General features: G+C 44.5%; 49 protein-coding genes and 1 tRNA gene (1 of these 50 running past the window's edge). 39 read left to right on the forward strand and 11 right to left on the reverse strand.

Annotated elements, in window-relative coordinates:
- Nucleotides 1–139: 139 nt before the first annotated feature.
- A complete protein-coding gene (gene elyC, locus AB6E51_RS13490) occupies nucleotides 140–991 on the reverse strand; it encodes an envelope biogenesis factor ElyC (RefSeq protein ID WP_372057981.1) in 852 nt (283 codons plus the stop codon).
- Nucleotides 992–1,106: 115 nt separating this feature from the next.
- On the opposite strand from elyC, the gene cmoM reads away from it, so the two are divergent.
- From cmoM to fdhF, 5 genes are all read left to right on the forward strand, one after another.
- Complete coding sequence (gene cmoM, locus AB6E51_RS13495) at nucleotides 1,107–1,892, forward strand: tRNA uridine 5-oxyacetic acid(34) methyltransferase CmoM (protein ID WP_017063509.1); 786 nt, start codon at nucleotides 1,107–1,109, stop codon at nucleotides 1,890–1,892.
- A gap of 125 nt (nucleotides 1,893–2,017) precedes the next feature.
- Nucleotides 2,018–3,355 (forward strand): chromosome partition protein MukF, encoded by a 1,338-nt coding sequence (gene mukF / locus AB6E51_RS13500; RefSeq protein WP_017055049.1) that lies wholly within the window; start codon nucleotides 2,018–2,020, stop codon nucleotides 3,353–3,355.
- Nucleotides 3,336–4,142 carry a chromosome partition protein MukE gene (gene mukE, locus AB6E51_RS13505; protein ID WP_017067527.1) on the forward strand — a complete coding sequence of 269 codons (807 nt, stop codon included), beginning with the start codon at nucleotides 3,336–3,338 and terminating at the stop codon, nucleotides 4,140–4,142. Before mukF ends, mukE begins: the two co-directional genes overlap by 20 nt.
- On the forward strand, nucleotides 4,139–8,599 hold the full coding sequence (mukB, locus tag AB6E51_RS13510; RefSeq protein ID WP_372057982.1) for a chromosome partition protein MukB: 4,461 nt from the start codon (nucleotides 4,139–4,141) through the stop codon (nucleotides 8,597–8,599). Before mukE ends, mukB begins: the two co-directional genes overlap by 4 nt.
- Nucleotides 8,600–8,932: 333 nt before the next feature.
- Nucleotides 8,933–13,162, forward strand: coding sequence for a formate dehydrogenase subunit alpha (fdhF, locus tag AB6E51_RS13515; RefSeq protein WP_372057983.1), 4,230 nt, complete (start codon nucleotides 8,933–8,935; stop codon nucleotides 13,160–13,162).
- Between the two features lie 109 nt (nucleotides 13,163–13,271).
- Here the strand turns inward: fdhF and AB6E51_RS13520 are convergent, their stop codons facing one another.
- The 6 genes from AB6E51_RS13520 to AB6E51_RS13545 all read right to left on the reverse strand — a co-directional run bounded on the left by AB6E51_RS13520 (nucleotide 13,272) and on the right by AB6E51_RS13545 (nucleotide 19,739).
- Nucleotides 13,272–14,252, reverse strand: a complete 981-nt coding sequence (locus AB6E51_RS13520) for an alpha-L-glutamate ligase-like protein (RefSeq protein ID WP_026084277.1) — start codon at nucleotides 14,250–14,252, stop codon at nucleotides 13,272–13,274.
- A 3-nt stretch (nucleotides 14,253–14,255) separates the two neighbouring features.
- The gene (locus AB6E51_RS13525) at nucleotides 14,256–15,761 is read right to left on the reverse strand and encodes an inactive transglutaminase family protein (protein WP_065585128.1); all 1,506 of its coding nucleotides are present in this window, start codon (nucleotides 15,759–15,761) and stop codon (nucleotides 14,256–14,258) included.
- Between the two features lie 17 nt (nucleotides 15,762–15,778).
- On the reverse strand, nucleotides 15,779–16,519 hold the full coding sequence (locus AB6E51_RS13530; RefSeq protein WP_065585129.1) for an ATP-dependent zinc protease: 741 nt from the start codon (nucleotides 16,517–16,519) through the stop codon (nucleotides 15,779–15,781).
- Nucleotides 16,520–16,807: 288 nt separating this feature from the next.
- Nucleotides 16,808–17,779 (reverse strand): tRNA 5-methoxyuridine(34)/uridine 5-oxyacetic acid(34) synthase CmoB, encoded by a 972-nt coding sequence (cmoB, locus tag AB6E51_RS13535; protein ID WP_009846365.1) that lies wholly within the window; start codon nucleotides 17,777–17,779, stop codon nucleotides 16,808–16,810.
- Between the two features lie 186 nt (nucleotides 17,780–17,965).
- Entirely contained in the window at nucleotides 17,966–18,694 is a 729-nt protein-coding gene (gene cmoA / locus AB6E51_RS13540; protein WP_017062083.1) for a carboxy-S-adenosyl-L-methionine synthase CmoA, read from the reverse strand.
- A 139-nt stretch (nucleotides 18,695–18,833) separates the two neighbouring features.
- The gene (locus AB6E51_RS13545; protein ID WP_029235140.1) at nucleotides 18,834–19,739 is read right to left on the reverse strand and encodes a DUF72 domain-containing protein; all 906 of its coding nucleotides are present in this window, start codon (nucleotides 19,737–19,739) and stop codon (nucleotides 18,834–18,836) included.
- Between the two features lie 314 nt (nucleotides 19,740–20,053).
- Between AB6E51_RS13545 and aspS the strand changes: the two genes are divergently transcribed.
- The 17 genes from aspS to AB6E51_RS13630 all read left to right on the forward strand — a co-directional run bounded on the left by aspS (nucleotide 20,054) and on the right by AB6E51_RS13630 (nucleotide 36,222).
- Nucleotides 20,054–21,826 (forward strand): aspartate--tRNA ligase, encoded by a 1,773-nt coding sequence (aspS, locus tag AB6E51_RS13550; RefSeq protein WP_017630636.1) that lies wholly within the window; start codon nucleotides 20,054–20,056, stop codon nucleotides 21,824–21,826.
- A gap of 139 nt (nucleotides 21,827–21,965) precedes the next feature.
- Entirely contained in the window at nucleotides 21,966–22,487 is a 522-nt protein-coding gene (gene ruvC / locus AB6E51_RS13555) for a crossover junction endodeoxyribonuclease RuvC (RefSeq protein WP_008219936.1), read from the forward strand.
- Nucleotides 22,488–22,640: 153 nt separating this feature from the next.
- Nucleotides 22,641–23,252 (forward strand): Holliday junction branch migration protein RuvA, encoded by a 612-nt coding sequence (ruvA, locus tag AB6E51_RS13560; RefSeq protein WP_017072254.1) that lies wholly within the window; start codon nucleotides 22,641–22,643, stop codon nucleotides 23,250–23,252.
- A gap of 103 nt (nucleotides 23,253–23,355) precedes the next feature.
- Nucleotides 23,356–24,372 carry a Holliday junction branch migration DNA helicase RuvB gene (gene ruvB, locus AB6E51_RS13565; protein WP_372057984.1) on the forward strand — a complete coding sequence of 339 codons (1,017 nt, stop codon included), beginning with the start codon at nucleotides 23,356–23,358 and terminating at the stop codon, nucleotides 24,370–24,372.
- A gap of 552 nt (nucleotides 24,373–24,924) precedes the next feature.
- Nucleotides 24,925–26,511: a cytochrome ubiquinol oxidase subunit I gene (cydA, locus tag AB6E51_RS13570; RefSeq protein WP_061032863.1), complete on the forward strand. Its 1,587-nt coding sequence runs from the start codon at nucleotides 24,925–24,927 to the stop codon at nucleotides 26,509–26,511.
- 14 nt (nucleotides 26,512–26,525) lie between these two features.
- Nucleotides 26,526–27,662: a cytochrome d ubiquinol oxidase subunit II gene (cydB, locus tag AB6E51_RS13575; protein ID WP_081229852.1), complete on the forward strand. Its 1,137-nt coding sequence runs from the start codon at nucleotides 26,526–26,528 to the stop codon at nucleotides 27,660–27,662.
- A gap of 31 nt (nucleotides 27,663–27,693) precedes the next feature.
- Nucleotides 27,694–27,801 carry a cytochrome bd-I oxidase subunit CydX gene (gene cydX / locus AB6E51_RS13580; protein ID WP_000270284.1) on the forward strand — a complete coding sequence of 36 codons (108 nt, stop codon included), beginning with the start codon at nucleotides 27,694–27,696 and terminating at the stop codon, nucleotides 27,799–27,801.
- Nucleotides 27,794–28,096, forward strand: a complete 303-nt coding sequence (ybgE, locus tag AB6E51_RS13585) for a cyd operon protein YbgE (RefSeq protein WP_017062075.1) — start codon at nucleotides 27,794–27,796, stop codon at nucleotides 28,094–28,096. The genes cydX and ybgE overlap by 8 nt, the downstream gene beginning before the upstream one ends.
- A 172-nt stretch (nucleotides 28,097–28,268) precedes the next feature.
- Nucleotides 28,269–28,706 (forward strand): tol-pal system-associated acyl-CoA thioesterase, encoded by a 438-nt coding sequence (gene ybgC / locus AB6E51_RS13590; RefSeq protein WP_017062074.1) that lies wholly within the window; start codon nucleotides 28,269–28,271, stop codon nucleotides 28,704–28,706.
- Nucleotides 28,696–29,379 (forward strand): protein TolQ, encoded by a 684-nt coding sequence (tolQ, locus tag AB6E51_RS13595; RefSeq protein WP_017062073.1) that lies wholly within the window; start codon nucleotides 28,696–28,698, stop codon nucleotides 29,377–29,379. The genes ybgC and tolQ overlap by 11 nt, the downstream gene beginning before the upstream one ends.
- Nucleotides 29,380–29,382: 3 nt before the next feature.
- Nucleotides 29,383–29,826: a protein TolR gene (tolR, locus tag AB6E51_RS13600; RefSeq protein WP_017062072.1), complete on the forward strand. Its 444-nt coding sequence runs from the start codon at nucleotides 29,383–29,385 to the stop codon at nucleotides 29,824–29,826.
- A 13-nt stretch (nucleotides 29,827–29,839) separates the two neighbouring features.
- Nucleotides 29,840–30,907, forward strand: coding sequence for a cell envelope integrity protein TolA (gene tolA / locus AB6E51_RS13605; protein WP_017062071.1), 1,068 nt, complete (start codon nucleotides 29,840–29,842; stop codon nucleotides 30,905–30,907).
- Nucleotides 30,908–30,919: 12 nt separating this feature from the next.
- Entirely contained in the window at nucleotides 30,920–32,272 is a 1,353-nt protein-coding gene (tolB, locus tag AB6E51_RS13610; protein WP_017062070.1) for a Tol-Pal system beta propeller repeat protein TolB, read from the forward strand.
- Between the two features lie 113 nt (nucleotides 32,273–32,385).
- Nucleotides 32,386–32,928 (forward strand): peptidoglycan-associated lipoprotein Pal, encoded by a 543-nt coding sequence (gene pal, locus AB6E51_RS13615; RefSeq protein ID WP_017062069.1) that lies wholly within the window; start codon nucleotides 32,386–32,388, stop codon nucleotides 32,926–32,928.
- Between the two features lie 33 nt (nucleotides 32,929–32,961).
- Complete coding sequence (gene ybgF, locus AB6E51_RS13620; protein ID WP_017062068.1) at nucleotides 32,962–33,744, forward strand: tol-pal system protein YbgF; 783 nt, start codon at nucleotides 32,962–32,964, stop codon at nucleotides 33,742–33,744.
- Between the two features lie 209 nt (nucleotides 33,745–33,953).
- The gene (nadA, locus tag AB6E51_RS13625; protein WP_372057985.1) at nucleotides 33,954–35,015 is read left to right on the forward strand and encodes a quinolinate synthase NadA; all 1,062 of its coding nucleotides are present in this window, start codon (nucleotides 33,954–33,956) and stop codon (nucleotides 35,013–35,015) included.
- Nucleotides 35,016–35,190: 175 nt separating this feature from the next.
- Nucleotides 35,191–36,222, forward strand: coding sequence for a potassium channel family protein (locus AB6E51_RS13630; RefSeq protein WP_017063519.1), 1,032 nt, complete (start codon nucleotides 35,191–35,193; stop codon nucleotides 36,220–36,222).
- A gap of 75 nt (nucleotides 36,223–36,297) precedes the next feature.
- Here AB6E51_RS13630 and AB6E51_RS13635 read toward each other — a convergent pair whose 3' ends face one another.
- The gene (locus AB6E51_RS13635; RefSeq protein WP_017062064.1) at nucleotides 36,298–36,867 is read right to left on the reverse strand and encodes a UPF0149 family protein; all 570 of its coding nucleotides are present in this window, start codon (nucleotides 36,865–36,867) and stop codon (nucleotides 36,298–36,300) included.
- Nucleotides 36,868–37,038: 171 nt separating this feature from the next.
- Here AB6E51_RS13635 and AB6E51_RS13640 point away from each other — a divergent pair, with 171 nt between their 5' ends.
- The 4 genes from AB6E51_RS13640 to gltS all read left to right on the forward strand — a co-directional run bounded on the left by AB6E51_RS13640 (nucleotide 37,039) and on the right by gltS (nucleotide 41,930).
- On the forward strand, nucleotides 37,039–39,492 hold the full coding sequence (locus tag AB6E51_RS13640) for an ATP-binding protein (RefSeq protein ID WP_372057986.1): 2,454 nt from the start codon (nucleotides 37,039–37,041) through the stop codon (nucleotides 39,490–39,492).
- A 248-nt stretch (nucleotides 39,493–39,740) separates the two neighbouring features.
- Nucleotides 39,741–40,190 carry an L-alanine exporter AlaE gene (locus AB6E51_RS13645; RefSeq protein WP_017062062.1) on the forward strand — a complete coding sequence of 150 codons (450 nt, stop codon included), beginning with the start codon at nucleotides 39,741–39,743 and terminating at the stop codon, nucleotides 40,188–40,190.
- A 180-nt stretch (nucleotides 40,191–40,370) separates the two neighbouring features.
- Nucleotides 40,371–40,461, forward strand: a tRNA-Ser gene (locus AB6E51_RS13650).
- Between the two features lie 254 nt (nucleotides 40,462–40,715).
- Nucleotides 40,716–41,930: a sodium/glutamate symporter gene (gene gltS / locus AB6E51_RS13655; RefSeq protein ID WP_017062061.1), complete on the forward strand. Its 1,215-nt coding sequence runs from the start codon at nucleotides 40,716–40,718 to the stop codon at nucleotides 41,928–41,930.
- 64 nt (nucleotides 41,931–41,994) lie between these two features.
- Here gltS and AB6E51_RS13660 read toward each other — a convergent pair whose 3' ends face one another.
- Nucleotides 41,995–42,747 (reverse strand): DeoR/GlpR family DNA-binding transcription regulator, encoded by a 753-nt coding sequence (locus AB6E51_RS13660; RefSeq protein ID WP_372057987.1) that lies wholly within the window; start codon nucleotides 42,745–42,747, stop codon nucleotides 41,995–41,997.
- A 9-nt stretch (nucleotides 42,748–42,756) separates the two neighbouring features.
- Nucleotides 42,757–43,461 carry a glycerophosphodiester phosphodiesterase family protein gene (locus AB6E51_RS13665; RefSeq protein ID WP_372057988.1) on the reverse strand — a complete coding sequence of 235 codons (705 nt, stop codon included), beginning with the start codon at nucleotides 43,459–43,461 and terminating at the stop codon, nucleotides 42,757–42,759.
- A 273-nt stretch (nucleotides 43,462–43,734) separates the two neighbouring features.
- On the opposite strand from AB6E51_RS13665, the gene AB6E51_RS13670 reads away from it, so the two are divergent.
- The 13 genes from AB6E51_RS13670 (at nucleotide 43,735) to AB6E51_RS13730 (ending at nucleotide 57,164) form a co-directional block, all read left to right on the forward strand.
- The gene (locus tag AB6E51_RS13670; RefSeq protein WP_372057989.1) at nucleotides 43,735–44,748 is read left to right on the forward strand and encodes a C4-dicarboxylate TRAP transporter substrate-binding protein; all 1,014 of its coding nucleotides are present in this window, start codon (nucleotides 43,735–43,737) and stop codon (nucleotides 44,746–44,748) included.
- Between the two features lie 107 nt (nucleotides 44,749–44,855).
- Complete coding sequence (locus AB6E51_RS13675; RefSeq protein WP_017062049.1) at nucleotides 44,856–45,320, forward strand: TRAP transporter small permease; 465 nt, start codon at nucleotides 44,856–44,858, stop codon at nucleotides 45,318–45,320.
- A gap of 9 nt (nucleotides 45,321–45,329) precedes the next feature.
- Nucleotides 45,330–46,613 (forward strand): TRAP transporter large permease, encoded by a 1,284-nt coding sequence (locus tag AB6E51_RS13680; RefSeq protein WP_017062048.1) that lies wholly within the window; start codon nucleotides 45,330–45,332, stop codon nucleotides 46,611–46,613.
- A gap of 35 nt (nucleotides 46,614–46,648) precedes the next feature.
- On the forward strand, nucleotides 46,649–47,434 hold the full coding sequence (locus tag AB6E51_RS13685) for an HAD-IIB family hydrolase (protein WP_017062047.1): 786 nt from the start codon (nucleotides 46,649–46,651) through the stop codon (nucleotides 47,432–47,434).
- A gap of 761 nt (nucleotides 47,435–48,195) precedes the next feature.
- Entirely contained in the window at nucleotides 48,196–49,179 is a 984-nt protein-coding gene (locus AB6E51_RS13690) for an LPP20 family lipoprotein (protein ID WP_017062046.1), read from the forward strand.
- Nucleotides 49,180–49,229: 50 nt separating this feature from the next.
- Nucleotides 49,230–50,213, forward strand: coding sequence for a hypothetical protein (locus tag AB6E51_RS13695; protein ID WP_029236521.1), 984 nt, complete (start codon nucleotides 49,230–49,232; stop codon nucleotides 50,211–50,213).
- A gap of 15 nt (nucleotides 50,214–50,228) precedes the next feature.
- Nucleotides 50,229–50,840, forward strand: a complete 612-nt coding sequence (locus AB6E51_RS13700; protein ID WP_017062044.1) for a lipoprotein — start codon at nucleotides 50,229–50,231, stop codon at nucleotides 50,838–50,840.
- Nucleotides 50,841–50,924: 84 nt separating this feature from the next.
- Nucleotides 50,925–52,418: a transglycosylase SLT domain-containing protein gene (locus tag AB6E51_RS13705; RefSeq protein WP_017062043.1), complete on the forward strand. Its 1,494-nt coding sequence runs from the start codon at nucleotides 50,925–50,927 to the stop codon at nucleotides 52,416–52,418.
- 78 nt (nucleotides 52,419–52,496) lie between these two features.
- Nucleotides 52,497–52,667, forward strand: a complete 171-nt coding sequence (locus tag AB6E51_RS13710; RefSeq protein ID WP_017062042.1) for a hypothetical protein — start codon at nucleotides 52,497–52,499, stop codon at nucleotides 52,665–52,667.
- 2 nt (nucleotides 52,668–52,669) lie between these two features.
- Complete coding sequence (locus AB6E51_RS13715) at nucleotides 52,670–53,476, forward strand: ETEC_3214 domain-containing protein (protein ID WP_017062041.1); 807 nt, start codon at nucleotides 52,670–52,672, stop codon at nucleotides 53,474–53,476.
- 58 nt (nucleotides 53,477–53,534) lie between these two features.
- A complete protein-coding gene (locus AB6E51_RS13720; RefSeq protein WP_017062040.1) occupies nucleotides 53,535–54,512 on the forward strand; it encodes a bifunctional oligoribonuclease/PAP phosphatase NrnA in 978 nt (325 codons plus the stop codon).
- A 245-nt stretch (nucleotides 54,513–54,757) separates the two neighbouring features.
- Complete coding sequence (locus AB6E51_RS13725) at nucleotides 54,758–55,684, forward strand: LysR family transcriptional regulator (protein WP_017062039.1); 927 nt, start codon at nucleotides 54,758–54,760, stop codon at nucleotides 55,682–55,684.
- Nucleotides 55,685–55,910: 226 nt separating this feature from the next.
- Nucleotides 55,911–57,164, forward strand: a complete 1,254-nt coding sequence (locus AB6E51_RS13730; protein ID WP_137001125.1) for a D-amino acid dehydrogenase — start codon at nucleotides 55,911–55,913, stop codon at nucleotides 57,162–57,164.
- Between the two features lie 75 nt (nucleotides 57,165–57,239).
- Here AB6E51_RS13730 and AB6E51_RS13735 read toward each other — a convergent pair whose 3' ends face one another.
- On the reverse strand, nucleotides 57,240–57,671 hold the 3' portion of the coding sequence (locus AB6E51_RS13735; RefSeq protein WP_372057990.1) for a dienelactone hydrolase family protein. Its footprint extends 306 nt past the window's final position; only the last 432 of its 738 coding nucleotides appear in the window; its start codon lies beyond the right edge, outside the window; the stop codon is at nucleotides 57,240–57,242.

Consider the following 57,671-nt stretch of genomic DNA (forward strand, 5'->3'; position numbering starts at 1 on the left):
TACTACCGTTTTTGTTTTTAGTTCCCGCTAATCCGCGATGAACCTTTTTTATTGCTTAGCTTTCATTGTTAACGAACAGAGAAACTAAAAATACTTGCCGACTCAGTCTGCTCAGTATGAGTTTAAAGATTCAATTGGCTTACTGAGGCTGAGCCGCAGAAACTTCACCGTCATCTTCAACTAAGCTGGAAGCTTCTGGAATCACCGGCTCTTCAACAATGTCATTGCTTGTATCTAGCCAATCACGCAGGCTTTGCCAAACTAATCCCATAGTTTCGTGCCAGTATCGCTCAGTCTGCTCAAGGTAAAGAGCTTTTGGCAGGTACTTGTTCCAAGGCTCAACTATACCTTCTTGTGCAAGGTAGTTAGTTGGTGCCGGCAGTGGTTTCATTCCAGCAGCATTGAATTCGTTCAGTGCGCGAGTCATATGGCTCGCTGAAGTCACCAACACCATTCTTTTATTCTTAACGAACGCAGCGGCTTGGCGGGCTTCTTCCCAAGTGTCTTTTGCGGTTTCAAGCAGAATGATGTTGGGCTTTGCTACGCCAAGTGCTAAAGCCACTTTAGCCATCATTCTTGCGTTACTTACTTCAGTGCCTGCGCCATAGCCAGACAAAATGAGTTTTGCACCAGGGTAGAGGCGTAGAATACGAATCCCTTCACTTAAACGCATCAGGCCGGTGCGGCTAAGTTCTGATGTCGGTGGAATTTGGTCGTCTACGACGTGACCACTTCCAAGAACCATCACGTAATCGACGGTTTCATCGACAGGTAAAAATGCGGTGTGTTGCCTTTCCATTGGCATTAAAAGTTGACTAGAAACTGGCTGGAAAGCGATTAGGAAAATACCACATAGGGCTGAGAGGGTGATTAGGCAACCAGTCTTCCTTTTGGTAGTAAACATCACTAGGGCTAAACCCAGAAAAGCGAGAATTAACATTGCTGGCAGTGGCATCAATAGCGAAGACACTACTTTTTTCAGCTCAAACATATCCGAATAGTCCGAAAAAACATCACTTAGTAGTAAAAAGAGACATCGCCTCTTTATTCCTGAAATTCCTGTGACAGAATAGCAGGCACGATAGGACATAATAACTCAAGTAGCCGTGACTGAAGACCGTAATTTCGACGATATTGCCCACAAATTTGCAAAAAATATTTACGGCTCTGACAAAGGAGAGATCCGTCAGATCATCGTATGGGAAGATTTAGAACAAGCTTTGAGCAAGTTTGAGCAATCAGCTTCGCCGCTGCATGTGCTTGATGCTGGAGGCGGCCTTGCGCAGATGTCGCAAAAAATTGCGTCGCTTGGGCATAACGTTTCTCTGTGTGATCTCTCTTCTGAAATGCTGAAGCTCGCCGAAGAAAGTATCAGCGAAGCGGGTTTGCTAGAGCAATATCGATTTATTCATTCACCGGTACAAAAAGTCGCAGAACATCTCGATGAGAAAGTCGATTTTGTGATGTTTCATGCCGTAATGGAATGGTTAGCCGATCCTAAAGAGGCGCTTGATTTATTGCTTGAACAAGTTAAGCCAGGTGGTGTTGCCTCGATAATGTTTTACAACCACCACGGATTAGTCCTGAAAAATGTGATTTGTGGCAACATTCCTCATGTATTGAATGGGATGCCACATCGAAAACGGTTTAAGCTGCAACCACAAAAAGGCTTGAAGCCGGAAGAGGTTTATCAATGGATAGAAGACGCTGGTCTAGAAATCTGTGGTAAATCAGGCATTCGCTCTTTCAGTGACTACATAGGTAATATGGAGTACATGGGCGATTACCAATTTGAAGATGTATTGGAACTGGAAAAACAGCTATGTCGCCAAGAGCCATATCTGTCACTAGGCCGTTATATTCACGTTTGGGCTCAAAAACCTGCGCAATAACAGCGGTGAATGTGGTAAAAGAAGCCACAACATGCGCTATGCAATCGTAAGAAGCCCGCGTCATAAAGAAATAGGCGTCATATCTAATACATTCGATATGACGAAGAACAGTAACAGGAACCACAATGAGTGAAATGACTCAAACTGCCGAAGAGCAGCCAATTGATGAGTTGGTGGGCTGGGTCAAGCAGCATGATTTTTCATTAAACTTGCCACCAGAGCGCTTAGCATTTTTGATTGCTATCGCAGTACTAAGCAATGAAAGGTTCGATGAAGAGTTGGGCGAGGGTGAACTGCACGATGCATTTACCATCGTCACTCGACTGTTTGAAGATACTGGCGAAGCGTCCGCGTTTCGTGCCAACAATGCCATCAACGAGTTAGTTAAACAGAAGTTGATTAGCCGCTTTACCAGCGAAATCACCGATGGTGCGAGTATTTATCGCTTATCACCATTGGCGATTGGTATTTCAGATTATTACTTACGCCACCGTCAGTTCTCTAAGTTAAAACTGTCTATCCAGCTTTCTATGGTTGCGGACGAGATGGCAAAAGCCATTGAAGCAGCACAAAAAGGCGGAACTCCAGGACATTGGAGAAAGAATGTTTACGGCGTGCTCAAGTATTCTGTTGGTGAAATTTTCGATCAGATTGATCTTAACCAACGTGTTATGGATGAGCAGCAGCAAACCGTTAAACAGCAAATTGCCGACCTTTTAAACAAGGATTGGCGAGAGGCGATTAACAACTGTGAAACCTTGCTTTCAGAAACCTCGTCCACACTAAAAGAATTGCAAGACACCTTGCAAGCGGCGGGGGATGAACTGCAAACACAGATCCTCGATATTCAAGAAATTGTTTACGGTGACGATGAACTCGAGTTCGTTGGCGAAACCCTGTTCGGCTTGCAGATGAAGCTAGACCGAATCACCAGTTGGGGCCAACAAGCCATCGATTTATGGATCGGCTACGACCGCCATGTTCACAAGTTCATCCGTACCGCGATTGATATGGATAAAAACCGCGCCTTTAGCCAGCGCTTGCGTCAGTCAGTCACTGACTACTTTGATGCGCCTTGGTTATTGACCTACGCCGATGCTGAGAAGCTGACGGATCTTCGTGATGAAGCGCTCGTGCTTCGTGATGACGAAGTGATGGGACAAGCACCAATCGACGTAGAGTACGAAGAATTTGAGCAAGTAAATGACCTGCTTTCAGATCGAATTGCAGAGATGTTAAAAGCTCACAAACAGCAAGGCGCGCCAATTGATCTTGGCCTTGTGTTACGCGATTACCTCGCTGCACACCCTCGCACACACCATTTTGATTTAGCCAGAATTGTTGTCGACCAAGCCGTGCGCTTAGGTTACTCAGAGTCTGACTATCAGGCTATTCAGCCAGATTGGCAGGCAATTAACGATTTCGGTGCAAAGGTACAAGCAAATGTCATTAACAAGTACTGATGATTACATGCCAGAGAAACTGGTAAAAGCGATAGCGAACCCACTGTTCCCTGCGCTAGATAGCATGCTGCGTTCAGGTAAGCATGTTTCAACAGAAGACCTAGATAACCACGCGTTGTTGTCTGATTTTGAAGTTGAGCTTCAGCATTTCTATCAACGCTACAATACGGAATTGGTAAAAGCGCCGGAAGGTTTCTATTACCTGCGTCCGCGTTCTACGTCTCTGATTGGTCGTAGTGTGTTGTCTGAGCTCGACATGTTGGTTGGAAAGGTGTTGTGTTTCTTATACCTAAGCCCAGAACGTCTTGCTCATGAAGGTATCTTCACCAACCAAGAACTGTTTGATGAGTTGATGTCGTTAGCGGATGAGAAAAAACTCATGAAGCTAGCAACCAACCGTGCGTCTGGTTCTGACCTAGATAAAGAAAAGCTGTTCGAAAAAGTACGTACTTCTCTACGTCGTTTACGCCGTATCGGCATGCTGATTGCGATTGGTGAAACCGGCAAGTTCCGTATCAGCGAAGCGGTATTCCGTTTTGGCGCTGACGTTCGTGTTGGCGATGATATGAAAGAAGCGCAGTTACGTCTTATCCGTGATGGTGAAGCTGTGGTGCATACCCAAGAGCCTAACCAAGGTAGCTTGTTGAATGAAGAACAAGCGGAAGCCACATCAGAAGTAGATGCAGACGTAGACGAAAACGGTCAACAAGACATTTTTAACGATCAAGCTGACTTTGACCTTGAGTCAAATGCTGGCGAACAAACAAAAGTAGAAGGTGAAGCATGATTGAAAGAGGTAAGTATCAATCATTAACCATGGTCAACTGGAACGGCTTCTTTGCGCGTACTTTTGATATTGATGGATTGGTTACAACGCTTTCTGGCGGTAACGGTGCGGGTAAGTCGACCACAATGGCGGCATTCATCACAGCACTGATCCCTGACCAAAGCCTTCTGCATTTCCGTAACACAACGGAAGCGGGTAGCTCACAGTCATCTCGTGATAAAGGCCTTTACGGTAAGCTTCAGCCAGGCGCATGTTATGCCGCACTAGATGTTGTGAACTCTCGTAATCAGCGTCTATTGTTTGCAGTAAAACTGCAGCAAGTCGCGGGTCGTGATAAGAAAGTCGACATTAAACCGTTCGTTATCCAAGGCCTTCCAAGCCATGTGAAACCAACGGATGTGTTGATTCAGAACGTTTCAGACAGCCACGCTCGCGTATGTCAGTTGAACGACGTGAAAGCGGCGGTTGCACAATACGAAGGCTCGCATTTTAAGGCCTTCTCTTCGATTGTTGATTACCACTCGCAAATGTTTGAATACGGTGTGGTACCGAAGAAACTACGTAACAGCAGCGACCGTTCTAAGTTCTACCGCCTAATTGAAGCATCACTTTACGGTGGTATCTCAAGTGCGATTACGCGTTCTCTGCGTGATTACCTGTTACCGCAAAATGGTGGTGTGAAGAAAGCGTTCCAAGACATGGAATCAGCACTACGCGAAAACCGTATGACGCTAGAAGCGATCAAAACGACTCAGTCGGATCGTGATTTGTTTAAGCACTTGATCACTGAATCTACGAACTACGTGGCAGCAGATTACATGCGCCATGCTAACGATCGTCGCAACAAGCTTGATCAAACCATGAAGTTCCGTGGTGAGCTGTTTGGTTCTCGTGAAACCTTGCTTGATCAAAACAACTTGTTGAACCGCGTTCAAGAAGAACTAGAGTTACTTGTCGATCAAGAATCAGCACTAGAGCAAGATTACCAAGCGGCTTCGGATCATCTGCAATTAGTTCAAACTGCACTTCGTCAGCAAGAAAAAATTGCTCGCTACAGCGAAGATCTAGAAGAGCTGAATGAGCGTCTAGAAGAGCAGATTATGGTGGTTGAAGAAGCTCAAGAACGAGTACTTCTTGCTGAAGAGCAGGCAACCATCACTGAAGAAGAAGTGGATAGCCTGAAAACTCAGCTTGCTGATTACCAACAAGCATTGGATGTTCAGCAGACTCGTGCACTTCAATACCAGCAAGCGGTTCAAGCATTAGAGAAAACTAAGCAGCTACTTGGTGATGAGTCTATTACGGCAGAAAGCGCACTAACTCTGGTTTCTGAGCTAAAAGCACAAGAAGAATCAAGCACTCAAACGCTGCTGTCTACTAAACATAAACTAGACATGTCTTCTGCTGCTTCTGCGCAGTTCGACAAAGCGCTCGCTCTTGTTAAAAGTATTGTGGGTGACGTTGAGCGTAAAGAAGCGTCTCAAAGCGCTAAGCAAGCTTTAGAAAAAGGCCGTAACGCAAAACACGTTGTTGAAAATGAACAGCAGTGGCGTGCTCAGCACCGCGATATGGCTCGTGATGTGGCTCAGCAGCGTCAAGCAAAAGAGCTAGCGACTGAATACCAAAAGCAACACAACATCTCACTGACTGACGAAGCGGTTTTCGATGAAGAACGTGAACGTCATGCTATGCAGATCGAGTCTCTTGAGTACGCTCAAGAAGAGCTGCGTGAAGCGAAGAGTGAGCAACGTCGTGTACAACAAAACCACGATCAAGAGATTCAAAAACTTGAGTCTATTGCTCCAGCATGGATCACGGCAAACGATGCGCTTGAAGCATTAAGAGATCAAACCGACGCTGAGCTAGAAGATAGCCAAGCGGTGATGACTCAAATGCAACAAGTGCTTGAAGATGAGAAATCTCAAGCGGTAGCAAAAGATCAGTTGGCTACGCGCCGAGCTGAACTTGAGCACGAAATTGAGCGTTTAGCGTCTCCAGGTGGTTCTAACGATCCTCGCCTCAAAGGCCTAGCGGATACGCTTGGTGGCGTGCTGCTTTCTGAGATCTACGATGATATCACTATTGGTGATGCGCCGTACTTCAGTGCGATGTACGGCCCGGCTCGTCACGCAATTGTGGTTTCTGATCTTGATGGTATTAAAGAGAAGCTGGTGGATCTTGATGATTGTCCAGAAGACCTTTACATCCTAGAAGGCGATGTCGACGCGTTTGATGACAGTTCATTCAATGCCGATGAGCTTGAAGGCGCAGTGTGTGTTCAGCTGAACGATCGCCAAATGCGTTACTCTCGTTTCCCTGAGATCCCACTGTTTGGCCGTGCGGCTCGTGAACAACGTCTAGAGAAATTGCGCGAAGAGCGTGACGTTGTGGTTGAAAACCACGCGAAGGCAGCGTTTGACTCTCAAAAACTGAATCGCCTATACCAAGCATTCAACAGCTTTGTTGCGAAGCACCTGCACGTTGCGTTTAACGCAGACCCAGAGCAAGCACTTGCTGCGATTCGTGATAAGCGTAATCAAATTGTTCGTTCTCTGGCTGAGCTTAACTCTAAAGAGCAGCAGCAACGCAGTCAGCTTCTACAAAGCAAGCAGGCACTTGGTGCGCTAGATAAATTAGCACCAATGGTTCGTATTTTAGAAGACGAAACATTGGCTGAGCGTTTAGCTGAATTAGAAGCGCAACTAGAGCGTTTAAGTGAAGCGAAATCTTACTTGAAGACGCACGGCAAGGCGCTTACTTCTCTAGAACAGTTCGTATCTGCACTAGACGCTGACCCAGAGCAATTCGAAGCTTTGGAAGCAGAGTACCGTCAAGCAGACAACGCGCTACAAACGCTAAAAGGCAAAGTGTTCGCACTGTCTGATCTGATTGAGCGTCGTCATTACTTTGCTTACGCGGATTCTGTTGATTTGCTTAATAAGAGCAGTGAACTGAGCGAGCAACTGAAAGCGAAGTTGGTTCAAGCTGAACAAGCAAGAACCAAAGGCCGCGATGGCTTGAAGCAAGCTCGCGAACAGATGAACCAATACAACCAAGTATTGGCGGCACTGAAGAGCTCACATCAAGCGAAGCAAGAAACGGTTCAAGAGTTCAAACAAGAGCTACAAGAGTTCGGCGTAAACGCTGACGAAGGCGCTGAAGAGCGTGCTGTACGTCGTCGTGACGAGCTTCAAGAGCGTCTGCACACATCTCGCAGCCGTAAGAGTGAATACGAGCGTACGATTACGTCAACTGAACTTGAGATGAAAGCACTGGCTAAGCGTCTTAAGAAAGTTCAAAAAGAGTACACCGAGCTTCGTACTTTCGTTGTTGCAGCAAAAGCAGGCTGGTGTTCAGTACTTCGCTTAGCTCGTGAAAATGATGTTGAACGTCGTCTTCATAAGCGTGAACTGGCTTACCTAACGGCGGGCGAGCTTCGTTCTATGTCGGATAAATCACTGGGTGCTTTACGTCTAGCTGTAGCTGACAATGACGACCTACGTGATTCGCTGCGTCTATCTGAAGACAACGCACATCCAGAGCGTAAGGTTCTGTTCTACATTGCGGTTTATCAACACCTTCGCGAGCGTATTCGCCAAGACATCATTCATACGGATGATCCGGTTGAAGCAATCGAAGAGATGGAAGTTGAGCTCGCTCGATTAACAGAAGAACTGACGCAGCGTGAAAACCGCTTGGCGATCAGCTCTGAGTCGGTAGCAAGCATCATCAAGAAAACGATTCAGCGCGAGCAGAACCGTATTCGAATGCTGAACCAAGGGCTGTCGAACATCTACTTTGGTCAGGTTAAGGGCGTACGTCTGAACGTTAAGATTCGTGAAAGCCACGAGATCTTGCTATCAGGGCTAGCGACTCAGCAAGAGCAACACAAAGACTTGTTTGAATCAACACGCTTTACCTTCTCAGAAGCGATGGCGAAGTTGTTCCAACGTGTTAACCCACATATCGATATGGGTCAACGTTCTCCACAAGTTCTAGGTGAAGAGCTACTGGATTACCGCAACTACCTAGAATTAAGTGTTGAAGTTAACCGTGGTTCAGACGGTTGGTTACAAGCGGAATCGGGCGCACTGTCTACGGGTGAAGCGATCGGTACTGGTCAGTCTATCCTACTGATGGTTGTTCAGAGCTGGGAAGAAGAGTCTCGTCGACTTCGTAGCAAAGACATCGTTCCATGTCGTTTGTTGTTCCTTGATGAAGCAGCTCGTCTGGATGCGAAATCTATCTCTACCTTGTTCGAACTGTGTGACCGTTTAGGTATGCAACTTTTGATTGCAGCACCAGAGAACATTAGCCCTGAGAAAGGCACAACCTACAAACTGGTTCGTAAGGTCTTTAAAGATCACGAGCACGTACATGTTGTTGGCCTGCGCGGTTTTGCTCAAAACAAACCGGCATCCCCAGTTCAAGAGCTTATTGAAGAAGCTGAGCAATAACCTTGATAGCCGAGCAATAAGCTTGATAACTGAGTTATAAGCTCGAAAGCGACTCAATGATATTTGTACAAAGCCCCTAATCAATAGGGGCTTTTTTGTATCTTGAATCTAATTTCCTCAACTGAACTCCTCTCGCCTAATTCTTTTATCGATACTGATAAGACCACTCATACCTTGTGGTTATTATCAATGGAACTTGTTTGAGGTCACACGCACAAAACCACAAATAATGTATGGTAATGACATAGATTTAATAATATTAATAATATTGTATTACTTAAATTTTAATTATTGATAACTCGCGTGTGCGAAAGGTAAAGGTAGGACTTAGGTATGATTCAAATCGTGATTGATGGGAAATATCGAATCGTCGAGCAAGGACAAACCGTTCTTGAAGCGGCAAAAACATGTGGTTTGGAAATCCCATCTTTATGTGGTTTGAACAAAACAGCGGATAAAGTGCCGTGTGATTTGTGTGTCGTTGAAGTTGATGGCGTTGGTGTTACTCGCTCTTGTGAGCTTGAAGTGTCTAATGGGTTGAATATTACCACTCAGTCAAAACAGTTAACGAATCATCGACAAGAAGCGTTGAATCGCATTATGACCGATCACTACGCTGACTGTGAGGCGCCATGCCAAACAGCCTGTCCTGCTGGGGTCGACATCCAATCTTACCTGCACCATATTGCTCAAAATGATCACATCAAAGCGATTGAAGTGATCAAAAAGACATTACCAATGCCGCTTTCAATTGGTCGTGTGTGTCCTGCTTTCTGTGAAACCGAATGTCGTCGTAACTTGGTCGATGAATCCATTGCGATTCGCCAACTCAAACGACACGCTGCCGATGCGGATCTAGCGGCTCAAGAGAGCTACATGCCAGCGAAGAAACCAAATAAAGGCAAGAGCATTGCTATTGTTGGTAGTGGCCCCGGTGGGCTTACGGCGGGTTATTACCTATCTAACGAAGGCTATGAAGTCAGTGTCTATGAGTCGATGCCCAAAGCGGGTGGTTGGCTGCGTTACGGTATCCCTGAATATCGCTTACCTAAGTCGATTCTAGATAAAGAAATCGAGTTGATGTGTCGCAACGGAATGGTGGTTGAGTGCGGTAAAAAACTCGGTGTTGATTTTACACTGTCTGATTTAAGTAACGATTTTGATGCGGTTTGTTTAGCCGTTGGCGCATCACAAGCGGTTGAAATGAATTACCCGGGTAGTGAACTCGGCGGTTGTTATTTGGGTGTCGATTATCTGAAAGATTACGTGACCGATCAGCAGTATGTCACAGGTAAAAAGGTCGCAGTAATTGGTGGCGGTAATACCGCGATTGACTGCGCTCGAACAGCGGTGCGTGATGGCGCGGATACTACGCTGATTTATCGTCGTACTCGAGATGAGATGCCTGCAGAAGATTACGAAATCGAAGAAGCTGAGCATGAAGGTGTGAAGTTCCATTTCTTAACCAACCCGGCAGCAAACATAGCCGATGAAAATGGTCATGTATCAGAAATACGATTAGAGCGTATGGCTTTGGGTCCGGCTGATGCTTCAGGTCGTCGCAGCCCTAAACCAACGGGCGAGTTCTTTGTTGAAGCGTTTGATACGGTTATTGCTGCCGTGTCACAAAAGCCTGATCTGAGTTTTATGGACAATGAAGCAATTGATATTCCTCTTACTCGTTGGAATACCGCAGATGCTGATCCACAAACCATGCATACCGGAACCGGAAATATTTTCAGTATTGGTGATTTCCGACGCGGCCCTGCAACTGCAGTCGAAGCGGTTGGGGATGGGCGTATTGCTGCACAAGCGATCGATCGCTTCTTCCATGGTGATATGGAAAATATTCCGGCTAAACCGTTTAACTCAAGAAAGCACAAACAGCTCAAAGCGGTGGACCCTGAGCAATACAAATCTATACAACGCATGGCGCGCAAGATCATGCCTGAGCTAACGCCCGAACAGCGTGAACAAAGCTTCGATGAAGTAGAAACAGGGTTTGATAATGCCGATGCAATCGCTGAAGCTGCAAGATGTCTAGAGTGTGGCTGCCAAGCTAATACAGATTGCGACCTACGAGACTACTCGACTGAATACAAAGCAACGCAAACCCATCCTGAATACAAAATCGATGTGGCTTCGAATGAGAGTTGGCAGGCGATTCGTGCTGAAGAAGCGAAGGTCGGGTTAACAAGACAAAAATTTTCGGTCGATGACAGTTCTGAGTTCATTATCTTTGACGCTAACCGCTGTATTAGTTGTGGCCAGTGTATCCAAGCGTGTCGAGAACAGAATGTTCATGGCGTTCTAAGCTTCATGAACCAATCGGATGGCAAACCTGCATCAAGACCAGAATGTCGTCCTAACTTTGGGGCGGACAAGACCTTAATGGGCGACTCAAACTGCGTTCAATGCGGATCGTGTATTCAGGCGTGTCCAACCGGTGCAATGGTCGATGCTCGCGACAGAAAGCAGGGAGACACAGACGTACTCAAGAAAGTCGATACCATCTGCACTTATTGCGGTGTGGGTTGTAAGTTAACCATGCATATCGATGAGCAGAAAAACAAAATTCGCTATATCGAAGGCGGAGACTCTCCGGTTAATGAAGGCATGTTGTGTGTTAAGGGACGATTTGGCTTCGATTTTGTGGGCAGCGATGCGCGTTTAACCACACCATTAATTCGTAAAGATGGCTGGTTGCAACCTGCAAGTTGGGATGAGGCAGTTAAGCTTATTGCCGAGAAGTTTACTGCGATTAAGCAAGGCTTTGGCAGTAACGCTTTAGCGGGGTTCTCGTCGGCGAAAACCACCAATGAAGATAACTATGCCTTCCAAAAATTCATACGTCGTGAACTCGGTACCAATAACGTCGATCACTGTGCGCGCCTTTGTCACGCATCTACTGTTACTGGTTTAGAGGCTTCGCTAGGTAGCGGGGCGATGACCAATGATATTCCAAGCATCAAGCACTCAGATGTGATCTTTATTATTGGCTCCGACACCACGTCAGCACACCCAATTATTGGCTCGCATATCAAGCAAGCTGTGAGACATGGTGGAGCGAGATTGATCGTTGCCGATCCAAAACGAATCGATATTGCTGACCATGCTGAACTTTATTTAGCGCACCGACCGGGTACTGATGTAATGTTGATCAATGGTGTGATGCAGCAAATCATCAAACACGGTTGGTACGACCAAGAGTATATCGAAGACCGTGTGGATGGCTTTGATACCTTGCTTCAAGAGGTAATGTCACCAAGTTATTCACTAGACAAAGTGGAGCTGGTAACTGGCGTTAAAGCGGAAGACATCTTCGCAATGGCGCGATTGATTGGTACTGCAGAGCGTACAGCGGTGTACTACTCGATGGGCATTACGCAACATACCACTGGTCACGATAACGTTCGATCAATCGCTAACCTACAGCTCTTGTGTGGCAATATCGGAATTGAAGGCGGCGGTATCAACCCATTACGTGGTCAATCCAATGTTCAGGGTGCGTGTGACATGGGCGCATTGCCAAATAACCTTCCGGGTTATCAGAAAGTGTACAACCCAATGGTTCGTCAAAAATTCGCGATGGAGTGGGGTGTTTCTGACCTACCGGCTGAAACAGGCTTAACGTTGACCGAAATTATTGATGGAGCGTGTCATCGAGATGTTCGTGGTCTGTACGTAATGGGCGAGAACCCAGTGCTGAGTGACCCGAACCAAGCGCATGTGATTGAAGGTCTTGAAGCGTTAGATTTCCTCGTGGTTCAAGATATTTTCTTAACCGAAACCGCTCAATATGCCGATGTGGTGCTACCGTCTTGCTCGTTTGCTGAGAAGTCTGGTCATTTTACTAATACCGAGCGTCGTGTTCAGCGTATTAACCCGGCGGTATTGCCTCCAGGTGAAGCGAAAGAAGATTGGGTGATTATCCAAATGTTGGCTAATGCGATGGGCGGCAATTGGGAATATGACTCGGTTGCTGATATCACCAATGAGATAGCGCGTGTCACGCCACAGTATGGTGGTTTACGTTGGGAGAACATTACGGTGAACGGCGTGCAATGGCCAAGTAATAAGAACAACCCTGATGGCACACGTATCATGCACCAGACCCAATTTACGCGTGGGCGTGGTCAAATGGAGGCGATTCCGTTTAGATACGCTGCTGAGCTACCGGATGCGGAATACCCGTTAGTATTAACGACAGGCCGTATTCTAGAACAGTTCCACACCGGAACCATGACACGTAAAACAAAAGGGTTGGATAACTTAGCAGGGCCGCGTGCCATGGTGAGTGTTCATGATGCTGAAGCGCTAGGTATCCGGAATGGTCAGATGCTTAAGGTCTCAACACGTCGTGGTGAAATCGAAATCGCGGCCTTTGTGACTAAACGAATGCAAAAGGGTGTGGTATTTATTCCATTCCATTTTGTTGAATCACCAGTTAACCGTTTGACTACCACAGCGACTGATCCACACGCGAAGATCCCTGAATTTAAGGTTGCGGCAGTGCGCATTGATCCGATTCGTGAGCCTGAAATTGAAGCGACAGAGGCTTAGCCCAATTCGTTAACAAATGGCAGATACTAAAAAGCCGCGTAACTCTCAGAGTTATGCGGCTTATTTATTGAGCTCTATTAGGTATCAAGTGACCTAGTTAGCAAATAGCTCAGTTCGGAACAATCTCGTTACCGTGAACACCGAATTGCTTAGCTGCGTATGCCACGCGCTCTGCAGGTTTCGGGTATTCAGCCGGCGTACCAAGGTTCTCAATATGGTGCAATCGAGGAAGCAGACCAGCACCGTTCGCGATTTGGATAGCCAAACCTGGACGTGCGTTAAGCTCAAGTACCATTGGGCCTTCTTCTTGGTCTAGAACCATGTCAGTACCCATGTAGCCAAGCCCCGTCATTTCCCAAGCGCTTGATGCCAGTGTTAGCAGTTTTTCCCAATGCGGCACTTGAAGTAGCGCCAACTCTTTACCCGTATCTGGGTGGTGAGTGACTGGGTGGTCAAACTGAACCGCACGAACGGCTTTACCCGTCGCAATACAAATACCTACACCTACAGCCCCTTGGTGCAAGTTAGCCTTGCCGTCTGAAGCTGAAGTAGATAAGCGCATCATCGCCATAACAGGGTAGCCCTTGAATACGATGATTCGTACATCTGGCACACCTTCGTAACTGAAGCCATCGAAACACTCATCAAACTTAATGAGGTTTTCAACTACCGCTACATCGTTCTTACCACCAAGTGAGAAAAGGCCTGCAAGAGCGTTACTGATGTGACGCTCTACGTCTTCTTCATTGATAGTCGAACCTGATGGCTTGGTATAAACCCCATCCTTGTGAGATGTCACAACAAGGATGCCTTTACCACCACTACCTTGAGCTGGCTTGATTACGAAACCCGGCCACTCTTTTACCATCTTGTGGATTGTTTTTACTTCAGCTTGATGACCAATCACGCCAATCAGTTTTGGTACAGTAGCACCAGCCTGTTCAGCAATGATCTTCGTCTTAAGCTTGTCATCAACGAGTGGATACTTGGAACGATCATTGTAGCGACCAATATAACTATGGTTACGCTTGTTCATTCCCATTATGCCTTTGTCTTTCAACCTAAACGGTGAAGTAAACTGATCAAACATAACTTAGTCCTCCGCTAGCGGTTTAAAGCGACGAAGCTCGGTTAGACGGTATCCTGTGTAGTTACCTAGTAGCAAGATGGTCGCTAGAATAACAAGTTGTAAACCAATAAAGTTAAACGTTAAGTGCTGAATGAACGGGTTAGTCATGCCTAAGTAAACAAGAACCGCAGTGAATAGAGAACCACCACCTTGCAGCATTACTTCTTTCGCGCCTTCTTCTTCCCATAGGATAGACATACGTTCGATAGTCCAAGATAGGATAATCATAGGGAAGAACGTAATAGATAGACCTTCAGTCAGACCCACTTTAAACGCGACTACAGTAAACACAGAGATAATCATGATTACCGTGATGATTACGGCGGATATCCTGGCTACCAAGAGCAAGTTGAGTTTGGACAAGTAACTTCGAATAATCAGCCCCGTACCTACAATAAGCAGGAAGCCAACAATACCCGTTACCAGTTGTGTTTGTACAAAGGCTACCGCAATCAGTACTGGCATGAACGTACCAGACGTTTTCAGGCCGATGATGACACGTAGGAACACAACAATCAGAGCACCGATAGGAATCAGCATGATGGTTTTAAACATCGCTTGCTCTTCTAACGGTAGGCTGTGAATTGAAAGGTTTAACAGTTGATCAGCAGAGACTTTACTATTGGTTGCTTCTGTTGGTGAAACCTCTTGAGCAATCATAGAGAAGTGAACTTTACTGTTCTGACCGCCAACAACATCCAGTAGAGAAACGTTTGATTCGTCCCAGATGAGTAGGTTTGGTTGGACTTGTTGTTCGCTTGATTCAGGAGAGAATAGGATCCACTCATCGTTATCCCAAATCTGAATCATGTTCTGAATTGATTGACGACGACGGCCATCTTCTAGCTCGATAACACCAACCACTTTGTTGTGTATTTTCGCTGCTGAAAGTAGCTTGTGTGTCGCTTCCACTTTGGTCATGTTGTTCAGAATCAGCGCAGAGTTTTGACTGTCTGGATCATTAAGTGTTTTGATGAGCTCACGAGTGAACGTTAGATTGTCTGCAGAACGCTTTGTTGCTCTGTCAATAAGAGCTAGAGACGCCGCTTCTTCCGGGCCGTCGAAGCTTGGTTGAACCACTTCACCTTCTGGTGGTGTGTCGTTCACTTTAGCTTGGTTGTCGACTAGGAATTGTGTCTTGTAGTAGATGGTTTGAGGGCCATCTGCGTAACGAATAGACCACTCTGCACGACGACCTGACTCAGTATTTAAGTAAGAAATACCGTAACCTGGTGATGAAGCCGATTCGCCGATAAGTGTGTAGTTAGACTGAGTATGAGGAGCCGCTAAGGAAACTTTTGCTTCTTTGCCTACTGCGTTGAACTCAATACGAGCTTCAACGTCCCAAACCTGCCTGGTTTCCCCTGGAGTCCAAGGTACACCGTAGGTCGTATGTCTGAACATACTCAGTGTTATGCCTGCCACGATAAGCAGGAATATAGAGATATAAAATGGAATTCTTGACGTCATAGCTTACCCTACTATTGTTATTTAACTTCCGTTTGTACGTACTTTTTACTTACATCTACTAGCGCTATGTCTTTGATAAATTCGCGCCCTAGTAATACAGGGTGACTCATTTGAGAGCGATCCGCCAATGTAAATTGCGCTTTTTCATGGATTTTTCCAACTTTAACCCATAATTCAATCACAGCTCGACGTTCTGTCTGATCATTCGTTGATTGGCGGATTTTCACATAACGTACAACAGGCGCTTCAATCCATTTTTGGTCTTCTGCCGCTTGTCCTTGGTCTTCTAGGTGGAACTTAACCCAGTTCTTACCATTTCGTTCGAATTCTTTAATATCGACGGCATTCAAAGAAGAGGTTGTTGCGCCGGTATCCACTCGCGCATCAAAGCTTTGTTTGATTGAGTCGATAGACACTTTTTCGATTCCGCCAAGGATAGTCGGTTGTGAAGTAGGAGCGATAGGAGCCGCTGCAACTGCCACGGGTTCTTCTTCCTCTAGCTCTTCAATGACTTTGTGTTCCATGCTTGTTAGATGAACATCTAACTGATTTGAAAGGGTGATGATTTCGTCTTCTAAGCTTTCAATGTAATCACTTTGATTACTGACTTGCAGTTCAAGATTTTGAACCTTATTTGCGATGTTTGTCTCTGAGCGGGCAATAGCATCGAGAGTTTCTTGGTGGTAGGCAGCACCGTTAGTAAGGGTACAACCAGAGAGCAAACCAACCGCCACAATAGGCGATAATCGCTTAAACATAAAAAAACCTTTGGAAATTAGAGAATAGTTCAGACTATTTAGAAGTTTAGCCCACAAAAAAGGATGCGTGAAGCATCCTATTGTAAGAGTCTGGTCATATTGAATCGCAATGTGAGCGCTACGCCAATTATTGTAATTTTAAATAGCTCACTTATTAAGCATAAGTCAATTTTTGTTCAATTTGCGCGCATTTTTGTGAAAGCTCACAGCGAAGCAAAAGGTGGCGCTGTAGCCACCAAAAAGCCATTACTCTGTTATCGGCTAAATAATGGCTTTCGGGCATCACATTTATGGCTTGGTCGCCACAAGAATGGCACGTCTTGGTGCTGGGTGACCTTCAACCGTTTTACTTGGATCATTCGGGTCTAAGTAATCTGGTAGAGAGTTGTGTGTCATCCATTCTGTCGTGCGTTGCTCGCCGATTGTCGTGACATTCTCATCCACGATGCGCACGTCTTCAAAGCCGACCTGTTCAAGCCAGCGTTTCAGAGCTCGAGCAGAGGGGAAGAAGTACACGTTTCTCATCTGCGCGTAACGGTCAACAGGAACCAGAACTGCATTTTCATCGCCTTCAATCACTAAGGTTTCAAGCACTAATTCACCGCCAGACACCAATTGGTCTTTCAGTTGAATCAAGTGATCAAGCGGAGAGCGACGGTGGTATAGCACGCCCATGCTGAATACAGTGTCGTACGCTTCCAGTTTTGGTAGTTGTTCAATACCTAGAGGTAAAAGGTGCGCACGTTGGTCATCGCCCATCAACTTACGGATCGCTTCAAACTGAACCAAGAAAAGGTGAGAAGGGTCGATACCTACTGTAAGACGAGCGCCTTCGCCAAGCATGCGCCACATGTGGTAACCATTGCCACAACCTACATCGAGCACAGAACGGTTTTTAAGTGGTGAGATATGTGGAAGCACACGATCCCATTTCCAGTCACTGCGCCATTCTGTATCGATATGAATGTCGTGAACCGTGTAAGGACCTTTTCTCCAAGGGTGGAAAGTCTTTAGCAAGCTTTCTAACTTTTTAAGTTCACCCGTGTGGAACGGTGTAGAGCTGCCAATGGTCACTGAGTTTTTCAGATCAACTTGGTCAGGCACACCTTGTGGAATCTTGTTCAATGCACGTAACCAGCGGTCGAAGTCACCGTGCTCTGCATTTTGCCAATCCGTCAGCTGTTGAGGAAGAACATTTAGCCACGGCTGAAGGCGAGTATCTTGGGCAATAAGTTGATAAAAATTGGCAAAATTAAACATAGGTTTTCACTGAGTTGGTGGTGTAGAAATTAAATTTGTCACTCCATTAAGAGTGTGGACAAACATGCTAGGGAATCTCGTTTATCGTGTTTGATAAGAGATCCCCAATTCGTTTGTTCCTCGCTCTTGAGGATGACATTTTAGTACGTGCTAACGGTGTCGCGACGGTTACGTAATCTAAAATGTTTACTTTATCGCGAACATTGAACCAAAGTTGAAACATTGGAACCAGACTTCGCTGCTTGAGAAGCCAATCTTATCAAATCGCTCTCTGTGAACAGGGATCGAATCCGGGCGCATCACGTTTTCAATTGCGCTACGTTTCTGACTTACTTCTAGCTCGCTGTACCCGTTAGCACGTTTGAAATCATGGTGCAGGTCGATAAGCAGTTCATTTGAGCTTTCATCTTCGAATACGTATTTTTCTGACAGGATTAAGATCCCGCCTGGGCGCAAGCCAGCATGAATTTTCTCAAGCAGAGCGTATCGATCGTCTGGAGAAAGAAATTGCAGCGTAAAGTTAAGCACCACAACAGAAGCGTCTTTGATTTCCACTTCACGGATGTCGGCTTCAATCACTTCTACCGGTGTGTCACTGCGGTAAGCATTAACGTGCAATTTGCAGCGCTCAACCATGGCTTCTGAATTATCGATCGCGAAAATCGTGCAGCCTTCTTGCTGAATGTGACGACGCATAGAAAGTGTCGCAGCACCAAGCGAGCAGCCAAGGTCGTAAATATTTGAGTGTGGCTTTACAAAGCGCTCAGCCAGCATGCCGATTGCAGAGATGATATTGCTATAGCCAGGCACCGAACGTTGAATCATATCCGGAAATACTTCAGCAACCCTTGCATCAAAGGTGAAGTCTCCAATTTTATCAATAGGAGCGGAAAAGATATTGTCTGTGTTGCTCATAGCATTTTCTCTCGACAGTCAGCGTAATTGGCACAAAATTCGTACCAAATAAAAGGGGGCGTATTTTACGTAAAAAAAACGCCACTGTCACGAAAACTGAGATTTAGCTCAAGGTTCGAAGCTACTTACAAGTGAGAGGTTAAAACATCGAGATTTGGTGATTGCCTTTTTGAGCTGGAAACTGAGCCAGTTCGGGCAGTAATAATGATGTATTTTCAGAGACTTGCTTTTGTAGCCTCTTATAAATAGCAATCGCAAGTTCAGGTGCGTGGTTATTGTCTGGGGTGTGGATCATTAAATAGGGCTGCTTGCCTTCATTAAGCCAGTTTGGGATTTTGGCAAACCAAGGCTTAAAAAACTCAATATTAGGTTCTTGGTCTGGGTGACCAATAAATCGAATCATCGGGTTATTGGCGGTAGCAATTGCATGAACAGGAACACGCGGTTTTTTCTGATGCGCATCGATCACCGCTTCTGTGGTGGGTGGCGCAGAGAAAACGGGGCGGCTGTCCATAATGATGCGATTGATGCCTTCCTCAACCAGCCATTGGTTGAAGCGTTTTTCCGCATCGCCCTTATCAAAGAAACCTAAGTGTCGAACTTCGACGCCAAGCTGCATATCTTTTGGGAATAAGGTGCAAAACTTTTGTAGGGCAGGCAGCATGCTGGGCTCAAAACTGTGCGGCAGCTGAATCGTCCATTGACCAATACGGTCATGCAGTGGCGACATCGTCATCAAGAACTCTTTGAGTTCGGCTTGGCAGTGTCTCAGTTGTTGCTGGTGGGTGATGAATTTGGGCAATTTGAAGGTGAACTTGAAATCATCGTGACTGGCGGCTTTCCAATTGTGAACGGTAGACATACTTGGCGTAGCGTAAAAGGTGGTGTTGCCCTCAACGGTATGGAAAACTTGGGTGTATTTTTCCAAGCGTTCGGCAGGCTTGGTGCCTTTACCGTAGAACTGACTTTGCCACTCAGAATGAGACCACATAGTTAATCCAAGTCTTAGAGGTAAAGTTTCTGTTGTTATTACACGATTATCCATCTATTACACCGTTATCCATCACGCCATCAGTCATTACAAAAAGTTTTTGGGTTGAAACGAAAATCTACTTTACGAGAGTTTTGCTGATTAAGGTACTTTCGAGATATAATTATCGCAATTTTTTCGGTTTTGATGAATCTTTGCGCACTTGATGGGCTAAAAAGCAGCAAAGCCAGATAAAACACAATAAATTCGAATGTGGAAGGTCGATTTTAAGCGAGTTTCCGCGTATAAATGTTCCTTTGCTCTGTTGTGTGGAATGACCACTGACAGCTTGGAAATTAGTAAATAATTAAGAGATTGGGAAATTCATTATGCGTACCCATTACTGTGGTAACCTGAACAAGTCCCTGGCGGGACAAACTGTAGAATTGTGCGGCTGGGTAAACCGTCGCCGTGATTTAGGCGGTCTTATCTTTATTGATATGCGTGATCGTGAAGGCATCGTTCAGGTTGTTGTCGATCCAGATATGAAAGATATCTTCCCGATCGCTAACCAACTGCGTAATGAATTCTGTATCAAGTTTACTGGTGAAGTACGAGTTCGTCCGGACAGCCAAGTAAATAAAGACATGGCAACTGGTGAAGTAGAACTTTACGCGACGGGTCTAGAGATCATTAACCGTTCAGAAGCGCTTCCACTAGACTTCAACCAAACGAACTCTGAAGAGCAGCGTCTTAAGTACCGTTACATCGATCTTCGTCGTCCAGAAATGAGCGACCGTATTAAGCTTCGTGCACGTGCTTCTAGCTTCGTTCGTCGTTTCCTAGATGAGAACTTATTCCTAGACATCGAAACGCCAGTACTAACGAAAGCGACACCAGAAGGTGCTCGTGACTACCTAGTACCAAGCCGTGTTCACAAAGGTAGCTTCTACGCACTTCCTCAATCTCCTCAGCTTTTCAAGCAACTGCTGATGATGTCTGGTTTTGACCGTTACTACCAAATCGTTAAATGTTTCCGTGATGAAGATTTACGTGCTGACCGTCAGCCTGAATTTACTCAGATCGATATCGAAACATCGTTCATGTCTTCTCAAGAAGTACGTAACATCACTGAAAAGCTAGTTCACGATATGTGGAAAGAACTTCTAGATGTTGAACTAGGTCAATTCCCAGTAATGCCTTTCTCTGAAGCGATTCGTCGTTTCGGTTCTGATAAGCCAGATCTACGTAACCCACTAGAGCTAGTGGACGTTGCTGACTTAGTTAAAGACGTTGAGTTCAAAGTATTCTCTGGCCCAGCTAACGACGAAAAAGGTCGTGTAGCGGTTATCCGTGTACCAGGTGGTGCTAAGCTAACTCGTAAGCAAATCGATGGTTACGCAGAACACGTAAACATCTACGGCGCGAAAGGCCTAGCATGGATGAAGGTTAACGACCGTGCAGCAGGCATGGAAGGTATTCAATCTCCAGTTGCTAAATTCCTAAGCGAAGACGTAATCAACGGTATTCTAGATCGTACTCAAGCTGAATCTGGCGATATCATTCTGTTCGGCGCAGACAAAGCGGGCATCGTTGCTGAAGCAATGGGCGCACTTCGTCTTAAACTAGGTACGGATCTAGAGCTAACAGACACATCTGCATGGGCTCCACTGTGGGTTGTTGACTTCCCAATGTTCGAAGAAGACGGCGAAGGTAACCTACACGCAATGCACCACCCATTCACATCGCCACTAGGTGTGAACGCGGAAGAGCTAAAAGCGAACCCAGCAGCAGCAAACTCTGATGCATACGACATGGTAATCAACGGCTACGAAGTAGGCGGCGGTTCTGTACGTATTCACAACGCAGAAATGCAAACGGCTGTATTCGGTATCCTAGGTATCGAAGCACAAGAGCAACAAGAGAAGTTCGGCTTCCTACTAGATGCTCTTCAATACGGCACTCCACCGCACGCTGGTCTAGCATTCGGTCTTGACCGTCTAGCGATGCTACTTTGTGGTACAGAGAACATCCGTGACGTTATCGCATTCCCGAAAACAACAGCTGCAGCATGTCTACTAACAGACGCGCCAAGCCTAGCGAACCCAGCATCACTGGAAGAGCTAGCAATTGCAGTTAAACTAGCGAAGAAAGAAGACTAATCAAACGATTAGCCTAACTTTCTAAAGAACTTAGTTTCGCAGTAGAACAATAAAATGCCCGTTAATTTGACGGGCATTTTTTTTTGCGTTCGATATACTAAGCTCATAAAGCATGTATAAATAATCAGTATTTGAAGTTATGTCTATTATATTAGGGATTGACCCTGGCTCACGCATTACCGGTTACGGTGTTATTCGTCAAAATGGCCGCCACCTATATTACTTAGGGAGTGGTTGCATTCGCACCTCAGAAAAAGAGTTACCGGGTCGCCTCAAGCAGATCTATGCAGGTGTGAGCGAAATCATTACTCAGTTCCAACCGGATGTGTTTGCGATAGAGCAGGTCTTCATGGCGAAGAATGCGGATTCTGCACTTAAGCTGGGACAAGCGCGTGGCAGTGCGATAGTGGCAGCGGTAAATGCTGATCTCCCCGTTCATGAATATGCGGCTCGTCTAATCAAACAAGCGGTGACAGGCAATGGTGGTGCAGATAAGTCGATGGTTCAGAACATGGTGATGAGCATGCTTAAGTTACCCGCTAAACCACAGGCCGATGCTGCCGATGCTCTAGGCGTAGCGATCACTCACGCCAACACCAATAAAACCTTGATAGCTCTTGCTGGTAAAGCGACAGGCGCGAGAAAAGGGCGCTACCGATAACCATAGGCTATGGCGTTTCTGAAGACAGAATCATTCGGTTTCTTAAGCTAAGCAAGCTTAAATAAATCATCTTAATAAACACAAAGAACTGGATAAGCATCCAGTTCTTTTATATTCTGTCCCTCAAATTATATTCCATCAAGAGAGTGAATTGTGATCGGACGTCTACGCGGTACATTAATAGAAAAACAGCCACCAGAATTACTAATCGAAGTGAGTGGCGTTGGCTATGAAGTTCAAATGCCAATGAGCTGTTTTTACGAATTACCAAACGTGGGCGAAGAGGCAATCATCTACACGCACTTTGTTGTACGTGAAGATGCGCAGCTACTTTATGGTTTTAACACGGTTAAAGAGCGTGCGCTGTTCCGTGAAGTGATCAAAGCGAACGGTGTGGGCCCTAAGCTAGGCCTTGGCATTCTTTCAGGCATGACGGCTAGCCAGTTTGTTCAAAGTGTTGAACGTGAAGACATCTCGACGCTGGTTAAACTTCCGGGTGTGGGTAAGAAAACCGCTGAACGTCTGGTTGTTGAAATGAAAGACCGCCTGAAAGGGTGGGGCGCGGGTGACTTGTTTACTCCAGCGACAGATGCAGCTCCGATTGATTCTATACCAACCGTTCACGACGCGGAAGAAGAAGCGGTAAGTGCGCTACTTGCATTAGGCTACAAGCCGACTCAAGCTTCCAAGGTGGTTTCTCAAGTGGCTAAAGATGGCATGACCAGCGAACAGTTGATTCGCGAAGCTCTGAAATCGATGGTTTAATACCCAATATACTTGTTCGACAAAATAGACTCATTCACTTTGCCTTTACACAGAGTCAAGAAGCGCAGAGTCAACAAGAGCATAGTTAGGAATAGCAGAATTTATGATTGAAGCCGATCGCCTTATTGCACCGGATAACCCAGTATTCAAAGATGAAGATGTCATTGATCGTGCAATACGCCCTAAAGCACTGGCTGACTATCAAGGTCAGGATCACGTTCGTGGCCAGATGGAGATTTTCATCAAAGCGGCACAACTGCGTAACGAGGCGCTCGACCATCTGTTGATATTTGGCCCTCCAGGCTTGGGTAAAACCACGTTGGCGAACATTGTTGCCAATGAGATGGATGTCAACATTCGTACGACTTCAGGCCCTGTTCTAGAAAAAGCAGGCGACCTAGCGGCGTTACTGACCAATCTCGAAGAAAATGATGTCCTGTTCATTGATGAGATTCACCGTTTAAGCCCTGTGGTTGAAGAGGTGTTGTACCCTGCAATGGAAGACTACCAATTAGATATCATGATTGGTGAAGGCCCAGCGGCACGCTCTATCAAGATTGACCTTCCTCCTTTTACTTTGATTGGCGCAACCACTCGTGCTGGCTCACTGACATCGCCGTTACGTGACCGTTTTGGTATTACTCAGCGTCTTGAGTACTACAAGGTTGAAGATCTACAAAACATCGTTCAGCGCAGTGCAGATTGCCTTGGTCTTTCTATGGAGTCCGAAGGGGCGCTAGAAGTTGCTCGCCGAGCTCGTGGTACGCCACGTATTGCTAACCGTCTACTGCGCCGTGTTCGTGATTATGCGGAAGTAAAAGGCGACGGGCATATTTGTTCGGAGGTTGCTGACAAAGCGCTAAACATGTTGGATGTCGATGCTAAAGGTTTCGACTACATGGATAGAAAGCTTCTGCTGGCGATTATGGAGAAGTTTGGTGGTGGTCCGGTAGGTATCGACAACATGGCTGCCGCGATTGGTGAAGAGAGAGACACTATTGAAGATGTGTTAGAACCTTACTTGATTCAACAAGGTTACTTACAAAGGACGCCAAGAGGTCGAATCACCACTGACAGAGCGTATTTACACTTTGGAATAGATAAACCCTCCAATCGCTAATTTATTCATTTTTAAAGATCCCAGTTGCATAAGCACTGGGGTTTTTTGCATTTTACTGAATAACAACTCTTTGCGCGAGTCGCTATAAAACTCAAATAGGGCTGTTCAAAAATGAAAACTTTGATTTCAGGTTTGATTTGGCTAACAAAAATTGAAATAAGTTGTCATATTTCTTGTTAATACTTTATGGGTGGTTGTGACTTGAATGTTGATGGTGTGCTGAGGTTTTGTCACAGCTATCATGCAGTGTTATTAAGACAAGCCGAATTGGTGTGATTTTAATCATAATTGTACAAAATTAACCCTATTTTGCACGAATAAATTTGATACAAATCAACGCAGGGTTCTCCCATAAACCTTTTGAAACATACTGATTTTACCAGTAATATTAGCGCCAGCTATATTAGCTCATGCTTAACAATAATCTAACTATAACGGTACGTTTTTGCTACAAATTTCAAGTTGTAATAACAATTCTACAAATTGTTTTAACATGGATTTTTGAGGTGAATAATCACACAAGTGTCATTCAGCCGACACAAAGGAGTTACCATGATTGATGTTGTTGATCTGTCGCGATTGCAGTTTGCATTTACAGCGATGTATCACTTCCTATTTGTTCCACTGACTTTAGGTATGGCATTTCTACTTGCCATCATGGAGTCTGTTTATGTAATGACTGGCAAGCAAATTTACAAGGACATGACCAAGTTCTGGGGTAAATTGTTTGGTATTAACTTTGCTCTTGGTGTAGCGACAGGCTTAACCATGGAGTTCCAGTTTGGTACTAACTGGTCTTACTATTCTCACTATGTTGGCGACATCTTTGGTGCTCCGCTAGCTATCGAAGCGCTTGTTGCATTCTTCCTAGAGTCTACTTTTGTTGGCCTTTTCTTCTTCGGTTGGGACAGACTGTCAAAGCGTCAACACTTAGCGGTAACTTGGTTAGTAGCACTAGGCTCTAACTTCTCTGCGCTTTGGATCTTGGTAGCAAACGGCTGGATGCAAAACCCAGTGGGTGCGGAATTTAACTTTGAAACCATGCGTATGGAAATGGTGAGCTTCGCTGAAGTTGTACTAAACCCAGTAGCGCAAGTTAAATTCGTACACACAGTAGCGTCTGGTTACACAACGGGTGCGATGTTCATCCTTGGTATCAGCTCATACTACATTCTTAAAGGTCGTGACCTTGCCTTTGCTCGTCGTTCTTTCGCGATTGCAGCATCTTTCGGTATGGCGGCGATCTTGTCAGTAATCGTACTAGGTGATGAATCTGGTTACGAGCTTGGTGAAGTTCAGAAAGTGAAGCTCGCTGCGGTAGAAGCAGAGTGGCACACGGAAGAAGCACCAGCAGCATTTACTGTTTTTGGTATTCCTAACCAAGAAACAATGGATACTGACTACGCAATTAAGATCCCTTACGTAATGGGTATCATTGCGACGCGTTCTCTTGATAAAGAAGTAACGGGCTTGCGTGACCTACGTGATGATCACGTTGATCGTATCCGTACTGGTATGTACGCTTACGAACTTCTAGAAAAACTACGTGCAGGCGATAAGTCTGAAGAAAACATGGCAGCGTTCGACGAAGTGAAAGGTGACCTAGGTTACGGTCTACTTCTTAAGCGCTACACAGACAACGTTGTTGACGCAACAGAAGATCAAATCCAAATGGCTGCGGATGATTCTATCCCAACAGTTTGGCCTCTATTCTGGTCATTCCGTCTGATGGTTGCTTGTGGCTTCATCATGCTGTTTGTATTCGGTGCGGCGTTTGTTCAAACGTGTCGTCAGAAGATCGAACAGAAACCATGGGTACTTAAAGCAGCACTATTCTCAATCCCACTACCTTGGATTGCGATTGAAGCAGGTTGGTTCGTTGCTGAGTTTGGTCGTCAACCATGGGCGGTTGGTGAAATCCTACCGGTTAACGTTGCTGCATCAGCACTAACTATTGAACAGCTATGGACTTCTCTATTCGCTATCCTGGCACTGTACACAGTGTTCCTGATTGCAGAAGTTTACCTAATGCTGAAATTCGCACGTAAAGGTCCAAGTAGCTTGAAGACAGGCCGTTACCACTTCGAACAAAACGATAACTCTGTTGAAGACAAAGTTAGCCGTTCAGTTGAAGTATAAGTGAGGGAATATTAATGTTTGATTACGAAAGCTTACGACTCATCTGGTGGATCCTAATTGGTGTATTACTGGTAGGTTTCGCAGTAACAGATGGCTTTGATATGGGTGTTGCAGCACTTTCACCGGTTATCGGTAAGAGTGACACTGAACGTCGTATCATGCTGAATACGATCGCCCCTCACTGGGATGGTAACCAAGTTTGGTTGATCACGGCTGGTGGTGCACTGTTCGCAGCTTGGCCACTGGTTTACGCAACGTCGTTTTCTGGCTTCTACTTCGCAATGTACGCGACGTTAGCAGCGCTTTGGTTACGACCACTTGCACTTGATTACCGTTCTAAAATCGAAGACCCAAAATGGCGCAAAACGTGGGACTACGCACTTTGCTTTAGTGGCACAGTTCCGCCAATCATCTTCGGTGTAGCATTTGGTAACCTACTACAAGGTGTTCCATTTGACCTTAACGATCTAATGATGTCTAAGTACCACGGCACATTCTTCGCTCTGCTAAATCCGTTTGCATTGCTATGTGGTGTGTTGGCTCTGATGTTGTTCGTGACGCAAGGCGCAACATGGCTACAAATGAAGACAACAGAAGCGCTGCACGCTCGTGCTCGTAACGTTGCTCAGATCACAGGCCTAATCTCAATTGTTCTGTTTGTTATTGGTGGGTTCTGGGTTCAATCTATCGAAGGCTATGTCATTACAAGCACGATTGACACGTTCGCAGACTCTAACCCGCTAAACAAAGAAGTATCACTTCAAGTTGGCGCGTGGATGACAAACTTCGAGACGTACCCAGCAATGTGGGCAGCACCGATTCTTGGTGTGGTTATGCCACTATTCGCTGTGATTGCATCTCGTCTTGAGCGCGGTGGTTTCGCTTTCTTATTCTCGAGCCTATCTAACGCAGGTGTGATTTTAACGGCTGGTTTTGCAATGTTCCCATTCGTAATGCCATCAAGCCTGAACCCTGACCATAGTTTGACTATGTGGGATTCAACAGCGAGTGAGCTAACACTTGGTCTAATGACTGCAGTTGCGGCGGTAATGGTTCCTGTGATTCTTGGCTACACAACTTGGACATACTACAAAATGTTCGGTCGTCTAGATAAGAAACACATCGAAGATAACGACGTTTCAGCTTACTAAGCTAGAAGTGAAATAACTTAGGAGAAATTTTATGTGGTATTTCGCATGGATTTTGGGTGTACTTCTAGCATGTGCATTCGGCATCATCAATGCTCTATGGCTTGAGCATTCTGAAATGATGGACAAAGACAGTGAGTAATCTCGCAGAGCAAATCGCTAAGCTGCATCAACCAATGGATAAGACTCTGCTTAGAGCCTTAGCCCTAGTATTGGGTTTCATGCATGTGGGTTTAGTGATGTGGGATCCTGAAGCGTATGCGACAAGCATCGGTGGCTTTAACGCGATCATCGGACCAATGTTTATTTGGGCAGTATGCTCAAGCATGGTTTACGGTATCGGATTTAAGCCAAGAGCTTGGATGTGGCAGCTACTGTTTAGCCCATATGTTTCACTCACAATTTTGCTCTACCTAACGGTGCTGCGCCTTCTATAAAAGGCAAAGGATTTAGGTTCATAACAACGTGAGCCTTTATACTTGTTGGGTTTTTAGCCAAAAAGAGGTCATCTTATACAGATGGCCTTTTTTTTCGTCTCTCAAATCAAAAAATTCACAGCGATATACTATTAATGATAAGGAGTTAGGTTATAGTGAGATCTTTATCGTTTTGGATTGTGGTAGCAAATTGCAGGGATTATCTAAGCTATTTACGTGGCCAGTGACTGTGTATTACGAAGACACCGATGCGGGTGGCGTTGTATACCATTCAAACTATCTTAAGTTTTTCGAACGCGCTCGAACTGAGATGTTGCGCTCAATTGGCGTTTCTCAGCAAGTATTGTTAGAACAAAACATCGGTTTTGTAGTCCGACATATGGACATTGATTTTATTCAAGGCGCGCGTCTTGATGATTCTTTACAAGTCATTACAAATATTTACGAGTTGAAGCGAGCTACCTTGGTCTTCTGTCAAGAGATCGTAAATCCTGATGGCAAGGCATTGTGTAAAGCAATGGTTAAGGTAGCATGTATCGATAATCAAAAAATGAAACCCAAAGCAATGCCAACATTTATTCTCACGGAGCTAACGAATAGTGACTGCTGAAATCTCAATCTTAGGCCTAATTTTAGAAGCTAGTTTACTAGTTAAGATGGTCATGCTGACTCTTATGGGCATGTCTGTTGTTTCTTGGGCGATGATCATAAAAAGAAGTAAAGTGTTATCTCAAGCTTCTAAACAAACAGAAGTGTTTGAAGACAAATTTTGGTCAGGCGTTGATCTTGCAAAACTGTACCAAGAGAGCAACAAACGCAAAGACGAGCTTTCTGGTACTGAAGAAATTTTCTACGCAGGCTTTACTGAGTTCGCTCGCCTTCGTAAATCGAATGCAACATCACCTGACTTCATTATGGAAGGCACTGGCCGTGCGATGCGCGTTGCCGTTGCTCGTGAGGTTGATGAACTAGAAACTAACTTACCTTTCTTGGCGACCGTTGGCTCTATCAGCCCATACATCGGCCTATTTGGTACGGTTTGGGGCATCATGCACTCATTCATCGCATTAGGTGAAGTGAAGCAAGCGACGCTCGCAATGGTTGCTCCTGGTATTGCAGAAGCACTGATCGCAACAGCAATGGGTCTATTCGCTGCGATTCCAGCGGTAATGGCGTACAACCGCTTCAGCAGCCGAGTAGGCAAGCTAGAACACAACTACGCGACTTTCTCTGAAGAGTTTCACAGTATTCTTCACCGTCAAGCGATGGCTGGCAGGGAATAATAGATGGCTGGATACCAACCTAAAAAACGCAAAATGACAGCAGAGATTAACGTTGTACCTTACATCGACGTTATGCTTGTTTTGCTGATCATTTTTATGGTGACTTCGCCGTTTGTTACTCAAGGCGTTGACGTTGAATTGCCTCAGGCTTCAACGGCTAAATCGGCACAAGACCTACTGGGTGACGACAATGCAAGTTTCATCATCGTTGAAGTGAACAAAGACGGTGAACTTGGCTTGAGCGTTAATGACGAAGAAGTACAGCGTGGCTTATCAATGGAAGATATTATCGTCCGTGTGAAAGCCGAGTTGTCTCTGAAGCCAAACTCTCCAGTGGCGGTTGGTGGTGATGCCGCAACGCCATACGCTGAAGTGGTTTTATTACTTGATGAATTAAGCCGTGCAGGTGTGCCAAAGGTTGGCCTTTTAACGGATATAAGGGAATAGCTCCGTAGCATTCATGAAAGCGAATAATAAAAAATCCAATAATTTCAGATCACCGCTTCTTATTTCTCTTGGGCTGCACGTCATTTTATTCGTTGCGCTCATTTGGGGGGCGGATTTCACGATGTCAGAGCCAAAGCCTACAGGGCAGATGGTTCAAGCAGTGGTGATTGATCCTCAGTTGGTTCGCCAGCAAGCTCAACAGATTCGTCAACAAAGAGAAGCGGCAAGCAAGAAAGAGCAAGAGCGTCTTGACAAACTAAGACGTGAAAGCGAACGACTTGAAAAGAATCGTAAAGCTGAAGAAGAAAATATTCGCAAGCTAAAAGAACAGCAAGCGAAAGAAGCTAAAGCAACTCGTGAAGCTGAAAAGCGTCGAGTTGAGAAAGAGAAACAACGCAAAGCTGAAGAAGCGCGTTTACAGCAAGAGCAAAAGAAAGCCGCTAAAGCCGAAGCTGACCGTAAGCTAAAAGAAGCTGCGTTAGTGAAAGCCGAGAACGAGCGTAAAGCCAAAGAAGCGGCAATCGCAAAAGCTGAACAAGAACGCGTGGCAAAAGAAAAAGCAGCGAAAGAGGCAGCAGACAAAGCTCGTAAAGAGAAAGAAGCCGCTGAACTCGCGGAAAAGCAACGCATAGCGAAAGAGAAAGAAGCGGCAGCCGCAGCAGAGAAAGCCCGTAAGGCAAAAGAAGCTGCAGCAAAAGCAGAAAAAGAGCGTAAACAACAAGAAGCCGCATTGAACGATATCTTTGCTGGGCTTGAAACGGAAGCGACTCAAAACTCTTCAGCAAGACAACAATTTATCACTGATGAAGCGCAACGTTACGGGGCTATCTATACCCAACTGATTCAACAGAACCTGTTGTTAGAAGACAGCTATCGAGGACGCTCATGTCGAGTGAACCTTAAGCTGATTCCAACGGGCTCTAACGCGATATTGGGTAGTTTGAGTATCTTAGATGGCGATAGCCGTTTATGTGCAGCAACCAAGCGTGCGGTGGCACAAGTACAATCTTACCCGTTGCCTAAAGACCCAGACATTGTGAACTCACTGAAAGACATTAACTTAACTGTATCACCAGAGTAAAAGGACGAACTTGTGTTAAAGAAACTATTACTGAGTTTTGTTTTCTTAATAGCTACAAGCAGCCAGTTTGCACATGCAGCGCTGGAGCTGGTTATTACAGACGGTATTAACTCTGCAAGACCTATAGCTATTGTACCTTTCCGTTGGGAAGGCTCAGAGCCATTGCCACACGATGTATCAGCGGTTATCGCTTCTGACTTACAGCGCAGTGGTAAATTCAGCCCAGTTGCGACAAGCAAAATGCCTCAAACGCCTTACAGCGAAACTGAGGTTAACTTTGATGCTTGGACTAACCTAGGTGTTGACTCATTGCTTACCGGTAGTATCACTAAAAATGCCGAAGGGCAGTATGTGGTGAATTACCAATTGATCGACATTGTTCGTGGTCAACTGACCAAAGGACAAAGTCGTGCGCTGAGTGATGAAGGCCAATTAGTGCTTTCTAAAGATCACGTTCTATTCAATAAGAAGGCTACGGTTCCTGGTAATCGCTTGAGAGAGTACGCACACCGTATCTCAGACCTAGTGTATGAAGAGCTAACTGGTGAGAAAGGCGCGTTCTTAACTCGTATCTCTTACGTGGTAGTGAACGATAAAGACAAGTACCCGTATCAACTTCGTGTTGCTGACTACGATGGCTTTAACGAGCGTTTAGTACTTCGTTCTAAGCAGCCTCTCATGTCTCCAGCATGGTCACCAGACGGCAAAAAGCTAGCTTATGTGAGCTTCCAGAATGGCCAAGCTGAAATATTCATCATGAATATTTACACGGGTGAACGTGAGAAAGTGACGTCATACCCTCGTCACAATGGTGCGCCAAGATTCTCGCCAGATGGTAAAACATTGGCATTGGTATTGTCGAAAACGGGCAGCCTTCAGGTGTACACACTTGACCTTGCTAGCCGTAAGCTGACTCAAATTACCCGCGGCCGTTCGAATAATACTGAACCATTCTGGCACCCAGATGGCAAGTCTCTTATTTTCACATCGGATCGTGGTGGTAAACCACAGATTTATAATGTAAATTTGTCCAATAATTCGACTTCTCGTATTACTTGGCAAGGTAGCCAAAACTTAGGTGGCCAGATCACTCCTGATGGTCGATTCATGATCATGGTGAATCGCAGCAACTCAGGTTTTAACTTGGCTAAGCAAGATTTGGAAACCGGTGCGGTTCAGGTACTAACAAAAACATTGTTAGATGAGTCTCCAAGTATTGCACCGAATGGAGGTATGGTTATCTATAGCTCTATTTACAACAAAACAAATGTACTATCGATGGTTTCTATCGATGGACGTTTTAAAGCTAGATTACCGGCAACTAACGGACGCGTAAGAGCGCCTGCATGGTCACCGTTCCTCTAGGGCAAATTACATATTCTTTTAGCTATTGATAGTGTTAACTATTGTGGCATTTAACTATCTATAGCACTCTTAGTCGCTGTAGAAACTAAGTTTGATAACGTAAGGAAAAAAAGATGCAACTTAACAAAGTTCTTAAAGGCTTGATGATTGCACTACCAGTGATGGCAGTAACGGCATGTAGCTCAACTGATGAAGCAACATCTGCAACATCTGGTACTGAAAGCAACCAAACAACTTCAGGTTCAGAAGGCAATGTAGACACAACTGTTGTAACGCCAATTGACGCTAACGGTCAACTGTCTGAGCAAGAGCTTAAAGAGCAAGCGCTACGTGAAACTCAAACAATCTACTTCGCATTCGATAACTCTACTATCGCTGGCGATTACGAAGAAATGCTAGCAGCTCACGCAGCATACCTAGTTAAGAACGTTGACATGAACGTTACTATCGAAGGTCACGCTGATGAGCGCGGTACTCCTGAGTACAACATCGCACTTGGCGAGCGTCGTGCACAAGCTGTAGCGAAATACCTACAAGCTCTAGGTGTTCAAGCTGACCAAATCTCTATCGTAAGCTACGGTGAAGAGAAGCCACTTCTTCTAGGTCAATCTGAAGATGTGTACGCTAAAAACCGTCGCGCAGTACTAGTTTACTAATTTTAGTAGACTATATAATTGAGGAATTGCCTCATGTTCAGTAACACAAAGCGAGTCATTTTGCTTTCGTTACTGGCAAGTGCAGCGAACACCGCGTTCGCTGCACCAGCTCCAGTATCCGATCTCAATAGCACCGCAACCAATTCATCATCTTCCTCTCGATCAGCATCTAACGAATCAGATATTGAGCGTTTAGAGCGCCTGCTTCAAAATCGCAATCTCGTTCAGCTTCAAATGCAACAGCAAATCGACGACATGGCACTGGAGATCAGTGAACTTCGTGGTGATCTGGAACGAAACAGCTACGATATGAAGCAAATGCTAGAGCGTCAGCGTGAACTGTTCATTGAACTGGATCGCGTAAGAGGCGAGGTGAAAGCAGCAGGAACAGCAACGGTAGCAGTGGCGGCGAGCGAAGGCTCTAAAGACGCTTCTGGTACGTTCAGTACTGATGTGGATGAGCAAACTGCTTATCAAAATGCTGTAGATATGATTCTAAAGCAACGAGACTACACGGGTGCTATCGCTGCATTCCAAAAGTTTCAAAAAGACTTCCCAGATTCTACCTTCACACCTAACTCACATTACTGGTTAGGTCAGCTTTATTTCGCTAAGAAGCAAGATAAAGAAGCCGTGAAGAGCTTCGCTGCTGTTGTGTCGTACAAAGACTCAAACAAGCGAGCAGATGCACTGGTTAAGCTTGGTGACATAGCAGCGCGCAACAACAACGCGACGCAAGCTAAGAAATATTACCAACAAGTCGTAACCGAGCACCCAAACAGTGCTTCGGCTAAAGTGGCCAAAACCCACTTATAACCAAAATAGGGGTGCTTAGGCGCCTCTTTTTTATACCTGTTCACTTCCGTTTAGTGTTTACTTCTCTTGCTAGTGATGACAACACATCGCCTTGTTTATGCGTTTTAAGCATTAGCTAGTCACCGCTTGCAACCAATCCTTTTTGATCCCAATCGCTGTCCTGTGTAGAATACTCGGATTCTCGGAAGAAGTTGCGTAGAGCAAGAGCAATGAGTCATATACTAGATAAAATCGATACAGTTTACCCGTTTCCGCCTAAGCCAGTTCCATTGAGCGACGCTCAGAAACAGGCCCACATCGCAAACATCAAAAAACTACTTCAAGAAAAAGATGCAGTTCTAATTGCACACTACTACACCGATCCTGAAATTCAGGCTCTGGCAGAAGAAACTGGTGGTTTCGTTGGCGATTCATTAGAGATGGCTAAGTTCGGTAACCGTCACTCAGCAAGCACTTTGGTCATCGCTGGTGTTCGTTTCATGGGTGAGTCTGCAAAGATTCTTACTCCTGAAAAACGCATTTTAATGCCAACACTTGAAGCTGAATGTTCGCTTGATCTTGGCTGCCCAGCTGACAAATTTACAGAATTTTGTGATGCTCACCCTGACCACACTGTGGTTGTATACGCGAACACCTCTGCAGCTGTTAAAGCTCGTGCAGACTGGGTAGTTACGTCGAGCATCGCTTTAGAAATCGTTGAAAGCCTAGACGCTGAAGGCAAACCCATTATTTGGGGGCCAGACCGTCACCTAGGTTCTTACATCGCAAATCAAACTGGCGCTGACATGTTGCTTTGGCAAGGTGAGTGTATCGTTCATGATGAGTTCTCAGCTGATGCTTTGAAGAAAATGAAATCGGTATACCCAGAAGCGGCTATCTTGGTTCACCCAGAATCACCAGCAAGCGTGGTTGAACTGGCTGATGCTGTAGGCTCAACAAGCCAACTGATCAAGAAAGCAAAAGAGCTGCCTCATCCACAGATGATTGTTGCGACAGACAAAGGCATCTTCTTCAAGATGCAGCAATTGGTTCCTGAAAAAGAGCTGATTGAAGCGCCGACAGCGGGTGCTGGTGCAACGTGTCGTAGCTGCGCACACTGTCCTTGGATGGCAATGAACGGCCTTGAAGCGATTGAAAACGCGCTTGAGAATGGTGGTGAGCAACACGAAATCTTCGTTTCTGACGAATTACGCGTGAAGTCTCTTATTCCATTGAACCGCATGCTAGATTTTGCAGAGCAGTTAAATGTGCAGGTAAAAGGTAACGCGTAAGTCGTTCTTTTATCTAACCAATAAAAAAACCAGCCAATAGTGCTGGTTTTTTTGTATCTGCGTATAGGCCGCCAATATCAATCTTGTGGTCATGTATCTTTTTCTGATGATACATCTTGTTGATATCGCGTATTTTTTCTAGCATGTAAGTAAGAGGAAAAGATTAGAGGCTCGAATGATAATCTGGTTACAACTCAAACGCTGGATCAAAGCAAACATCTTTGTTTTGAATGGCAAAAACTTACTGTTCACTTTTCTTGGCTACATCGCTTTATCGTGGTCGATGCTGTATTTGGCGGGTGAAACAGATTTAACCAGTTCGGTTACCGTATTCGCTTACTACTTGGTGGTGACGGCTTCTACGGTTGGTTATGGTGATTTATCACCGACCACGGTAGCGGGGCAGTGGATCGTTATTCTATTTGTGATTCCAGGCGGGTTGAGCCTTTTTGCCGCGTTGCTCGGTAAAGTGGCGACAGAAGGTGTTGAATATTGGCGAGCGGGCTTGCTAGGAAAAAGGAGAGTTAGAGTGGACAACCACATTTTGATGTTGGGGTGGAATGAGCAAAGAACCATTCATCTCATCCGCATGCTACAACACGAAGAAACGGGTAAACGACCAATCGTGCTATGTACGCGTTCAGATATCGAGAACCCGTTACCCGGTGAAATCAATTTCGTCAAAGTAAACAGCTACACCGATGGCAAAGAGATGGAGAAAACGGGCATTGAGTCTGCAAGTTGCATCCTGATTGATAACCCAGAAGACGACATTACGTTATCTGCGGCGCTTTACTGTGCCAACCGAAACCCTAAAGCGCACCTTCTTGTTTACTTTAAAGATGAAGCGCTGAGCGATTTGTTACACAAGCATTGCCCTAACTCAGAATGTATTCCAGCGGTGGGTGCTGAGATGCTAGCAAAGGCTGCGGTAGACCCAGGTTCCAGTGCGCTTCACCAAGAATTATTGAGCTCAACAAGAGGCATGACACAGTATTCAACGTATTTCCCTGAAGACGCTGAGTCTGTCACCGTCGCGCCTATTTTCTCAGTGTTTAAAGAGAAGTATCAAGCAACTCTGATCGCCATTGATACGGGGAGCGGTATTGAACTCAACCCAGAGTTAGATCAAGTGGTCAGCAGTGGCACTAAGCTGTTTTATATTGCTGATGAGCGAATTGATGACTTCGATTGGAAAGGCTTCTAAAGCGACTATTTTATTTCGTCTGAAAACTAAAAAAGGCCTCATAATGAGGCCTTTTGGCTTGTATAAAGCTAACTGTTATTGAGCTTCAGCCAGTGCAATGCCACGCTGCGTTAGTCCGCAAAGCATCACAGGAACAGCGTTAAAGATCTCTTCGAACTGCTCTAGGCCTTCGATGCCTTGCTCTGCAAGCGTAGCAATTGACGTTTCTGGATCGTAAAGCATGCTCAGTGACAGCAGGACACCGCCAACGAGTGCGTTATCTTCGCTCTCTTCAGGCATTAGTGTTTCCCAATCGTCGCGAGCAATCTGCCAGCCTTGAAGCAAGCCTTCACAAAAATCACGAGCGGCAGTGTTCACCACTTCTTCGTCGTCTAATTGACAAGCTTCAGGCCAAACCCAAGTCCCTTCAATCAGTTCTGGGCGGGTTTTATTCCAAAGCTCGATGATAACTTCAATGTAGCTTTCTAGCTGTTCACCATCCGTAAAAGGTGCGACTTCTTCGCCACCCCATAAGAACGGTAGCCACTCATGCGGGGTTAACACATTCGGTGCCGCTGCCATTGCAGTGACAAAGCCCATTGTTTTGTGTTCTGTGATTAGCTTTCCTTCCAACTCTGGAAGCGCAAGAATATCTTGTAAAGTCAAAGTGAGGTACCGTAAAAGGGAACATATTTGCGCTTATAGTACCAATGAACTTGTGCCAATCAAGCTTCAATCTAAAAAGGCTTGATGTCATGGATGATAAACACTAGGTTTAACAGAAAAGAAAACAATAAAAGAATTATGCAGATACGGTCGTCTTTAAAGAAAAAAAGCATGGTAGCGCTTGGATTATACCTTGCGATGTTTATTGCCATTGTCGGTAGTGTGACGTATTACGTCGTAGAATCCCCTGTGCGCGCCAAATTACAACAAAATCTCGACTTGCGTACGCAATTGTTATCCGCATTTATTACAGAGCCACTCAGCAGCTCTCAAGGCTTTGTAGACAGTCTCGTTGGGTTTGCTCAAGCACATCGCAATGGTGATGATGTTATTCCGCTATTTAAGTCCATGTTGGCGGCGAGCGACGATACAATTGTCAGTGCCGGTATTTGGCCTGAACCTTATGCGCTCGATTCTAAAAAGCTTCTCAACAGTTACTTTTTTAATAAAGCCGACGATGGAAGAATCGATCAGATATATTCTTACAACAACCCCAAAAATGCCCCTTATCAAGAAGAGTATTGGTACACCTCTGTCGTCAACCAAAAACAAGGCACGATCTCTTGGAGCGATGTGTATATCGATCCATACACACACGTTCGAATGATTACGGCGTCTTCCCCTTATTATTACGACGGTACTTTTGCCGGTGTTGCCACGGTGGATCTCTCGCTCGAAGAGCTGCTTGGTTTTATCAAGAACCACGCCGAAGAATACAACCTTGGCATTACGCTCAGAGATAAGCTTAACCAAGTGTTGGTTTCGCATAACTTTAATCTCGTTGAAGGCATTTACATCAGTAGCAATCAATTTGGTGATTTCGGCTGGCAAGTGGATGTGGTGAACTCCAAATCACGAGTAGAAGACGAAGTGTTTCGTCAGGTGATGAGCATTGAAGGCGGTATTGTTCCGCTATTGCTACTTTGTGTCATGGCGGGGTATTACTTATTGAACCGTTATTTGATTAGTCCAATCACAAGGATTGCAGCACAGGTTGATAGTTCGAAAGCCGGCGAAATCATTGATGTGGATTACTCGAGTGATGACGAAATCGGCCATTTGATTAAAACCTTCAACGAAAAGACCATTTATCTCGAAGCGGAAAAGGTTAAAGCTCAGGCATCCACCAATGCAAAAACCGCTTTCCTTGCGACCTTGTCACATGAAATTCGCACTCCGATGAATGGGGTATTGGGTACCGCTCAAATCCTATTAAAAACGCCTCTAAATTCTGAACAAGAGAAGCATCTTAAGAGCTTGTATGAGTCCGGCGATCATATGATGACTCTACTCAACGAGATCTTAGACTTCTCGAAGATCGAGCAGGGCAGGTTGGATCTTGATGAAACGCGTTTCCCGCTTGATTCGATCATCGGCAGTATTAACAGTGTTTACTACACATTGTCTTCCGAGAAAGGGCTTCAATTCAAAGTGTACTCTGAGGTGACTTCGGGTCGTTGGTACTTCTCAGATAAAGCTCGCCTTCGCCAAATTTTGTTTAATCTATTGAACAACGCGGTGAAGTTCACCTCCAGAGGCTTTGTTGAGGTGTACCTGAAAGAAGTTGTAGAGGGGAGTGACACCTATCTGAGCATTCGAGTTCGTGATACCGGAATTGGTATTTCTAAAGAAGCTCAGAAGCGTATTTTTAAACCGTTTGAACAAGCGGAGTCTTCGACCACAAGGCGTTTTGGCGGTACTGGCCTTGGCCTCGCGATTGTGAAGAAAATTGCCCAGTTGATGGATGGCAGTATTACCGTCACCAGTGAAGAAGGGATAGGCACGAGTTTTGATGTTCGCTTGAAGATTCAGCCATGTCAGCCAGGAGAAATCGAGAGTTTGCCACATAAGAAGTTGGACTACTCTGGCTTAAAGGTACTGATCGTCGAGGACAACCGAACTAACACGGTGATCATTGAAGCCTTCATGAGCAGTAAAGGCTTTACCTGTAAGAGCGTCGAAAACGGTGAACTTGCGATACAAGCCGTGGTTGCTGAGCGCTTTGATTTGGTGCTCATGGATAACCATATGCCTGTGATGGATGGCGTTGAATCAACCACTGCTATTCGTGCTTTGATAGGCGATGTGTCATCGGTATTGGTGTTTGGTTGTACGGCTGATGTCTTTAAAGAGACTCGTGAGCGTATGTTGGGGGCAGGTGTGGATTATATTATTGCTAAGCCGATTGACGAGCGTGAACTGGATGATGCCTTGTTCCGCTATTCAAATAAGCTTTATCAATACCATGAAGTAAAAGCGGATGAGCTCGAAAGCCAAGACGTAAAACCACACGATTCGAAAAGTAAAAGCGAGTCACTGCCTAAACCTGATCTTCGCAACAAAGATAACACTGAAGAGCTGTTAGTGACGTTGTATGTGGCGCTAGAAGACAACAACCTAGAACTGATTCAATTTGCACTAGAGAGCCTACGTGTCCACGTTGAAGCTATGAACAACGCGGAACTTACTGAACAAGTCGATAAAGCGTTAGAGCAGGTTGCTTTAGGATCACCACCTACACAAGATGTCATTAATATCATTACTGTAAATCTACCTATGGCTTAAATGTTGTTTAATTACGGTAAGTAAATGACGAACTGTCCAATATTTGACCTTGGTTGGATTTTTTGGTGAAAGTGACTGCTTTTAAAATGGTTTTTGGTTGTTAATTTACAACTTGATTTTTAATTTGGAGTGTATGACTACTAATCTTGTGATTTAATAGCGACATTATCTGGTGAGGTGCAAATGTGCCTTGTTTATATGTTACTAAATCACTAATTAATCAGTGATATATTTTAGGTTTGTCGTCAATGAAGTCTCGTGGTCCATTTTGTATTCGAAACGCAGCTGCGGATACATTTGCTATGGTCGTTTTCTGTTTTATTTCTGGCATGATCGTAGAAGTGTTTATTTCTGGTATGACGTTTGAGCAATCTCTTGCTTCTCGAACGTTATCTATTCCTGTAAACATTGCTATCGCTTGGCCTTATGGCGTTTTTCGTGATTGGTTCTTACGCAATGGTGCAAAACTTTCAGAAAGCTCATTGATGAAAAACTTGTCTGATTTGATGGCATACGTGTTATTCCAGTCTCCAGTGTATGCGGGTATTTTGTTGGCAGTGGGTGCTTCAGGCGACCAGATCGTTACGGCTGTCACCAGTAATGCAGTTATCTCGTGCGGTATGGGCGTACTTTACGGCTACTTCCTCGATATGTGTCGTAAATGGTTTCGAGTTCCTGGCTACTATCAACAAGCTTAAGAAAAGCAACAAGCGTAAGTGCAGCGAAAGAATGAAATTTGGTTTGTTTTTGATCTAATGAGTTAATTTGTAATCGAACAAACCGAAAAAGGCACTTTTTTTGAGAATGCCCCTTGACCAAAGCAAGCAGAATCAATAAAGTAGCGCCTCGTTGAGTGACATGCTCAACACACAATTTGTGGAAGGATGGCTGAGTGGCTTAAGGCGCTCGCCTGGAAAGCGAGTATACGTTTATAGCGTATCTGGGGTTCAAATCCCCATCCTTCCACCACTATTCAAAACCCTAGCAGAAATGCTGGGGTTTTCTCGTTTTAGAGCCTCTATATCCCACCTCATCTGTATACCTCCCTAATATCCGTTCCTTTAATCATTGCTTTATAGTTATAATCTCTATTAATACCGTCGCAGAATTAACCATATTAGGTGTTTTTATCATAGATAATCGCTTGATTTTTTGGCGTGAACCTAGATTATTAATAGTACGCAATATTATGAATAATCTAACTATTAGGAATCCATAACCTCATGACAGAAACCCTAGTTTCTCCAATGCTCTCTTTTACGATCGCGATTTCATTACTGTTTATCGGTAAAGGTTTGATCGAGCGATCTGAAGTATTAAGAAAGTATTCACTGCCAGAGCCTGTGATTGGTGGCTTTGTCTGCGCAGCGACCGTAGCGGCGCTTTACTATATTTTTGAAATCCAAATCACTTTTAGCCTAGATGTCAGAGACTTTTTGCTTCTCTACTTTTTTGCTGGCATCGGGCTCCAAGCGGATATTAAAACACTGATTAAAGGCGGGCGACCGTTGTTCATCCTACTGTGTCTTGCTGCCATTTTTATCGTGTTGCAAAACGTAGTCGGAATGGCAGTCGCTTCTGGCTTTGGAATGGATGCGAAAGCAGGCTTGCTATCTGGGTCTGTTAGCTTGATAGGCGGCGTAGGCACAACGTTAGCTTGGGCGCCAATGTTTGTGGAAGAGTTTGGTATTGCTAACGCGCTCGAACTTGGTGTCGCTTCAAACACGGTTGGTTTAATTGCAGCGTGTGTGATTGGTGGTCCGATTGCGAACTACCTGCTCAATAAACACAAAGTAAGCCCTTCTAATGAAGAAGAGGTTACGGTTGGTGCATTCCAAGAGAGTGAAACAAAAACAGAGCTTAGCCACTACGGCGTTCTGTGGGCGTGGTTGATTCTTAACTTAACACTAATGCTGGGTTACAGCTTGAGTGAAGTTATCGACTCGATGGGCCTAAAACTGCCGTTATTCGTTAGCTGTTTGATCGCAGGTATCCTAATCGGAAACGTTGGTCGCGCACTGTTTAAGAAACGTCGTACACAAGAGAAAATCGCTCAAGGCCGCAAAGGCTTAGCGATGATCTCTGATATTTGTTTAGGCATGTTCTTGACCATGGCATTGATGGGGTTACGTATCTGGGACCTCGATGGACTGTTTGGCTATATCTCTGTTGTCATGAGTATCCAGATCTTACTTTCGCTGCTGTTTACTGTGTTTGTCGTTTATTACTTGATGGGAAGAAACTACGATTCTGTGGTGATATGTTCAGGCTTCGGTGGTATCACTCTAGGCTCGACCGCAACAGCAATTGTGAACATGACGGCAGTAACTCATCGATATGGCGCAAGCCCACAAGCATTCATTGTGGTGCCATTAGTATGTGGTTTCTTTGTTGATTTGATTAATGCGCTAGTAATCAGTTTCTTTGTTGGGCTGTAGCGCTAATTAAGAGCAATTGTCTTAAGCAAAAAAAGCCTAGCTGTGATGCTAGGCTTTGTTGTATTCAAGTATGAGCATTCTCTTCTACTAAGTGTATGTTTAGCTCCGAAGGTAATTGGCTGCTATTGGTGTATATGCGGTCAAAGTCATTCAGTGACGCTACCTTTAGAGCGGCAAAGCGTCCCCATTTACTGGCATCCGCGACAAGCCAGCTTTCACGGCTGTTCTTTATGATTGATTTGGATAGGTCAGCCTCAACTTGCTCATGTTCCATAGCGAAATTACTGTCTGTTACTGAGCCACACCCACAGATGCCAATGTCAGCTTCAAAATCGGAAAAGAAGTGGACCACGCTACTGCCCACCATGTCTTGGTGTTCTCGTCTGAACAAACCACCGGCCAAATACACTTCAATTTGCTCGTTTGCTTCTAAGATACGGGCCACTTGTAGGTTATTGGTGATCACTCGTAACGCGGGCTTTGCCAACAAATACTGCGCAATTCGAGTGACGGTGGTACCAATGCCCATCATAACCGTTGAGCCTTCAGGTATCGCATCGGCAACCGCCATCGCAATACTGTCTTTTGTTTCTGACTCAACGCCAGCGCGGAATCGATAACTCGTGTTCGTGAGCGTAGTAGGTAGGCTCACGCCTCCGTGCACTCTACGCGCTAGACCTTGCTCACACAGGTGGTTTACGTCACGGCGAATGGTTTGAGTAGTGACAGAAAACAACTCGGCTAAGTGGTCAATCTGAATATCTTGGTTTGCTTTAAGCGTTGCGAGTATTTCTTTCTGGCGATGGTTCAGTTCCATAGAAGCCCACTAAAATTGGTTTGGTACGTCAGTGATGATGTTATCGACGCCAAGGTTAAAATATTTAGCCGCCAATTGTGGATCGTTCAGAGTCCATATTTTAAGAACTGCGCCTGAAGCTTTGATCGCTTTTGCTATTTTCTCATCAAGAATGCGGTGATCGATATGAATGCTGTAAAGATCAAGTGATTGAAGGGATTCTAGGCTGAAATCGTTCCACACTTCGCAGATAAAACCACGTTTAACCTCTGGCATCATCTGTTGGCAAAGACTTAGCGCCTCTTTTTTGAAGCTTGAGATGAGCAGTTTTTCAATAGGGAACTGCTTTTGCTCAATCAGTGCGATCACTGTTTCAACTAGAGGCTGAATAGCCTTATCGTCGTAAATTTTGATCTCAAGGTTCAGAGTTACATCAAGTTCTAGGCATTTGTCGAACGCTTCACTCAAAGTAGGAATCGTTGTCCCCGCGAATTCGCTACCAAACCAACTACCAGCATCTAAGGTCTTGAGTGTGGTTAAGTCTAAATCGGCGATATTGCCCGTTCCGTTAGTACAACGATTGACTGTCTTGTCATGAAAAAGCATAGGGATGCCATCAGCGCTCAACTGGGTATCAATTTCAATCCATTTAGCACCAGCTTTCGCTGCTTGTTCAATACTCACTAACGTATTTTCAGGTGCTAAAGACGCGGCACCGCGGTGGCCTGTGATCATAATTCAATCTCGATGTTCATTTGAAAATTCAGGAAACAGTAGCTCTACTTTATTACAGATTTATTATCTATCCGCTATATCTACTTATTTTAAATGAGAGCTAGCTAAAAGGTGTTGTACAGAGTTTATACAATAGTGAGACCTTATACTCACAATGTTCAAGTCGGTAAGATTAATGTTCATATGAATGTAATAATTCACTCACATACTCTACGAAAACTTAATAACCCCCTCTATATTTAGAAAACGATAGCCACATAAAGGTGATAAAAAATGAAAAAGCTATTAGGTACAGTAATTATGGCGGCAACGCTGCTTGTTGGTTGTGGTGAAGCTGACAAGGCTGGTTCTGAAGCTAAAGACGAGCCGATCAATATCAACATGAGCCTTGTGTTCACTCAAAATGAGCTGCTTACACAAGAGCTAATCAAAGCGACCGACAAAATTCGAGAAAGAACCGATGGCTCGGTAAACATTAAAGTTTTCCCTGGTGGCCAATTGCCTGTTTACAAAGATAACTTGGAACAAGTGGTTAACGGTGCCAACTGGATTGCCGTAGAGGATTTGACTTATCTAGGTGATTACGTGCCTGACTTTGCTGCACTTGCAGGTCCAATGCTGTACAACACCTACAATGAATACTTAGCGATGATGGACACTGATTTCGTCGCTGGCCTTAAGACTAAAGCGGAAGAGAAAGGCATCAAAGTATTGAATGCAGACTACATGTTTGGATTCCGCCACATGATCACCAATAAAGAGATCGTTAACTCTGATGACATGAAAGGCATGCGTATTCGTGTTCCACAAAGTCAGCTGTTCATTAGCACACTTTCAGCAATGGGCGCAGCTCCAGCTTCTCTTCCATTCCCTGAGACCTATGCAGGTGTTCAACAAGGCGTTGTTGACGGTCTTGAAGGTTCTATCCTGACAATGTACTCAACCAAGATCTACGAAGTGGCTAAGAACATGTCTTTGACTAAGCACTTCCTTGGCACAGTGGGTATCTACATTTCACCAACGCTTTGGGACAAATTTACGCCAGAGCAACAACAGATCATCAACGAAGAGCTAGAGGCTGGCGCTAAATCTAACACTGCTGAGCTAGTTAAATTGGATGTTGAATACACTCAGAAACTTGAAGAGCTAGGCGTTACCTTCAATGAAGTGAATTCTGAAGAGTTCAACCAGTTGACGGCAGATGTGTACAACCAGTTCCCAAGCTGGAGTGAAGGTATACACGCGACGATCATGAAAGAGCTAGAAACGATCCGAGCTGCACAGTAATCCTGCATACGTCAATTAATTAGTTAATGATTACGGCCTAACTATTCTTAGGCCGTTTTATTCCTGAAATACCCACGTTGTATTCGGTATTTCGCTGGAGAAGTCTTTTGTTTTTATTGAAAAATATTGAAGAAATCCTCGCTTCTATCGCTATATCGATCACCGTTTTGGTTGTTATCGTTAACGTCGTCCTGCGTTATGGATTTGGCTTTGTTGTCCCGTGGAGCGAAGAGTTGTCGGTTATTTGCTTCATTTGGGCTGTCTACTTAGGGATTAGCTCCTGTTACAAACACAAGCTTCACATGGGTGTGGACGTGGTGGTTGCCATGTTGCCAGAAAAAGCAAAAATCCCATTTAGGCTATGTGTTTCCGTTTTCCTACTGGCTCTGAACCTCTTAATGGCAGTTCTGAGTTATCAATATCTCATGTTATCTAACAAGGTAACGCCAGTCATGGGCGTATCATATTTTGTTATCAATGGCGTGTTGTTGCTTTGTTTCTCATTGATGGCGATCCACACCGTTCGATTTATTGCGAACGATGTCGCTTCTCTAAAGCGCTCTTCTAAGTAGGTACGATTCATGGAAAGCTATCTTCCAATCCTTATTCTGTTTGTTCTATTTCTTTTGAACATCCCCATCGCGTTTTCTCTGATTGCATCGGCGATGGTTTACTTTCTTTTTATCAATGACTCTATTCCGGTGAGCTTGGTGATGCAGCGCTTTATTAGCTCTGCTGAGTCTTTTCCGTTGTTGGCTATTCCGTTCTTTATCATGGTGGGTTCGGTGATGAACTATGCGGGGATCAGTAAGAGCTTACTCGCCTTTGCTGATTCTATGATTGGTCACAAAACCGGTGGCCTTGCTCAAGTGAATGTAGCATTGAGTACTCTGATGGGCGGTATCTCTGGTTCTGCAAATGCGGATGCGGCGATGCAGTCTAAGATTCTTGCTCCTGAGATGACCAAGCGTGGTTACGACTTACCATTCACGGCCGCTGTAACAGCTGCTTCATCAAGTATCAGCCCTGTGATTCCACCGGGTATCAACCTAATCATCTTTGCTTTATTAGCGAATGTGTCGGTCCATCAAATGTTTATTGCGGGTTACGTTCCGGCATTTTTGATGGCGCTGTCGCTGATGGTGACGATCGCGTTCATCGCTCGCAAACGTCGTTACAAACCGTCGCGTTCTGAGCCAGCTTCTGCTAAAGAGCGCTTTCATTATTTCCTGAAAGCGATACCGGCACTGCTGATCCCATTTGGCATTATTTTAGGCATGCGTTTTGGCTTGTTCACGCCTACTGAAGCGGGTGCGATTGCTGTATTACTCTGCGCGATTATTGGCATCTTTGTCTATCGTCAACTGGGCTTCCGCCATATCCCGCTGATCATGCGTGAAACAGTGCAAGGCACCAGTAGTGTCATGTTCATCATTATCGGTGCCATGGTCTTTGGTTACTACATGACGCTAGAACAGATCCCACACAATGTTGCGTCTGCTTTGATTGAACTTACCGACAACAAGTTAGTCTTGCTGTTGTTGATTAACGTACTGCTGTTAGTGGTAGGTATGTTCATCGAAGGCGGCGCTGCAATGATCATACTCACGCCATTGCTGCTGCCTGCTGTGCTTAACCTAGGCGTTAACCCGGTTCACTTCGGCATCATCGTGATAGTGAATATCATGATTGGTGGTGTGACTCCGCCATTTGGCTCGATGATGTTTACGGTTTGCTCGATTTTAAAAGTTCGTATGGTCGACTTCGTGAAAGAAGTGGCTCCTTTGTTGCTAGCACTACTCACGGTTCTGATGTTGCTGACTTTCTCTGAAAGCTTGGTGATGTTTTTGCCGAATTTGCTTTAACACTGTTTAGTGATTGATTATTTAGAGGTGTAGAAATGAATTCGGTATCGAATGAATTGAACCAAAATTGGAAAAAGATAGATTGGGTGTTAACCGATGTGGATGACACCTTAACGTGGCAAGGTCAATTGCCACCTGAAACCTTGATCGCGTTAAGCAAACTGCGTGATTCAGGGAAAAAAGTGGTTGCGGTAACGGGCGCTTGTGCAGGTTGGTGTGATCACATTGCTCAGTTGTGGCCTGTTGATGCGGTTCTCGGCGAGAACGGCGCGTTCATTATGGAAAAGAAAAACGGTTATCTGACATTGCGCTCTGATATCCCTTTGCCAGAAGTCAGTGCCAATCAGAGTAAGCTGAAAGAACAAGTATTGGCTATTTTGGGCGATTACCCAGAGCTCAGTTTAACGCTGGATCAGTCTTACCGCCTGTGTGAGGTGGCAATCGATATCGGTCAAAACCGTCCTAAAGTCGACGATGCCATTATCGAAGAGATAGTCTCTAAGATTCACGCGTTAGGTGCACATGCGACAGCAAGCTCTATTCACATCAATGCTTGGTATGGTGAGCACTCTAAGAAAGCGACATCGACCGCTTTTCTTAAAGAGAAGGGGTTATCTGACCAAGAGATACTTGAGCGTAGTTGCTATGTCGGTGACTCGATGAACGACCAATATATGTTTGAAGCCTTATCAAATAGCGTTGGGGTATCTAACATTCAGCACTATTGGCAACGCCTTGAACACCATCCAGTCGTTGTGATGACTCAACCTGGCGGATATGGTTTTGCCGAGTTTACGGACAAGTTACTCGCGCTAAAATAGTCAGAAAGACATGCTCAAACCCTTCATAGATAAAAGTGAAACTACCCTTAAGGTGGTATCTGTACTTTCTGTCTATGAAGGTTATTTTTAATAAGGATTCATTGTCTGTTGGTGTTTTATTTGGTTTCTTGGTTCGATTTAAATAGAAACTAAAAATAATTTATCTTCCCACAAGATCTACTTCCCATCTTTATTTATCCGCTAATGGCCTATATTTCTGATATCCATTTAATTAGACCTTATTTCATTTTTATCAGTATTGGCATGAGAAATAGACAGCTCATTTCTGTAAATCCCGCGCGATAGTGATTTATTAACATTGTTGTGATTAACGGAATTTCATTTTTTCGAGTGTCTGTCTGGTATCTTTATTTAGGGTAGAGACTAAAATCTGCTGTTAATATCAAATTTGTCATTGAGATCAGTATCTCACTTTTATTGAATGAATATCACTTTTTTAATCAAAGTTATGTGTATTTTTTGAACCGAAATTCGGTTTTTTTAAGACTTTGTTCACGTTTTTATCAATGGAAAATAAGGAGTTATTGTGTAATTTATGATTTACATCAATTGCCTAAAAATCAAGGCTTTGTATTGTCTTTTTTGTTAATTAACGGAGGTTTTGTATGAATTTGATGTGTGAGATCAATAGAAAATAAATATATTTGGCTCAAAAATGAATCAAACTATAAATTTGGTCGTTTGAATGTTTAATTTTGAGGATATAAGATTGCGACAAACTTTTTCGATGTTGGTTCCAAATGTCTTCAAATAAAAAAATAGTTCGCTTTTTCATAGCGCTATTCGCGTTGCTTGTTCTTTCTGGCTGTCAATCTACAAAACCTGAATGGTATCTAAAGCCTAAAGTAGACAGTGACGAGTACATTTATGCAGTTTCTCAAGCGCTAACTCTGTCTCATGCTAAAAAAATTGCTGTAAACAACATCAACGAAAAGTTATGGACTCAAGTCGAGTCGTCTTTTTACATGAGAGACACCGTTCGAGAAACCAATGGTAAGGGTTTTTCAAATAGTCTAGTTGATAACAAAGTTAATACTAAGACTGAATCCTTGACCTTAAATGGTATCGAATATGTACAAATGGAAGAGAATGATCTTGGTGCGTTTGTCGAAGTAAGAGTGAAAAAGTCACTCGTGACTCAACAGTTGATTCGCGAAATAAAAGATCTAAACCGTAAATCTCAAATCGAACTTGATGCGCTTTCTCACGAAGATAAATTACTTTGGTGGTTAGACAATCGCAGTGTTTATCAAACTGAACACGATGCTTCTGTGCGTATCGCAATGCTTTCATCTCTGAAGCCTAGTTATAAAGCTGACATCAGCGCAATCGAACTGCTGACTATTACACACCAAAAACTAAGCAGCCAAATTAACATCCGTCTCTCTTCAGATAGAGAGTCAAGAAAAGCAATTGAACTTCTGGGGAACCAGTTATCAGAGTTCAATATCGCGACCTCAACTTCAAAGAACAAAAACCAAACTCATGTGTTGAAAGTGGATTCTGAGCGTCGAAGAAACAAAGTCGGAGACGCGTATATTTCAACCTTGGTCTCTAATGTCAAAATTATAAATAAGAAATCTAAAACAGTGTCACGTAGTGAAATTATCTCTACAGGAAATTCTGTAACTAGCTACAAATATGCCGACGAAGGGGCTGCTCGCCACTTTGATGAGCAAATAAAAGAGAAAGGGATTTGGACTGCGCTGGGCTTAATTAAATAGCGAACCTCTAGTCCTAGAAAAATAAAATAAACATATTCGGGAGAGAATATATGTTAAAGAAAACGTTAATGGCTAGTGCGGTACTTACTATCTTGACTGGTTGTTCGAGTACGCCTGTAGAGGTTTGCACACCTGATACTCGCGTCGAAATTGAGCAAGCTGACGTAACTATCCCATCAACAGAAGACGTTAAAGTTATCGTACTTTCGCCAGATATTTCTTTTCAAGATGAAGCGCGAACAAAGCTGATTTCTTCAATGCGAAATGAGCTTGAAAGTCAGATTTCCAGCTCCGGTGCAGAATTGGTCGATCGTACTTTAGCTAATAAGCTTAAGAAAGAGCTAATGTTCGCCGAGCAAAGTGGCCGATACAACACCAAAGGAGCGTCGGTAGCAGATATTGCAATCATTACTGAAATAACGGCATCAGACCTTACTTACAAGTACAAAGAAGCTCGTAAGAAAACTAAGGATGATGGTGAAGTGAAATATTACCCAGCTGAATGTAGATTCGAGGTTGATGTTAAAGCAGTCACGAAAGTGGTTTCAGTCCCAAGTATGACATTGCTTAAACGCTTTGAAATGGAAGGTGATGAGCAAATTACAGTAGAAGAGCGCAGTTCTGATTGTCCAATCACAATTGGACAATATCAAAGCCTAGCTAGCAAAGCGGCTATGGAAGCGGTTGAACATACCTATGACTTAAAGCAAATGTTGGCAGCAAGTGCTCATGTATCCGAGCTTCGTCAGTGCCAACACGGCAGCATGGTGAAGTTAAATATGGGTAAGAATAAAAAGGTCACACCAGGGGCTGAGGTATTGTTTTCAAAAGCAATGAAGTCAATGGAAGGCGATACGGAAATATTCCCTATTGGTACCGGCCATGTTGTAAACAATGAACACAACGCAGTGACACCAAATTATTCTTGGGTGTCGATTGACGAAGAAACAGCTCTTAAAGTTCAAAAAGGCTCTTTAGGCAAAATGGTGCCAGAAGGCTGTCACTGGGCAGATATAGAATGCACGCTTAAATAGTCAGGTAATTAAAAAATGAAAAAACTACTTATTGCAACTTCACTAGTAGCAGTTCTAGCTGGCTGTCAGAGCAACAACGCGACGGTTAAGGAAGCGCAAAACTTCGCTCCATGTACTTTCCCAGATGCACCTACCGTATCTGCGCCGGGTTGGATTTGTGATGTGATACCAAGCGATATCGCTGCAGCGGCAAAAGGCTACTCCAAGAAGAGTGCAGCTGGTATGAGCGTTATGCGAAAAGTTGCAGTCAATGATGCTCGTGTAAACCTTGCAGCTGAGTTTGAAACTGACGTGAGCAACCTATTCCAAGCGGCTACTGAAGGTGTGACTTCTACATCGGCAGCAGAGGGTATAACGCTAGTGACTGAAGATGTTCAAGAGACATTCGAGAACATCACTAAGACAGTCGTGAATAAAACGCTTACTAGCAGCCGCATTATCGTAAGCCAAGCAAGCCCAACGGGCGGCTTGTACGTTCTAGTCGGTATGGACCAAGCTGCATACGATGCGAATATGAACAAAGTAATTGATGAAGTTGGTGGTGAAGATTCTGCTTTGTGGGATCAATTCAACAATGAGAAAGCGGCAGCAGACCTTGCGGCGGCGTTCGATGCATTGAAAAAATAACCGCGAACGGAACCGCGATTAGTATTAGTGAAAAAGGCCGCCATTTGAGTGGCCTTTTGTCTCTATACACTCTGGGAGTGAACTATGTACAAAATGATCAATAAGACCGTGTTAGCTGTAGTTATTTCGGCAGCTATTAGTTCTCAGGCATTTGCTGTGTCAGAAGAACAAAAGCAGCAGCTAAACAATGCTGTTGCCAAAGCAAGCCAGTCTCAAGAAGACAAAGTCAAAGAGTTTCATGCTTACGTTAATGCTTATTTGGATGAGTACGAAGCTTGGCGTGATGAATATACTAACAACCTCGATGAGCGCAGAACCGATCTAATCAAGACATGGGGCGAGGGTGAGGTTTCATCTCAAACCAAGCAGGTGGATTACTCTCAAGACGATCAGGTGAAAACTTCAGTCGATTACGAAACCAATACTGCAACAGTATCTGTATTGGTGGATGAAGATAGCAGCCCTGAAGAGATTAAAGCGCTTGTTAAAAACATTCCGGTTGAGGTTGCTGGTCAAAACGTTGAGCTAGCGGAGCTAAAAGCAGAAGACCACGCGGTGCTTTACTCTTTGGAGAAAGAGCAAGAAGAGAAAAACTTCGTTATCCAGCAGACGCAAAGCCAGATGAATGAGTTGGATGTGCAAGCCGAGCGATTGATTTTATCTGATACTGGTATTCCAGACTCTTTCATTTACCAGCGTGCTCATAACAAGAAAATGGCACTACTGGCAAAAGCTCAGGAACGTATTGCGGCGCAAACCAAGCTGTATGACGAAATGCGTGCCAAACATGGTATTGAGGTTAAACGACCAGAGCCAGAAGTTGAGATCGTAAAGCCAGCTGAAAAGGTTGAAGTATCAAAAGAGGTTGCCAAGCTAGAGCCCGCGCCAACAAAAAAGCAGCCGCCAAAAGTTGTGGAAAAAGTCGTCGAAAAAGCGCCACAGCCACAAGTGGTAAAGCCTAAGCCAGCCGTTGACGTTGCGGCGGCCCCGGCTAAGCCGAAAAAAGTGATCAGTTACAAAGTTAAGCTTCCTGAGAACAGCTTAAAAGCGCGCGCGAGCAAGTACAGTGCGTTGGCTGAAAACGAGAGTAAAAACTGGGAAGTTGATGCTGCACTGATTATGGCAATCATGCACTCGGAATCGGCGTTCCGTCCGGATGCGAAATCACACGTGCCTGCGTTTGGTTTGATGCAAGTGGTACCAACCAGTGCGGGTCATGACGTTAACAAACAAGTCCGTAATATCGACGCGCCAATGAAAGTGGCGGATCTGTATCAACCAGTTATCAACGTAGAAACAGGTACGGCCTATTTAGACATCCTAAACAGTAAGTATCTTCGCAAGATAAAGAATGACGAAAGCCGTTTGTACTGTGTCATTGCCGCATATAACACTGGTGCGGGTAATGTGGCTAGAGCGTTCAATAAAGATCGCTCCACCAGTATTGGCAAAGCATCGAAGATTATCAACCAGCTGACGCCTCAACAAGTCTATGATCAGCTAGTGGTTAATCTGCCGTACGACGAAACCAAAAATTACTTGAAGAAAGTAAACAGTCGTATCGCTTTGTATAAGTAATAAATTAGTTAAGCAAAACAAACAAGTACATGTCATTGGCATGTACTTGGATTACCAGTTAATGAATTGAGAGTAGCAATGTTTAAAATTTTCGCTTTAGTATTTATCGGTATCGGCATTTATCTTGGTCTTAATTACAGCGATGAAATTGAAAGCACCATGGACACGGATGCTTTTGAGCGAGTTCAAGAGAAGGCTGAAGATGGTACAGATGCGCTAATGGATAAAATCGACGAGATCAAAGGTTAAAAATGTCTGAAGAGCAAAACAAGGATATTCAAAAAGATATACAGGAAGAGTTACAAGAACTTCAAGACACTCAAGAGTCTCTGTTGGAAGAGCAGAAGAAGGGCGGTATGGCACGCACTATCGGCTTAGTGTCGGTTATTTCCATTGCTTTGGGCGGCTTTAATGACAGCTTTGACGCGCTAGAAAAGATGTTCGATTTTGGTCTTTCTCAAATGACAGACATTCCATCGCATAGAAAGTTGGACAAAATCTATATTCGTTCATCTGCCGAAACCTTAGACCAAACATTTGGTGCGCCTGTTTATATTAAGCGCGCTACAACGGATGATGTGATTAAGTACTACCAGGACGACAACTTCATCCTTTCTGCGATTACTCGAGATAATGCGATCGTCGCTTATCTGGTCTTCCCAAATGAAGACTTTGCTCCAGAAACATTCGAGCATGCAGGTGGTTCTGAGTTTTTTGCACAGACGTTTAGTTCTATTGAAAGTGTCAATGAGATCCGTGCATCGTTTGCAAGAACAGGTAACTACTACATTGAAGAGAATAATGGTGGCGAATTTGGCTACTTGTACTCATCAATCAGTGGTGCGAGTGAGTTTATTTCGCCGATGTCACAAGAGAACAGGAAGTTGCTTTCGGAAGTGGTAGACGCTTTAACAATGGACGAGAACGTTGTAGAAAGCGTACAGTCTTTACGTTTGAATGCGAAACCTAATTTCTATGGTTACAGTACGTTAGGTGTGGGGGCTTTAGAAGAAGCTATTTTGTCTAACACCGAATATCGTTTAATTCATAAGAGTTAACCATTAACACATCAGTTCTAGCTTATGATCAAGCTAGAACTTTATTAGCAGTGGGATTATGGCAAATTTAAAGTTCGAAAGCTTTCTAGAACGGCTTAAGGGTGATGACAGAATCATTATTCAAGCTCATGACTTCCCTGACCATGATGCGATTTCTTCCGCATACGCTTTAGCATACTTATTAAAAAGCAAAGGGTTGCGCCCATATATTACGTTTCATGGTTATATAGATCGAGTGTCACTCAGGAACTTAATAGATTGGTTAGATATTCCAATCTATCAGCCAAAAGATTTGAAACTACAACCGGATGACAAGGTTATTGTTGTTGATGGCTGTATTGGTGAGAAAAATGTCATCGATTTTCCGGGGCTTGAGGTCGGAGTGATCGACCACCATCAAGTGAAAGCACCTGATTTTGTATGGTATTCCGATATACGTTCAAACTATGGTTCAACAGCAACCATAATGGTTGAGTATTATCGTTATTTTTCTCTGCAGATGCCCCAAAATATTGCGACAGCACTATTGGTTGGTCTGAGTTTTGATACCGCAAACTTTACCCGAGGGGTAGGGACTGCAGATCTAAAAGCATTGTTGTATCTTCAAGCGAAGGCCAATAATGATATGGTTAACAAAATTTGTCGTAATCAAGTAGAGTTCCATGAATTAAAACTTTTCTATTCCATGCTCGATAGCTTACGTCGTGAAAAAAACGCAGCATTTGCTGTGCTTCCTGAAGGTTGCCCTAAAAATATGCTTGGCGTGTTAGGTGATTTCTTGCTGAGTGTTGATGAGCTCGATATTGTTGTTCTCACTGCTAGAAATAGAGAGAAGACCTTTATCTCTCTCCGTTCAGAGTGTTCAAAAAACAATGTCGCGAAGATAGTTAGAAGGGCCCTTAATGAAAAAGGGATTGGTTTTGGCGGCGGGCACCCTCATATGGCTGGCGGCATTATCAACAAACAGTTTGAATTCAGCAGTGAACTTGCTTGTGTTTATGACTTGATTCGACCGAACCTTTTACTTGATGCCTAAGTCCATCAGTGAAAATGATTGTTGCTCTACAAGAAGTAACAACTCAAAGGTGATGACGAAAGTTGTCGCCTTTGTTTTATCGACAGCAAGCTAAAACACGTATATCAGCCTTTGATGTGATGTCTTGAAGTGACTCGGTGCACAAGTTAGTAAGAGCAATTACGATCTTGATAAATTGGGATATATGTTCGCAGCAAATTTGTGAGACGCTTGATTAAGTGTCAGTTGAATTACAAGGAAGTTGAATGCACCACTTTAATATCCGTGCTCTTGAGTATTTAAATGCGTTGTCAAAATATGGGTCGTTACGTAAGGCATCTAAGATGATGAACGTTGACCCTGCCGCGATGAGTCGGATGTTGACACAGTTAGAAGCGCAAGCGGAAATGAAAGTATGGGAGCGCAACAACCGCCAATCTCTGCTGACTGAGGCGGGGAACGAACTGTTGAACTACTATCGCTCCATTGTTCGTGGAGAGGCGGCAGTGCTTGCTCGACTAACCAAGCTTAAAAACCTCAAGGGCGGTAATGTTAGCATCGCGATTGGAGAAGGATTTATTACTAACTTGGTCTCTAAACCGATGCAAACCTTCATGACTCGTTATCCTGATATCAATCTTTCTATTGAGATCGCTGGGGCATTGGATGCAGTCAAGATGTTGGAAGATCAACAGATAGACTTTGCGATAACCTATGCGTCTGCACCGCACCCTAAACTGCACTCCCACGTTGAACGCAGCCATCCGCTCGAATTGATTGCTCCGAAGGGGCACTTCCTTACGATGAAAGAAGCACCAGTGGTAATGCAAGATATTCAAGACGCTTCTCTCGCCTTGATCGATAACTCGACCGGTATGGGGAGGCTAGTAAAGCAGGCTGAACAAATTTCCCATCTTACCTTGCAGCCAAAACTTCAAACTAACTCAGTCACGGCACTGACTAACTTCGTTTCAGCAGGGTTGGGCGTCACCTTTATGCCTAAGCTCACTGTGATCGATGAAATAAAGTCAGGGCAGATTGAAGTGGTTGCGACCGAGTTGGAGATGCTATCGAAGGCGACGGTTAAGGTTCAATCTTTGAAAGGCCGTGCACTTACGCTACAAGCCGAAACCTTGTTGGATTTCTTACTCGAGAACGCCACTTTCTTAAGCCATGACGCTTACAATATCTAGGCTTAGTTGATTTACTTAGCGACTCCTACCTAAGCTTTCAAATACCGCCAATATCACACTTTCAAATTGCCGAATTCGTTTTTAAGTCGAATTGAGTTTTTGTCAACACTCTCTCTATTGTTAAGTCAACACGTGCGGAATAAGTTACAAACCATTAACGAAACGAGTTTTAGACTGACAGCTGTGTTCGACAGATTCTGTCTTTGTCGGGCATTAGGGGAAGATAATGGAAGTTATTGTAATTGGCAGTGGTGTTATTGGATTGACCAGCGCATGGTATTTGGCAAAAGAAGGTCACTCGGTCACGGTTATTGATCGTCAAGATAGCAGTGGTAAAGAAACCAGCTTTGCGAATGCCGGGCAAATTTCTTACGGTTATTCTTCACCATGGGCAGCGCCTGGTATTCCATTGAAAGCGATGAAGTGGTTAACCCAAGAGCATGCTCCCCTAAAAGTGAAGCCTTCTCTTTCTCCAGAGTTAATGTCTTGGGCGACTAAGATGCTTGCCAACTGTAATGAAGCCAAGTACGCACAGAATAAATCGCGCATGTTGCGAGTCGCTAACTACAGCCGAGAGTGTCTCACTCATCTAAGAACCAGTGAACAACTGGCTTACGAAGGTAGGCAAAAAGGGACACTACAAGTGTTTCGAAGCGAGAAGCAACTCGATGCTATTCAGCAGGATATGAAGCTGTTAACAGAGAGTGGAATCGAACACTCGTTGTTTGATGTTGAACAGTGTCTGTCAGTGGAGTCTGGTTTAGCAGACGTTAAAGACAAGCTGGTGGGCGGCCTGTATTTACCACACGATGAAACCGGTGATTGTCATCAGTTCTGTTTAACCTTGACCGAAAAAGCCAAGCAACTCGGCGTTCAGTTCGTGTTTAATACCGAAGTGGTTAGGCTCAATCATCAGAATCAAACCATTGAGAGTATTACAACGACTCAAGGCGAGTTCAAAGCGGATGCTTACGTGGTCGCTTCAGGAAGCTATTCTCGAGAACTGTTGAAGCAAGTCGACTTGTCTATCCCGGTTTATCCAGTGAAAGGGTATTCGTTAACACTACCGATCGTGAATGCAGATAAGTCACCAACCTCGACTGTGATGGATGAAACTTACAAGGTAGCGATGACGCGATTTGATGATCGTATTCGCATTGCAGGGACGGCAGAACTTGCGGGGTTTAATTACCTTATCCCTGAAAAACGCAAAGCCACGATTGATATGGTGATTAAAGATCTTTTCCCACAAGCGGGTGACTTTTCTAAGGCTGAATACTGGACTGGGTTAAGACCAATGACGCCGGATGGTACGCCTATTATCGGTAAGACGCCTATCAAGAACCTATTTACAAATACTGGACATGGGACATTAGGTTGGACAATGGCATGTGGCTCAGGAAAGATCTTGGCAAGCGTGGTCAGTGGCTCAGCTAGTGATATTAAAACTGATGACTTAAGTATCCACCGCTATTTGTAGCGAGATGATGCAGTGATAATTAAACAACCCCATTCTTAAGTTTTCGAATGGGGTTGTGGGTTCTGAGGGAGAAGATTATCTGGTCGTGGTTTCTAGCACATGGGTAAATCTATCCCAAGATTTTTGGTCAGCTTCTTGTTGATAGTTGTTTGAGCCGAATACGGTAAAGGCATGCGGCGCACCACTATAAGTGATCATCTCATGCGGAACTTTGGTTGATTCAAGTTGAGCGGCGAGGCTTCCAAAGTCGTGCATTGAAATCATGGCATCAGCCGTGCCGTGGAACACGACTACGGGAGCTTTAGTCTGCGAGTAGTCTTGACCTTTTGGTGTTGATAAACCGCCATGGAAGGTAACATAAGCTTTCGATGGGATACCCGCACGAGCGGCTTCTAAAACGGCTGCGCCACCAAAACAGTAACCCATCATCACGTTGTTATCTAAGTTACCACCAAGCCTTTTCGCTTCCATTGCTCCCGCGCTAAGTAGCGCACGCATTTTTTCTCT

Source organism: Vibrio sp. 10N.247.311.47, assembly GCF_041467535.1.
Taxonomy (GTDB): Bacteria; Pseudomonadota; Gammaproteobacteria; order Enterobacterales; family Vibrionaceae; genus Vibrio; species Vibrio crassostreae_C.

Excerpts from the sequence above, each read along its gene's own strand:
- elyC (WP_372057981.1), bottom strand. The coding sequence starts at position 991 with ATGTTTGAGCTGAAAAAAGTAGTGTCTTCGCTATTGATGCCACTGCCA.
- mukF (WP_017055049.1), top strand. The coding sequence starts at position 2,018 with ATGAGTGAAATGACTCAAACTGCCGAAGAGCAGCCAATTGATGAGTTG.
- mukE (WP_017067527.1), top strand. The coding sequence starts at position 3,336 with ATGTCATTAACAAGTACTGATGATTACATGCCAGAGAAACTGGTAAAA.
- mukB (WP_372057982.1), top strand. The coding sequence starts at position 4,139 with ATGATTGAAAGAGGTAAGTATCAATCATTAACCATGGTCAACTGGAAC.
- fdhF (WP_372057983.1), top strand. The coding sequence starts at position 8,933 with ATGATTCAAATCGTGATTGATGGGAAATATCGAATCGTCGAGCAAGGA.
- AB6E51_RS13520 (WP_026084277.1), bottom strand. The coding sequence starts at position 14,252 with ATGTTTGATCAGTTTACTTCACCGTTTAGGTTGAAAGACAAAGGCATA.
- AB6E51_RS13525 (WP_065585128.1), bottom strand. The coding sequence starts at position 15,761 with ATGACGTCAAGAATTCCATTTTATATCTCTATATTCCTGCTTATCGTG.
- AB6E51_RS13530 (WP_065585129.1), bottom strand. The coding sequence starts at position 16,519 with ATGTTTAAGCGATTATCGCCTATTGTGGCGGTTGGTTTGCTCTCTGGT.
- cmoB (WP_009846365.1), bottom strand. The coding sequence starts at position 17,779 with ATGTTTAATTTTGCCAATTTTTATCAACTTATTGCCCAAGATACTCGC.
- cmoA (WP_017062083.1), bottom strand. The coding sequence starts at position 18,694 with ATGAGCAACACAGACAATATCTTTTCCGCTCCTATTGATAAAATTGGA.
- AB6E51_RS13545 (WP_029235140.1), bottom strand. The coding sequence starts at position 19,739 with ATGGATAATCGTGTAATAACAACAGAAACTTTACCTCTAAGACTTGGA.
- aspS (WP_017630636.1), top strand. The coding sequence starts at position 20,054 with ATGCGTACCCATTACTGTGGTAACCTGAACAAGTCCCTGGCGGGACAA.
- ruvC (WP_008219936.1), top strand. The coding sequence starts at position 21,966 with ATGTCTATTATATTAGGGATTGACCCTGGCTCACGCATTACCGGTTAC.
- ruvB (WP_372057984.1), top strand. The coding sequence starts at position 23,356 with ATGATTGAAGCCGATCGCCTTATTGCACCGGATAACCCAGTATTCAAA.
- cydA (WP_061032863.1), top strand. The coding sequence starts at position 24,925 with ATGATTGATGTTGTTGATCTGTCGCGATTGCAGTTTGCATTTACAGCG.
- cydB (WP_081229852.1), top strand. The coding sequence starts at position 26,526 with ATGTTTGATTACGAAAGCTTACGACTCATCTGGTGGATCCTAATTGGT.
- cydX (WP_000270284.1), top strand. The coding sequence starts at position 27,694 with ATGTGGTATTTCGCATGGATTTTGGGTGTACTTCTAGCATGTGCATTC.
- tolR (WP_017062072.1), top strand. The coding sequence starts at position 29,383 with ATGGCTGGATACCAACCTAAAAAACGCAAAATGACAGCAGAGATTAAC.
- tolA (WP_017062071.1), top strand. The coding sequence starts at position 29,840 with ATGAAAGCGAATAATAAAAAATCCAATAATTTCAGATCACCGCTTCTT.
- pal (WP_017062069.1), top strand. The coding sequence starts at position 32,386 with ATGCAACTTAACAAAGTTCTTAAAGGCTTGATGATTGCACTACCAGTG.
- ybgF (WP_017062068.1), top strand. The coding sequence starts at position 32,962 with ATGTTCAGTAACACAAAGCGAGTCATTTTGCTTTCGTTACTGGCAAGT.
- nadA (WP_372057985.1), top strand. The coding sequence starts at position 33,954 with ATGAGTCATATACTAGATAAAATCGATACAGTTTACCCGTTTCCGCCT.
- AB6E51_RS13630 (WP_017063519.1), top strand. The coding sequence starts at position 35,191 with ATGATAATCTGGTTACAACTCAAACGCTGGATCAAAGCAAACATCTTT.
- AB6E51_RS13640 (WP_372057986.1), top strand. The coding sequence starts at position 37,039 with ATGGTAGCGCTTGGATTATACCTTGCGATGTTTATTGCCATTGTCGGT.
- AB6E51_RS13645 (WP_017062062.1), top strand. The coding sequence starts at position 39,741 with ATGAAGTCTCGTGGTCCATTTTGTATTCGAAACGCAGCTGCGGATACA.
- gltS (WP_017062061.1), top strand. The coding sequence starts at position 40,716 with ATGACAGAAACCCTAGTTTCTCCAATGCTCTCTTTTACGATCGCGATT.
- AB6E51_RS13660 (WP_372057987.1), bottom strand. The coding sequence starts at position 42,747 with ATGGAACTGAACCATCGCCAGAAAGAAATACTCGCAACGCTTAAAGCA.
- AB6E51_RS13665 (WP_372057988.1), bottom strand. The coding sequence starts at position 43,461 with ATGATCACAGGCCACCGCGGTGCCGCGTCTTTAGCACCTGAAAATACG.
- AB6E51_RS13670 (WP_372057989.1), top strand. The coding sequence starts at position 43,735 with ATGAAAAAGCTATTAGGTACAGTAATTATGGCGGCAACGCTGCTTGTT.
- AB6E51_RS13680 (WP_017062048.1), top strand. The coding sequence starts at position 45,330 with ATGGAAAGCTATCTTCCAATCCTTATTCTGTTTGTTCTATTTCTTTTG.
- AB6E51_RS13685 (WP_017062047.1), top strand. The coding sequence starts at position 46,649 with ATGAATTCGGTATCGAATGAATTGAACCAAAATTGGAAAAAGATAGAT.
- AB6E51_RS13690 (WP_017062046.1), top strand. The coding sequence starts at position 48,196 with ATGTCTTCAAATAAAAAAATAGTTCGCTTTTTCATAGCGCTATTCGCG.
- AB6E51_RS13695 (WP_029236521.1), top strand. The coding sequence starts at position 49,230 with ATGTTAAAGAAAACGTTAATGGCTAGTGCGGTACTTACTATCTTGACT.
- AB6E51_RS13700 (WP_017062044.1), top strand. The coding sequence starts at position 50,229 with ATGAAAAAACTACTTATTGCAACTTCACTAGTAGCAGTTCTAGCTGGC.
- AB6E51_RS13705 (WP_017062043.1), top strand. The coding sequence starts at position 50,925 with ATGTACAAAATGATCAATAAGACCGTGTTAGCTGTAGTTATTTCGGCA.
- AB6E51_RS13710 (WP_017062042.1), top strand. The coding sequence starts at position 52,497 with ATGTTTAAAATTTTCGCTTTAGTATTTATCGGTATCGGCATTTATCTT.
- AB6E51_RS13715 (WP_017062041.1), top strand. The coding sequence starts at position 52,670 with ATGTCTGAAGAGCAAAACAAGGATATTCAAAAAGATATACAGGAAGAG.
- AB6E51_RS13720 (WP_017062040.1), top strand. The coding sequence starts at position 53,535 with ATGGCAAATTTAAAGTTCGAAAGCTTTCTAGAACGGCTTAAGGGTGAT.
- AB6E51_RS13725 (WP_017062039.1), top strand. The coding sequence starts at position 54,758 with ATGCACCACTTTAATATCCGTGCTCTTGAGTATTTAAATGCGTTGTCA.
- AB6E51_RS13730 (WP_137001125.1), top strand. The coding sequence starts at position 55,911 with ATGGAAGTTATTGTAATTGGCAGTGGTGTTATTGGATTGACCAGCGCA.